General features: G+C 67.6%; 31 protein-coding genes, 2 tRNA genes and 3 pseudogenes (1 of these 36 only partly in view). 20 read left to right on the top strand and 16 right to left on the bottom strand.

Going from position 1 to position 50,350, the window contains the following annotated elements:
• Positions 1–20 precede the first annotated feature (20 nt).
• Entirely contained in the window at positions 21–6,752 is a 6,732-nt protein-coding gene (locus tag UAA55_RS18045) for a hypothetical protein (RefSeq protein WP_322954432.1), read from the top strand.
• A 368-nt stretch (positions 6,753–7,120) separates the two neighbouring features.
• Here UAA55_RS18045 and UAA55_RS18040 read toward each other — a convergent pair whose 3' ends face one another.
• A complete protein-coding gene (locus UAA55_RS18040; protein ID WP_322954491.1) occupies positions 7,121–9,454 on the bottom strand; it encodes a TonB-dependent receptor in 2,334 nt (777 codons plus the stop codon).
• 367 nt (positions 9,455–9,821) lie between these two features.
• Between UAA55_RS18040 and UAA55_RS18035 the strand changes: the two genes are divergently transcribed.
• On the top strand, positions 9,822–10,772 hold the full coding sequence (locus UAA55_RS18035; protein ID WP_322954431.1) for a ThuA domain-containing protein: 951 nt from the start codon (positions 9,822–9,824) through the stop codon (positions 10,770–10,772).
• 612 nt (positions 10,773–11,384) lie between these two features.
• Here UAA55_RS18035 and UAA55_RS18030 read toward each other — a convergent pair.
• A tRNA-Asn gene (locus UAA55_RS18030) sits at positions 11,385–11,460 on the bottom strand.
• A gap of 301 nt (positions 11,461–11,761) precedes the next feature.
• On the opposite strand from UAA55_RS18030, the gene UAA55_RS18025 reads away from it, so the two are divergent.
• Positions 11,762–12,397, top strand: a complete 636-nt coding sequence (locus UAA55_RS18025) for an NUDIX hydrolase (protein ID WP_322954430.1) — start codon at positions 11,762–11,764, stop codon at positions 12,395–12,397.
• Positions 12,398–12,403: 6 nt separating this feature from the next.
• Here the strand turns inward: UAA55_RS18025 and malQ are convergent, their stop codons facing one another.
• From malQ to UAA55_RS17985, 8 genes and pseudogenes are all read right to left on the bottom strand, one after another.
• Positions 12,404–14,389 carry a 4-alpha-glucanotransferase gene (malQ, locus tag UAA55_RS18020; RefSeq protein ID WP_322954490.1) on the bottom strand — a complete coding sequence of 662 codons (1,986 nt, stop codon included), beginning with the start codon at positions 14,387–14,389 and terminating at the stop codon, positions 12,404–12,406.
• Positions 14,390–15,248: 859 nt separating this feature from the next.
• On the bottom strand, positions 15,249–16,616 hold the full coding sequence (locus tag UAA55_RS18015; RefSeq protein ID WP_322954429.1) for an alpha-amylase family glycosyl hydrolase: 1,368 nt from the start codon (positions 16,614–16,616) through the stop codon (positions 15,249–15,251).
• Complete coding sequence (gene glgA, locus UAA55_RS18010; protein WP_416235203.1) at positions 16,613–18,067, bottom strand: glycogen synthase GlgA; 1,455 nt, start codon at positions 18,065–18,067, stop codon at positions 16,613–16,615. Before glgA ends, UAA55_RS18015 begins: the two co-directional genes overlap by 4 nt.
• A gap of 63 nt (positions 18,068–18,130) precedes the next feature.
• Positions 18,131–19,360, bottom strand: a pseudogene (gene glgC / locus UAA55_RS18005) (glucose-1-phosphate adenylyltransferase); the annotation flags it as partial.
• Positions 19,361–19,489: 129 nt separating this feature from the next.
• A complete protein-coding gene (glgB, locus tag UAA55_RS18000; RefSeq protein ID WP_322954426.1) occupies positions 19,490–21,709 on the bottom strand; it encodes a 1,4-alpha-glucan branching protein GlgB in 2,220 nt (739 codons plus the stop codon).
• A gap of 10 nt (positions 21,710–21,719) precedes the next feature.
• Positions 21,720–24,233, bottom strand: a complete 2,514-nt coding sequence (locus tag UAA55_RS17995) for a glycogen/starch/alpha-glucan phosphorylase (protein WP_416235202.1) — start codon at positions 24,231–24,233, stop codon at positions 21,720–21,722.
• Between the two features lie 551 nt (positions 24,234–24,784).
• Positions 24,785–26,362, bottom strand: coding sequence for a sensor histidine kinase (locus tag UAA55_RS17990; RefSeq protein ID WP_322954425.1), 1,578 nt, complete (start codon positions 26,360–26,362; stop codon positions 24,785–24,787).
• 21 nt (positions 26,363–26,383) lie between these two features.
• Entirely contained in the window at positions 26,384–26,731 is a 348-nt protein-coding gene (locus UAA55_RS17985; protein ID WP_322954424.1) for a response regulator, read from the bottom strand.
• A 195-nt stretch (positions 26,732–26,926) separates the two neighbouring features.
• On the opposite strand from UAA55_RS17985, the gene UAA55_RS17980 reads away from it, so the two are divergent.
• Positions 26,927–27,211: an NHLP leader peptide family RiPP precursor gene (locus UAA55_RS17980; protein WP_322954423.1), complete on the top strand. Its 285-nt coding sequence runs from the start codon at positions 26,927–26,929 to the stop codon at positions 27,209–27,211.
• 43 nt (positions 27,212–27,254) lie between these two features.
• Here UAA55_RS17980 and UAA55_RS17975 read toward each other — a convergent pair whose 3' ends face one another.
• Both UAA55_RS17975 and UAA55_RS17970 read right to left on the bottom strand, forming a co-directional pair.
• Positions 27,255–27,380: a hypothetical protein gene (locus UAA55_RS17975; protein WP_322954422.1), complete on the bottom strand. Its 126-nt coding sequence runs from the start codon at positions 27,378–27,380 to the stop codon at positions 27,255–27,257.
• A 225-nt stretch (positions 27,381–27,605) separates the two neighbouring features.
• Positions 27,606–27,679: transfer RNA gene (locus tag UAA55_RS17970), tRNA-Cys, on the bottom strand.
• A 308-nt stretch (positions 27,680–27,987) separates the two neighbouring features.
• Here UAA55_RS17970 and UAA55_RS17965 point away from each other — a divergent pair.
• The 5 genes and pseudogenes from UAA55_RS17965 to UAA55_RS17945 all read left to right on the top strand — a co-directional run bounded on the left by UAA55_RS17965 (position 27,988) and on the right by UAA55_RS17945 (position 34,629).
• The gene (locus UAA55_RS17965; RefSeq protein ID WP_145622230.1) at positions 27,988–28,641 is read left to right on the top strand and encodes a protein-L-isoaspartate O-methyltransferase family protein; all 654 of its coding nucleotides are present in this window, start codon (positions 27,988–27,990) and stop codon (positions 28,639–28,641) included.
• Positions 28,642–28,923: 282 nt separating this feature from the next.
• The gene (locus UAA55_RS17960; protein ID WP_322954421.1) at positions 28,924–30,297 is read left to right on the top strand and encodes a TolC family outer membrane protein; all 1,374 of its coding nucleotides are present in this window, start codon (positions 28,924–28,926) and stop codon (positions 30,295–30,297) included.
• A 484-nt stretch (positions 30,298–30,781) separates the two neighbouring features.
• The gene (locus tag UAA55_RS17955) at positions 30,782–31,207 is read left to right on the top strand and encodes a PopZ family protein (RefSeq protein WP_322954418.1); all 426 of its coding nucleotides are present in this window, start codon (positions 30,782–30,784) and stop codon (positions 31,205–31,207) included.
• Between the two features lie 112 nt (positions 31,208–31,319).
• Positions 31,320–33,969: pseudogene (locus UAA55_RS17950) on the top strand (valine--tRNA ligase).
• Positions 33,970–34,146: 177 nt separating this feature from the next.
• Positions 34,147–34,629, top strand: a complete 483-nt coding sequence (locus tag UAA55_RS17945; RefSeq protein WP_322954416.1) for a hypothetical protein — start codon at positions 34,147–34,149, stop codon at positions 34,627–34,629.
• A gap of 859 nt (positions 34,630–35,488) precedes the next feature.
• Here UAA55_RS17945 and gph read toward each other — a convergent pair.
• Positions 35,489–36,427: a phosphoglycolate phosphatase gene (gene gph / locus UAA55_RS17940; protein ID WP_322954414.1), complete on the bottom strand. Its 939-nt coding sequence runs from the start codon at positions 36,425–36,427 to the stop codon at positions 35,489–35,491.
• A gap of 145 nt (positions 36,428–36,572) precedes the next feature.
• Here gph and glmU point away from each other — a divergent pair, with 145 nt between their 5' ends.
• The 7 genes from glmU (at position 36,573) to eda (ending at position 45,681) form a co-directional block, all read left to right on the top strand.
• Entirely contained in the window at positions 36,573–37,940 is a 1,368-nt protein-coding gene (glmU, locus tag UAA55_RS17935) for a bifunctional UDP-N-acetylglucosamine diphosphorylase/glucosamine-1-phosphate N-acetyltransferase GlmU (protein WP_322954412.1), read from the top strand.
• 84 nt (positions 37,941–38,024) lie between these two features.
• The gene (locus UAA55_RS17930; protein WP_322954411.1) at positions 38,025–39,503 is read left to right on the top strand and encodes a SulP family inorganic anion transporter; all 1,479 of its coding nucleotides are present in this window, start codon (positions 38,025–38,027) and stop codon (positions 39,501–39,503) included.
• A complete protein-coding gene (locus UAA55_RS17925; protein ID WP_322954487.1) occupies positions 39,395–39,751 on the top strand; it encodes an STAS domain-containing protein in 357 nt (118 codons plus the stop codon). Before UAA55_RS17930 ends, UAA55_RS17925 begins: the two co-directional genes overlap by 109 nt.
• Positions 39,752–39,913: 162 nt before the next feature.
• Positions 39,914–41,425, top strand: coding sequence for an NAD-dependent succinate-semialdehyde dehydrogenase (locus UAA55_RS17920; protein ID WP_322954409.1), 1,512 nt, complete (start codon positions 39,914–39,916; stop codon positions 41,423–41,425).
• Between the two features lie 200 nt (positions 41,426–41,625).
• Entirely contained in the window at positions 41,626–43,098 is a 1,473-nt protein-coding gene (gene zwf / locus UAA55_RS17915; protein WP_322954407.1) for a glucose-6-phosphate dehydrogenase, read from the top strand.
• A 103-nt stretch (positions 43,099–43,201) separates the two neighbouring features.
• Positions 43,202–45,043, top strand: a complete 1,842-nt coding sequence (gene edd, locus UAA55_RS17910) for a phosphogluconate dehydratase (protein ID WP_322954405.1) — start codon at positions 43,202–43,204, stop codon at positions 45,041–45,043.
• A complete protein-coding gene (gene eda / locus UAA55_RS17905; RefSeq protein ID WP_322954403.1) occupies positions 45,040–45,681 on the top strand; it encodes a bifunctional 4-hydroxy-2-oxoglutarate aldolase/2-dehydro-3-deoxy-phosphogluconate aldolase in 642 nt (213 codons plus the stop codon). Before edd ends, eda begins: the two co-directional genes overlap by 4 nt.
• Positions 45,682–45,747: 66 nt before the next feature.
• Here the strand turns inward: eda and UAA55_RS17900 are convergent, their stop codons facing one another.
• From UAA55_RS17900 to UAA55_RS17890, 3 genes are all read right to left on the bottom strand, one after another.
• Complete coding sequence (locus UAA55_RS17900; protein ID WP_322954402.1) at positions 45,748–46,338, bottom strand: VOC family protein; 591 nt, start codon at positions 46,336–46,338, stop codon at positions 45,748–45,750.
• 18 nt (positions 46,339–46,356) lie between these two features.
• The gene (locus tag UAA55_RS17895; RefSeq protein ID WP_322954400.1) at positions 46,357–46,824 is read right to left on the bottom strand and encodes a nuclear transport factor 2 family protein; all 468 of its coding nucleotides are present in this window, start codon (positions 46,822–46,824) and stop codon (positions 46,357–46,359) included.
• Positions 46,825–46,953: 129 nt separating this feature from the next.
• Entirely contained in the window at positions 46,954–47,844 is an 891-nt protein-coding gene (locus tag UAA55_RS17890) for a LysR family transcriptional regulator (RefSeq protein WP_322954398.1), read from the bottom strand.
• 125 nt (positions 47,845–47,969) lie between these two features.
• On the opposite strand from UAA55_RS17890, the pseudogene UAA55_RS31355 reads away from it, so the two are divergent.
• The 4 genes and pseudogenes from UAA55_RS31355 to UAA55_RS17875 all read left to right on the top strand — a co-directional run.
• A pseudogene (locus UAA55_RS31355) lies at positions 47,970–48,227 on the top strand (sigma factor); the annotation flags it as partial.
• Positions 48,228–48,393: 166 nt separating this feature from the next.
• Complete coding sequence (locus UAA55_RS31350) at positions 48,394–48,606, top strand: sigma factor-like helix-turn-helix DNA-binding protein (protein ID WP_416235201.1); 213 nt, start codon at positions 48,394–48,396, stop codon at positions 48,604–48,606.
• On the top strand, positions 48,572–49,621 hold the full coding sequence (locus UAA55_RS17880) for a FecR family protein (RefSeq protein ID WP_322954396.1): 1,050 nt from the start codon (positions 48,572–48,574) through the stop codon (positions 49,619–49,621). Before UAA55_RS31350 ends, UAA55_RS17880 begins: the two co-directional genes overlap by 35 nt.
• A 199-nt stretch (positions 49,622–49,820) precedes the next feature.
• On the top strand, positions 49,821–50,350 hold the start of the coding sequence (locus tag UAA55_RS17875) for a TonB-dependent receptor (RefSeq protein WP_322954395.1). The gene runs 2,407 nt beyond the window's last position; 530 of the gene's 2,937 nt are visible here — the first part of the coding sequence; the start codon lies at positions 49,821–49,823; the stop codon falls past the right edge of the window.

The raw sequence follows: 50,350 nt of genomic DNA, 5'->3' as shown, positions 1-50,350 counted from the left end.
TCAACGTCGGCGCCAACACCGTGCGCAATACGGGCGCGTCGCTGGCATTGGCGGGGACGATCAGCATCAGCGGCAACTACAGCCAGACGGCGGGTACGCTGGTGGTCAACCCGGGGGTCAGCCAGCTGGTGGTGACCGGGGCGGCCAGCATCACCGGCGGTACGGTGCTGGCCAGCCTCGCCAGCGGCGGCGTCTACCTGGTGGGCAGCGCCTATACCCTGGTGTCGGGTGGTGCGGGCTCCAGCTACACCGGGGCCACGGCGACGGTCGCGGGCGTGGCCGGCGTGGGGGCGACGGGGACGACCAGCGGCAACGACTTCCTGCTGACGGTCAGCAACGACTATGTCGGCGGCAGCATCGGCACCCTCAGCAACACGGGCACGCTCAGCGCCACGACGGCGGTCTACATCGCCGCGACCGGGACCGTGGGCGTCCTGGCCAACAGCGGCGTGATCCAGGGCAACATCACCAACCTGTCGGCCAACGCCCTGACCATCACCGGCGGGGCGGGGGCGACGGTCGGCACCCTGACCGGCCAGTCGGGCAGCATCGGCACGATCACCAGCACGCTGGCCAACGTGGTGCTGGGGGGCGGCACCCTGCTGCTGAACGACCGGGTCACCGTGGGTGGCGGCACGCTGGTGAACAGCGGCGCCAACGTGCTGCTGACCACCGCCATCAGCGTGACGGGCAACTTCAGCCAGTCGTCGGGCACGCTGGTGGAGGCCTACGGCACCGGCGCGTTGTCGGTCAGCGGCGCCGCGGTCGTGACCGGCGGCACCATCGCCGTCACAGGCGTCCCCAGTGCCATCAACATGCTGGCGGGCGTGGGCGGGACCACCGCCCTGGTGACCGGCGGCACCGGCTCCAGCTACACCGGACTCAGCTACACCTCCGACGTGACGGGCATGGAGGTCTCGGGCTCGGTGGGCGGCAACAGCCTGTATCTGGCGGGCCTGAACGACTATGTGGGCACGGTGCTGGGCAGCCTGAACAACACGGGCACGATCATCGCCAACAACGCGGTCTACGTCGCGGCGGCGGGCACGCTGGGCAGCCTGACGAACACCGGCACGCTGCTGGGCGCCACCGCCGCCCTGAACAACCTGGGCAGCATCAACAGCATCCTCAACGGCACGCTGGGGACGGTGGGCGGCAGCCTGGGCGTCATGGTGGGCGCGGTGGGTGTGGCCAACGCCGGCCACCTCGGCACATTGACCAGCTACGGCACCATCATCGGCACGACGGGCGCGGGCGTGGACAACCAGGGCACGATGTACGGCCTGGGCAACGCCGGGACCATCGGTGGCGTGACCGCGGGCATCAACAACAGCGGCACGCTGACCATCGCGCAGAACGCCGGCCTGATCTCCGGTTCCATCGGTATCAACAACAGCGGCTCCATCGCTCTGCTGGGCAACATCGGCTTCGGCACGCTGCTGGGCGGCATCGTGGGGTCGGCCACGGGTGTGCGCAACAGCGGCATTCTGGGAACCCTGCTGAACCAGGGGGTGATCACGGGCACCAACTACGCCCTGTACAACGGCGCCAGCGCCACGCTGGGCACCCTGGTCAACGCCGGCACGATCAGCGGCGCCATCGCCAACCTGTCGACGAGCGACCTGGTCATCGCGGGCGGTGGTGGCACGCTGACGGGCGGCGTCATCACCAACACGTCCAGCAACGTGGTGTTCGCGGGCGGGGCCCAGGTTCTGGGCGACAGCATCGTCAACGTGGGCGGCCACACGGTGGTGAACAGCGGCGCCAGCCTGGCCCTGGCCAGCACCGTCACCATCACCGGCGCCTACAGCCAGGCCACGGGCACGTTGGCCCTGGGCAGCAACCATCTGGAGGTCAGTGGCGTTGCCGCCATCAGCGGCGGCACCATCACGGCCGACGTCAGCTCCATCACCAACTACATCGTGGGGTCGTCAACCGGCGTCATCCTGGTGCAGGGCGGGGCGGGGTCCAGCTATACCGGCGTGGGCATCTATTCCGGCATCACCGGCCTGACCATCGGCACCGGCGTCACCACCATCGGGTCCAACGTCGACCTGGTGCTGGCGGCGGTGAACGACTACATCGGCGGCACGCTGGGAACCCTGAACAACACCGGGACCATCAGTGGCGTGGTGACGGCGGCCTACATCGCCAGTGGCGGCAGCCTGGGCACGCTGGTCAACAGCGGCGTGCTGGACGGCGAACTCTATGGCATCCGCAACCGGGGCACCATCGGCCTGGTGGACAACAGCGGCACGGCCACCGGCCGGGTGGGCCTGTGGAACCAGGGCAGCATCGGCACGGTGCTGAACACCGGCATCCTGAAGGACGCGCCGGAGGTCAACGCCGCCGGCCTGAACAATGGGGGCACCATCGGCGCCGTCATCAACCAGGGCACCATCAGCAGCGTGGCCTATGGCCTGTACAACAGCGGCACCATCGCCAGCCTCGACAACAGCGGCCTGGTCAGCGCCACCGACACGGTCAGCGGGCGGGCCTTGCGCAACACCAGCGGCGGCACCATCGGTGTCATCAGCAACAGCGGCACCATCGCCGGCGTGACGGCCCTGTACAACCAGGGCAGCATCGGCACGATCGCCAACAGCGGCACGATATCGGGCAACATCGTCAACACCAGCGCCAACGCCCTGGTGTTCACCGGCGGCACGGGCGGCACTGTGGGCACGCTGACGGGGACCAGCGGCATCGGCACGATCACCAGCACCCTGGCCAATGTTGAACTGGCCGGCGGCACCCTGTTGCTGAACGACCAGGTCAATGTTGGCACGGGCACGCTGGTGAACAGCGGCGCCAACGTGCTGCTGACCACCGTCCTCAGCGTGACGGGCAACTACAGCCAGTCGGCGGGCACGCTCGCCATGGGCATCGGCGCGGCCACGGCGGGTGAGCTGCTGGTCAGCGGCGACGCGGCCTTCACCGGGGGCACGGTGGCGGTGACGGCGCTGACGGGCAGCAACCTGATCGCGGGCCAGAGCTACACCATCGCCGAGGTGGGCGGGACGCTGACCACCAGCGGGCTGACGGCCGCGGCCAGCGGCTTCAGCGCCACCCTGGGCACGGGCGCCAACGGGGCGGCCACCGACCTGCTGCTGACGCTGCTCAGCGACTATGTCGGCGGCACGCTGGGGACGTTGACCAACACCGGCACGATCAACGCCGCCACGGCGGTGCTGATCACCAGCGCCGGCAGCCTGGGCACGCTGGCCAACAGCGGGGCCATCATCGGCAACGTGGTCAACGGCAGTGCCAATGACCTGGTCATCGTCGGGGGCTCCGGTGGCACGGTGGGCGGCTTCAGCGGCGGCACCATCCGCAACAGCCTGAGCAACCTGAGCTTCGCCAGCGGCGCCGTCAGCCTGGCTGACGCCATCGACGTGACCGGCCACACGGTCGGCAACACCGGCGCCAGCCTGACGCTGGCCAGCGATGTGGCCGTCACGGGCAACTTCGCCCAGACCGCCGGCACCCTGTCGGTGGCCGGCCACGTCCTGGGCGTCAGCGGTGCGGCGCAGGTGACGGGCGGCGTGGTCGATGCCGGGATGGCGGGTGCCGCCAACTACCTGGTGGGCGATGCCGTGACCCTGATCCGGGGCGGCAATGGCTCGACCTACACCGGGGCGACGGTGGTCAGCGGGCTGACGGGCCTGGACGCGCTGGGGTCCGCCAGCGGCAGCAACTTGGCAGCCGTTGCCGGCAACGACTACATCGGCGCCAGCCTGGCCACCCTGAACGTCACGGGCACGCTCGTGAACACGGCGGGCGGGGCCACGGCGCTGTACATCGCCAGCACCGGCACGCTGGGGGCCCTGGCCAACAGCGGCACCGTCAGCGGCAACATCACCAACGTCTCCGCCCGTGATCTGACCATCATTGGCGCCACTGGGGGCGGCACGGGTGGCACGGTGGGTGTGTTCACCGGCGGGACCATCCGCAACACGGGCGCCAACGTCATCTTCGCCTCGGGCGCGGTGGCCCTGGGCGACGCCATCGACGTGGGCGGGACGCACACGGTCAGCAACATCGGGGCGGCCATCGCGCTGACCGCGGACGTCGGCGTCAACGGCACCTATGCCCAGAGCGCGGGCAGCCTGACCGTGGGCGGCCATGTGCTGACGGTCAGCGGCCCGGCGCTGGTCAGCGGCGGCACGGTCAGCGCCGGGGTGTCCGGCGTGGGCAACTACTTCGTGGGCGACAGCGTGACGATGATCCAGGGTGGGGCGGGCTCGTCCTACACCGGGGCCGTGGTCACCAGCGGTCTGGCGGGCCTGGACGCCAATGGCTCGGTCAGCGGCAACAATTTACTGGCGGTGGCGGGCAACGACTACATCGGGGCCAGCCTGAACGTCCTGAACGTCACGGGCACGCTCGTGAACACGGCCGGTGGCGCCACGGCGCTGTACATCGCCAGCACCGGTACCCTGGGCAACCTGGCCAACAGCGGCGTCCTCGTCGGCAACGTGGTCAACCAGTCGGCCCGGGATCTCACCATCAACGGTGGGGGCAACGGCGCGGTGGGCCGCTTCAGCGGCGGCACCATCACCAGCACGGGCGCCAACGTGCTGTTCGCCTCGGGTGCGGTCAGCCTGGGCGACGCCATCAATGTGGCGACCCACACGGTCAGCAACGCCGGCGCCAGCCTCAGCCTGGCCGGCAACGTCGGCATCACGGGCAACTTCGCGCAGAGCGGCGGCACGCTGACCACGGGCGGCCATGTGCTGACGGTCAGTGGGGCGGCCAACGTGACGGGCGGCGTGGTCAACGCCGGGGTCAGCGCCGTGGGCAACTACCTGATGGGCGACAGCGTCACCCTGATCCAGGGCGGCACGGGGTCCAACTACGCCGGCGCCACGGTCACCAGCGGCATCACCGGCCTGACGGCCAACGCGGTCACCAGCGGCAGCAACCTGTTGGCGGCGGCGGCGAACGACTACATCGGCGCCAGCTTGGATACGCTCAACAACACCGGCACGGTGGCCAGCCCGACGGCGCTGTACATCGCCGCCACGGGCACGCTGGGCGCCCTGGCCAACGGCGGGGCGCTGGCCGGCAACATCACCAACCTGTCGACCGGCGACCTGATCATCACCGGCGGCAGCCTGGCCAGCCCGGGCACCCTGACCGGATACAACGGCGCCGTCGGCACGATCAGCAACACCCAGTCCAACGTGCGCTTCACCGGCGGCGCGCAGCTGCTGAACGACCACATCAACGCGGGCGGCCACACGGTGTTCAACAGCGGGGCCACCCTGCTGGTGAACAGCGCCATCAACATCACCGGCGGCTACAGCCAGTCGGCGGGCACGCTGGCCATCGGCGTGACCACGCCGACCAGCTACGGCAACCTGGCGGTCAGCGGTGCCGCGGCCTTCACCGGCGGTTCGGTGCTGCTGCAGGGCGTGGGCAGCGGGGCGGGGGCCCTGCAGGCCGGGACCTACACCATCGCCTCGGGCAATGGGCTGACCTTGAGCGGCGTGGACTTCACGGCCACGGGCTACACCGTGACCAGCGACCTGGTGACGGTGGGCGGCACCACCCAGCTGGTGGTGAAGGTGGCGGGCAGGGCCACGAACTACACGGCGGTGGGCAACGCGCAGGGCGGTGCGGCGGTGGGCACGGGCGCCGCCTTGGACCAGATCGCGGCGCTGGCCGGCAACAGCATCACCACCAACCCGCAGCTGGCGGCGTTCACGCAGCAGGTGCTGGCGCCGTTGGCGACGCTGACGCCGGCGGCCAAGCAGGTGGCGGTGGCGCAGCTGTCGCCCAGCCAGCTGACGCCGCAGCTGACGGCGGCGTCGGTGACGCCGACGACCACGGCCATCAGCCAGCACCAGGAAACGGTGGCCGGCCTGATGGACGGCGGCGGGAAGGGCATGGCCGCGGGCTCCAACGGGCGCGAGGGGGTGATCTGGGGCGAGATCGTGGGGGCCGGCGTGCTGCGCGGCACGACGACGGAGGCGGCGGGCTACCGCGCCAGCAGCGCCGGCCTGGTGCTGGGCGCCGACTGGTTCGCCAGCGACGAGGTCATGGCCGGCCTGGCGTTCAGCTGGATCAACAGCGCCTCGGTGGGCCAGGGGGTCATGGCGGGCAGCACGACGCGGGTGGGCAGCTACCAGCTGACGGCCTACAGCGTCTGGCGTCCGGATTTCGCCGACCAGAAGCTGTCGGTCGAAGGCCAGCTGGGCTTCGGCTACAACCACTTCGACCAGCGCCGTGCCATCCAGTTCCTGGGCGCCCGCGCCAACGCCAATTACGGCGGGGAGCAGTACCTGGGCAAGGTGACGGTGGGCTACGACCTGCCCAAGCAGGGGGCGTTCACCTTCACGCCGCAGTACAGCCTGCGCTTCGTGCGCCTGGTGAACCACGACTACCAGGAACACGACGCCGGCCCGGCCAACCTGAAGGTGGACACGCTGGGCACCAACGCGGTGACGCAGGAACTGGGGCTGAAGGTGGACACGCAGTGGAACACGGGCGTCGGCCTGCTGTCGCCGGACCTGCGGGTGGCCTGGGTGCACGACTTCAAGGACGCGCCCATCCCGACCACGGGCGTGCTGGCGGGGGTGGCCTTCGCCAGCACCACCGGGCGGGTCAACACCGACGGCCTGGCCGTCAACCTGGGCGCCACCCTGCAGCAGAGCGAAAGCTTCAGCCTGCGCCTGGAGTACAACGGCGAGTACCGCCACGACTACCAGAGCCACGGCGGCGTCCTCCGCGCCAGCTGGAACTTCTGAGGTCGAGCGTCCAACAAAAAGCCCCGCTGGAGCGATCCGGCGGGGCTTTCTGTTGTGCGGCAAGTATGGGCGCCTTCTTGCGGGCCGCTGCCGCATAAGGCCCAGCCCCACTGTGAACCGGCGCCGAAAGGGGCCCCGGAGCTTGCTTGCACTCAACAGCCTGACAAATTAGCAGAAATTGTATAGAGGCCGGGTCCCGGCCGGCACCGGTCGGAGCCCAACTCCTTTGCTACTTTCTTCAGCTGTTTCAGTATATTGCCTCGCTCTTCCGATTCCCCGGTGTTCCGCGATGAGCCAAAAAGAAAGCCCGGCGCCGCAGGGAGGCGGCGCCGGGTGAGAAGAGGACCGGGAGCAACGGCAGGGATTACTTACCAGTCGGCCGATGCGCGGACACCGAAGGTACGCGGCGGGCCGAACTGCCAGTTCCAGATATTCGCTTGGCCAGGGACCACGGTGTTACCGGCGTAGGCGAGGGACCGGTAGTCCTCCAGATTGTGCACATACAGCTGAACGCTGTAGGCCTTGCTCTCAGGTTTGTAAGTCACGCTTAGGTCGGTCTCGGTATGCCCGACTTGATGGGAGTCGTTGTAATTGTAGAAGTCGAGATAGTAGTCGCCCTTATATCGCGTATAGGCCGACGCCGTAAGGCTGCCGGCAGTGCCGAGATGGAAGACGTGGTCGTAGCCCAATGTCAGCACCCATTCGGGCGCCTGGGGAAGGCGATTGCCGGACAAGTCGATGGTCGGCGCCTCGGTGCCTGATTCATTATAATAACTGACACTGCCGAGAAATTTATCGTATGTTGCGTGCAGCCAGTTCACCGAGGCGGAGATGGTGTCGTCGCGGGTCGGCCGCGCCTTGCCCTCCACTTCGATGCCATAGATGGTCGCCTTGCCGGCATTGAAGGTCTGTGCGCCGGCGGCGGGATTGAGCAGCACGTCGTTCTGCAGGTCTTTGTAGTCGTAATAGAAGCCGGCGACGTCCAGCGTGTACTGGCTGTTGTCGCCGCGCGTCAGCTTCACGCCGCCCTCGTACGCCGTGTTGGTCTCCGGCCGGAACGAATTTCCCGTCCCGTCGAAGCCGCCGGCCTTGAAGCCGGTCGAAACCTTGCCGTAGATCAGTGTGTCGGCGTCCAGCTTGTAGTTCAGGCCGGCCAGCCAGGTGAACTTGCTGCCTTCGTAATGCAGCGGCAGCCGGCTGGCGCCGATCGAGCTGGCGATGCCGGACAGGTCCGTTGGGCCGGTGTTGTAGGCGCCGGTGCCGCCGGAGAAGACATAGTAGAACGGATTGAAATTCGCGAAGGTGGCTGTACGCACATCCGACGTGTAGCGGCCGCCGACCACGGCGGTCAGCGCATCGAAAAGCGGCACCTCGACTTGCCCGAAGCCGGACCAACTGCGGCTGTCGGTCGGGTGCTGGAAGTAGTTCACGTAGGAGCCCTTGTCGCCGACGAAGGGCGTGTAGAGACCGCCATTCGTGGCTTGCAACTCACGGAAATAGAAGGCGCCGCCCTGCCACAGCACACCGTCCCACATGCCATTGAAACGCAACTCGTGGCTCTGGGTTTCCACCGTCTCGTTGTAGTGCGTGAAGAGGAAGGCAGGCGCCAAGGTCAGGGCGTTGGTGTCTGACGTGGTGCGGTAGCCGCCGGTGTAGGTCACCGTGGCCGGCCCGAAATCATAGGCGATCTGCCCGCGCGCCGCGGTGGAATGCTGTTGCAGCCAGCCCACGCCCATCAGCGGTGAATCATAGGTATGGCGATTGATGCCGGACAGGGCATGGGTGTTCTGCGGTATGCAGGCCACGCTGCCGCCCGCGGTGCCCGCCGATACCCAGCCGTTGCCACAGGTGGTGGTGCTGGTGCCGGGGTTGTTCTGCGCGCTGGTCATGTCGGCCCAAGCCTGGGAGGCCGGGATGACGTCCTGCACGATGCGCTCCACCGCCGCCTGGACGGTCAAGCCCTCCACCGGCTTCAGGACCAAGGTGACACGGCCAGCGTTGGTGTCGTCGGTGTCGCTGCGGTTGGCGTTGCTGGGGATATAGGCCGAGGTCGGGCTGAATGGCGTATTGGTATGCTCGTCATAGCCGTCGTGCGAGCGGTGGACGCCAGAGATGCGCAGACCACCCACGATACCCAGCGGGATGTCGATGCCGCCCTCGACAATGACCTGGTCGTAGTTGCCGTAGGTCACCGCCGCGTTCCCGCCCCAATTATCGCCGGGCTTGCGCGTAATGAAGTTCACCGCACCGCCCGTGGTGTTCCGCCCATAGAGCGTGCCCTGGGGGCCGCGCAACACCTCCACGCGGTCGACGTCGAAGATCGCGGCGTTCAGAATGGTCGGGCGGTTGATGTACTCGCCATCGATATTGACGGCGATGGACTGGTCCTGGGCTTCGTTATTGCTGAGCGTGCCGATGCCGCGCACGCTGACGCGGGTATTGTTGGTGTCGTTGGTGATGTTGAGCGATGGCGCCAGCTTCTGCATCGACGTGAAATCGGTCACGCCCTTCTGTGCCAGCGCCTCACCCGAAACCACGGACATGGCAATCGGAACATCCTGCACGTTCTCCGCACGATGCTGCGCGGTAACGATCACTTCTTGAAGAATATCGCTGTCGGCCGTCGGCACGCTCTGTGCGCGGGCGGCCGTGTTCAGGGCGCAGCCACACGCGCCGATCAGCAAAATGCCTCTCAGGAACATTTTCGACATAGGCAATCCCTCCCCGGTTTTTTTTGGCGTAATGGTTCGACGACAATGCGCTTTCTGAACCATGAAATTAGAATTCTAATTTCTAAAACGCCGCGCCTTCTGTCAAGGGCTTCCACATACCTCCCTTAACGGGAAGGCGATTTAAGGCCTCTCAGTCCCTTCGGTCACGCGGAAATGCGTTCGTTCAGCCGGTTAGGCGTGGTTCGCCTGTTTAAAAGCGGGGGGCTCTGGCGGCACTATTATATTATAATGAGAACATTAATTCTATATAGACAAACCCATGGCGGGCAGACAACCTGGAACCGCCGCAGGTGGCCTGATGACGGTGAGGCAATCAACATTTCCGGGAGGAAAAATCATGAATGCAGGCAAGGCTCTGAAGATCGCGGCGCTGACGCTGGTGGCGACGACCGCCAGCGCGCAAGTCATCGTGACGGTCAACTATCGGCCCCCTGAAACCGTGCAGCGCGTGGCCATCCCGGTAGACCCGGCGGAGAAGCGCCTCAAGGTGCTGATTATCAGCGGCCAAAACAGCTATGAGCATGACTGGACCGGTGTGAACAACATGCTGCGCACCCTGATGCAGGACACCGGCCGCTTCGACGTCCGAGTGACGGAGGACTTCGACCAGGGCACGCTGGAAATGCTCAAGGCCTATGATGTCGTGCTGCTGAACTATTCAAGCCGGTGGAATTACGCAGACGCCTCACAGCATCTCTGGTCCGACCAGGCGTTCAAAGCCCTTTATGACTATGTGCGTCAGGGCGGCGGCCTGGTCGCCTATCACTCGTCCTTCACCTGGGGCCGAGACATTCCAGAGTATCGGAAGCTGATCGGCGCGGTCATGACTCCGCATGACAGCCGCCGGTCACCGCCTGGTGCCTTCCCGGTCCACATCGTCGATCGCACCAATCCCATCACCCAGGGGATGCGGGAATATATCTGGACGTACAACGACGACATGTACACCAACATGCAGATGGATCCCGAGGCGAAGATTCACGTGTTGGCCACGGCCCACAATTCCTCTGCCAGCTACGCCCCCGAACTGGCCGGGCCGAAATATCCAGTCGCGGCCTATACTCCTGATAAGCTCAAGGTGATGAAGGGCATGGACGCCGACCATCCACAGGTCTGGACGGCGGACTATGGCAAGGGGCGCGTCTTCTCGATCACGCTGGGGCATGACGAGGTTTCACTGCATTTCGCAGGTTTGCAGACTTTGATGCTCCGGGGAACCGAATGGGCCGCCAGCGGTGCCGTCACGCTGCCGGTACTGGAAGAGGCCAAAGACTTTCCGACCCACTGAATGGGTGCCCAATCCCTTCGGATCTAGGGGGTTGGGCACGCTTATGCGCGTAGGCTGGCCGTCCATGGCGTACGCAAGGTCTGACGCCAGCTCAAGCGGGAGGGCCAGGTCGTCGCGATAGACCCCGACCAGGCGTTGTTCCAGGAAGCCCCAGTCGATCTCTCCGCCAGGTGGGAACCGGCATCGAAGTGGACCTTTTGGGAAAGGCGAGGCAACGTACTAAGACAGTTGAAGAAAGTAAAAAAGAGCGCGAGCTTAACCGGTGTCAATGGGCGTGCGATTTGGACGCGGATTAGCACAGCAACCGTCTGATTGTATTGAAATCAGCAGGATCATTTATCTCTATGATTCACAGTCCGCCGCTGTCCGAAAGCTTATGAAGCTTGTCGGTAGGCCGAACCATGCGACATTTCAAGTCGTTAAGGGCCATGGCCATCACCTATCCAGTGACAACCAAGGATACCAACCATTTCGTACAGCGCCCCTCGTTGGACCACCTGCGCCCGCCTACGATCCGATACGACGACGTACCAGAAATATCATGTAATTAAGGAGATGGTGGCCATTAGGCAAAGAAAAACCCCCGGAACCTTGTGGTTCCGGGGGCTCTATTGGCTCCCAGGGAGGGACTCGAACCCCCGACCCGGTGGTTAACAGCCACCTGCTCTACCGGCTGAGCTACCTGGGATCAGCGCGCCTGCTTCGTTTTCGTCTGACCGATCAGTCAGCGGCGCTGCGGTGGGCGGTGATATAGCAAAGCGTTTTTGGGATGGGAACCCCTTTGTTTGGCAAAATCGAAAAAAATATGACGGACCCCGGATGGAGAGGGGTGGAAGCGGGGTGCCCCCTTCGGGAAAAGCTTGGAAAACAGTCCTTTGCGGGTGGCGGCCGAAGCAATGGATGATGGCGCATCGCCGGATAGGGGGTGAACCCCGGCGCCGTTTCCCGTATCCCTAGGGCTCATGCCCCGTCAGGAATCCAAAAGCCCCATGTCCGACCCCGCCCGCACGCCGCCATCGTCCCAGAAGAACCCGTGGACCGTGCTCTCGCGCGATCTGCGCTATGAAACTCCCTGGCTGCGGGTGTTCCATCACGAGGTGCTGCGCCCCAACGGCAGTCCCGGCATCTTCGGCACCGTGGAATTCACCACCGTGGCGGTGGGCGTCCTGCCGGTGGCCGCAAACGGCGACACCTGGCTGGTGGGGCAGTGGCGTTTTGGCGCCGGCCGCTACAGCTGGGAAATGGTGGAGGGTGGCATTCCCCTGGCGGGCCCCAAAGCCGTCGGCCCCCTGGCGGGCGCCGCCGAGGAACTGCGGGAGGAGGCGGGCCTGCGTGCCGGCCGCTGGCTGGAAATCCAACGCATGGACATGTCCAACAGCGTGGGCAACGAGCATGCCCACCTCTACCTGGCCTGGGATTTGACCGAGGTGCCGGTGGCGCCGGATGAAACGGAGCAACTGACCATCCGTCGCCTGCCCCTGCGCGCGGCGCTGGACATGGCGCTGTCGGGCGAGATTCTGGACGCGATGACCATCGCCGCCCTGCTGCGGGTCCGCCTCATGCACCTGGAAGGCGCGCTGCCGCCCGACCTGGCGCCCCAGGTGGCGGCCGGGTTCGCCGAATAGGCGGCCCTAACGCCGTCCCTGCGCCGCCGCCGCCATGATGGCGTGGCTGCGGCCGGTGGACAGCAGCGCGTCCACATCCAGGCCCAGGCGGCGGCGCCAGTTGGGCCGCTCCCGGTCGGTGCCGGGCAGGTTCACGGCGTCCACCTCGCCGGCCAGGTCGTCAACCTGTGCCAGCATCAGGGTTGAGGGCGCCGCCGCGACGAAGGCATGGATGGCGGCGGCCAGGGTGTCGTCCAGGCCCCCGTCCAGGTCCCCGCCGTCGGCCAGCAGGCCCGCGCCGACCAGCTGGTCCAGCAGCCCGCGTTTCTCCTCCCGCCGGGCGGCCCGGGCCTGGGCCTCGCCCACGTCGTCCAGCAGGCCCAGGGCGCGCTTCTCGGCGATGTCGGCCGCCATCCACCAGCCGGCCAGGGTAGGTAGGTCGTGGGTGGAAACGCAGGCGGCGGCGTTGGCCGGCCAGCGCGCCGGATCGCGGAAACGCTCTCCCTCGCGCTCGAACCACAGCACGCGGTAGGACAGGATGCCGGCCTCGCCCAGCCGTTCGCGGAAGCCTTCGGGCACGGTGCCCAGATCCTCCCCCACCACGGCCACCCCGGCCTGCCGGCTTTCCAGCAGCGTCCGGGCCAGCAGCAGATCGAACGGGGCGGCCACATAGGCGCCGTCGCGGCCGGCGGCGCCCTTGGGCACCCAGAACAGGCGTTTCAGGCCCATGACATGGTCGATGCGGATCAGGCCGGCGTGGCGCATGTTGGCGGCCAGCAGCTCGGCGAAGGCGGCGCCCGCGTTGGCCTCCTGCAGCAGGGGATTGGGCGGCGGCAGGTTCCACACCTGCCCCTCGGCCGAGAACAGGTCCGGCGGCGCGCCGATGGAGGCGTCCAGCGCGAACTCCGCCCTGTTGCCCCAGGTCTCGGCCCCGTCGAAGGCCGCCCCCACCGCCAGGTCGCGGTAGAAGCCCAGTTCCAGCCCGCCCTGGCGCGCGGCCTGGTCGGCGGCGGCCAGTTGGCGGTCGGCCACCCATTGCAGCCAGAGGGGGAAATCCATGTCTTCCAGGGCGACGGGGGTGTCCGCCACACGCGCCGCGTCCGGCCAATGCGTCCATGGGCCGGCGTGAACGTTGGCCAGGGCCTCGAACCGGGCGAAGCGCTGCAAGCTTGCGCCGCCCGCACGGACGAAGACTGCCAGTTCATTCACTGCCGCGTGGCCCGGCTGCCGCCGCGCCAGGTCGCGGAAGCTGGCATGGGCGGCGGCCAGGGCCCGGCGTTTCAGGGCCCACACCCCCGGGTAGTCGATGGCGCGCCGGGCCGCCAGCGCTTCCACCGTGGCGCCCTCGGCCGCCAGCAGGGCGGCGGCGGCCCGCGCCGGATCGGCGTCACCCAAGGCGGCGACGTCGATGTACAGAGGGTCAAGGAAACGGCGGTCCGACGGCTGATAGGGGCTGGCGCGGTCTCGGTCGCCATTGAACAGGGCGTGCAGGGGGTTGATGCCGACGGTGACGGCGCCCAGCGCGCCGGCACCCGCACCCAGCCGTGCCAGGGTGGTGAAGTCGCCCGCCCCCTGGTCGCCGGCGCGCCGTAGGGCGTAGAGATGGGCGCCGATGCCGAAGCGCCGTGTCCCGTCCAAGGCCGGCGGCTGGTGGGCGCTGGGCGGGGCGACCACCAGGGTGGCGGCCAGTTCCGGCCGGTTGGCCAGGCACAGCCGGTGCACGCCCGCCGGCAGGGCGTCCAGCGTGACCTCCACGGCGATGCCGCGCCGCCCATCGGGGGCGCTGAAAGGAAGGCGCCGGCCATCCAGCGCGACCTTGAGGGGGCGAACCGTCCCGTCTTCCAAGTGCAGCGCCAGGTCCAGCGCCGGGGTGTCGGCCAGGGGCACCACCAGGCGGAGCGGCCGCGCCGCCGTTCCCACCACGGTGCGGGGCAGGGGGCGGAACGGTCCCTCTTCCGACAGCCGCTCCAGCCCGTCGCGGACGGCGCCCAGCGTTTCCGCGTCCAGGCCCATGGCGCCCAGCAGCGCCCGCTTGGTCTGGTCGGGCACCGGATGGTGGCCGCCCATCTCGTCCCACCAGTCCGGCGCGATGCCGGCGGCGCGGGCGTAGCGGTCCAGCAAATCGGCCGTAGGCGATGCCCGGCGGCGGTCTTCATCGGCCGGCTGCTCCGCCAGGACCATCACGCTGCGCGGTCCCGCCGGGAAAGGACCGGCGACGGGGGTGTCGTCCCCGTCGCGCCCTTCCTCCGCACCGCTGTCCAGCACCTGGCGCCAGCCATAGCCGGCACGGTTCCAGGGCGGGGTGACGGTCCGTGCCTCCCAGGCGCGGTTGACGATGACGGCCACGCGGTCGATGTCGCCCGTCTCGGCCGGTGCGGCGAACACCGCGACCAGGGGGCCTTCGCCATCCCAATCACCGCCGGCCAGGGCTTGCCCATCGGCGCGCAGCCATTCCACATCGGGCACGCCGGCTGCGTCCGGCTCACCGGTCAGGAAATGGTCAGCGCGCAGGGCCGGATGGGCCTGGCGCAGGGCGATGGCGCGCCGGGTGAAATCGTACAGGCCGGCGTCGATGGCGCCGTGGTCCAGCCAGTTCAGGCGGTTGTCCTGGGCGTAGGCGTTGTTGTTGCCGTCCTGCGTGCGTCCCGCCTCCGCCCCCATGCCCAGCATGGGTGTGCCCCGCGCCACCATCAGCGTGGCGATCAGGGCCCGCATGTCGCGACGGCGGGCGGCCATCACGGCCGGATCGTCGCTGGACCCCTCCACCCCATGGTTCCAGCTGGCGTTGTCGTTGGTGCCGTCGCGGTTGTGCTCCCCATTGGCCTCATTGTGCTTGTCCTGGTAGCTCACCAAATCGGCCAAGCTGAAGCCGTCATGGGCGACGATGAAGTTGACGCTGCGCGACGGGCGGCGCTTGGCCCCGAACAGGTCGGCGGAGCCCGCCAGCCGCGTGGCCAGCGCGCCCAGCTTGTGGCCGTCGCCGCGCCAGAAATGGCGCACGTCGTCGCGGAAGCGGTCGTTCCACTCCCCCCAGCCGGCGGGGAAGCCGCCGGGGCGATAGCCGCCGGGGCCGATGTCCCACGGCTCCGCGATCAGTTTCAGATCGCGTAAGCTGGGGTCCTGGGACAGGGCGGACAGGAAGGCGCTGGCGGGGTCGAAGCCGTTGTCCGGTCCGACCAAGCGTGGCCGCCAGGTCGAAGCGGAAGCCGTCCAGGCCGGCGCGGGTGGCCCAGAGGCGCAGCGCGTCCAGCGCCAGACGCATCATGGCCGGTCGGTCGGCGGGCAGGGTGTTGCCGCAGCCGGTGTCGTTCACATAATAGCGTCGGTCATCCGGGCGCAGGCGGTAGTAGCTGGCGTTGTCCAGGCCGCGCAGGCTGAGGGTGGGGCCCAGCTCATCGGATTCGGCGGAGTGGTTCAGCACCACGTCCAGGAGGACCTCGATGCCGGCGGCGTGCAATGCCGCCACGGCGGCGCGCACCTCCGCCCAGCCGCCGGGCGCCAGCCGGGGGTCGGGGGCGCAGAAGGCGATGGGGTTGTAGCCCCAGGCGTTGCGCAGGCCCAGGGGCGCCAGATGGCGCTCATCCGCCCAGGCCATGGCCGGCAGGATTTCCAGGGTGGTGACGCCCAGCCGCTTCAGGTAATCCACCGCCGCCGGGTGGCCCAGCCCGGCGAAGGTGCCGCGCAGCTCCTCCGGCACCTGCGGGTGCAGGGCGGTGTAGCCCTTCAGGTGGCATTCATAGACGACGGTGCGGGCCCAGGGCACCCGGGGGCGCATCACCGGGCCGGGATCGAACGGCCCCTCCACCACCGCCTTGGGGACGAAGGGGGCGCTGTCCACCGTATCGGCGGTCAAGTCGGCGTCCGGTTCACCCGGCTGGTGCCCGAATTGGGCGGCGTGGGGCAGGAAGGGGCCGTCCAGCCGCGTGGCGTAGGGGTCCAGCAGCAGCTTGGCCGGGTTGAAGCGATGGCCGGCGCGCGGGTCAAAGGCGCCATGGGCCCGCAGCCCGTAGCGCTGTCCCGCATGGATACCGCGAACGAAGCCGTGGAAGACGTCGCCCGTGCGTTCCGCCAGCGTGATGCGCACGGTTTCCGTCACCGTGCCGTCGACCACGTTGAACAGGCACAGCTCGATGGCGGTGGCGTGCGCGGAATGGACGGCGACGTTGATACCGTGCGCCGTCAGCGTGACGCCCAGCGGTTCGGGGGTGCCGGGGCCGTCGGCGGGGCGCCGGACGCTCACGGCGCGCGATTCCCCACCAAGTCGCGGTATAGGGCGGCGTAGCGGCGGGCCGGATTGGCCCAGGAAACATCGGTGGCCATGGCGTTGCGGCGCAGACGCTTCCACACCGCCTGGTCGGCGTGCAGGGATGCCGCGCGCTGGATGGCCCCTTCCAGCGCCAGGGTGGTGGTCGGCTGGAAGCGCAGGCCAGTGCCCACCCCGCTGGCCAGCGCCATCTCGTTGGCGTCGATGACGGTGTCGGCCAGGCCGCCGACGCTGGAGACGACGGGGATGGCGCCATAACGCAGGGCGTACAGCTGCGTCAGGCCGCAGGGCTCGAACCGCGAGGGCACGATCAACGCCTCCGCCCCCGCCTGGATCAGATGGGCCAGCGGCTCGTCATAGCCGATGACGCAGCCGATGCGGCCGGGGTGGGCCGCGGCGGCGTTGCGGTAGCCGCGCTCCAGTGCCGCTTCTCCGGCGCCCAGCAGCACCAGCTGGCCGCCGGCGGCGATCAGGGTGGGGATGGCCTCCAGCAGCAGGTCCAGGCCCTTCTGCCAGGACAGGCGGCTGACCACGCCGAACAGCAGGGCGTTGGGGTTGGTGGCGAGGCCGAACCGTTCCTGCAGGGCCGCCTTGGCGGCGGCACGGCCCTTCATCTGCCTGGGCGAGAAGGGGGCGGGCAGAAAGGGGTCGGCGGCCGGGTCCCAGATGGCGGTGTCGACGCCGTTGATGATGCCGCTCAACTGCCCCGCCCGGGCGCGCAGCAGGCCATCCAGCCCCATGCCGGCGTCGGGGCCCCGGATTTCCTGGGCGTAGGTGGGGGACACGGTGGTGATGCGGTCGGCCAGCTGCAGCCCCGCCTTCAGGTAGCCCACGGCGCCGTAATACTCGACGCCCTCCATATTGAAAGCGTGGGCCGGTAGGCCGAGGCGGGGCAGTAGCGTCGCCTCGAACTGGCCCTGGAAGGCCAGGTTGTGCACGGTCATGACCGTGGCCGGCCGCTGCCAGCCGTCGTAGACCAGGTAGGCCGGGGTCAGGCCGGCCTGCCAGTCGTGGGCGTGGACGATGTCGGGCTGGGGCACGCCGCCCCGGCCCAGGCCAATTTCCGCCGCGGCGCGCGCGAGCGCGGCAAAGCGTAGGGGATTATCCTGCCAGTCGCGCCCGTCCGGGCCCATGTAGGGGTTGCCCGATCGGGCGTAGAGGTGGGGGGCGTCCACCACGATCAGGTCCAGGCCGTGGGCCGTGCCGGCCACCAGGCGCGCCGGCCCGCCGAACAGCTCGGCGAAGGCATGCACCTCCCGCCCGTCCTGCAGGGCCTCGGTCACGGCGGGGTAGCCCGGCACCAGGGTGGTGACGGCCACCTCCTCGGCCGCCAAGGCCCCGGGCAAGGCCCCCACCACATCCGCCAGCCCCCCGGTCTTGATCAGGGGAAACACCTCCGAGGCGACCGAGAGCACGGAAATCGGCATGGGGCATCAGTCCTTCAGGCGATCAGGGCAGGCGATCAGGGCAGGCAAATCAAGGCGGGCAAATCAGGCCAGGCGGTCGATCATGGCTTGGGTGATGAGACAGACGCCGCTGGCGCTGCGCCGGAAGCGGCGCGCGTCTTCCTCCGGATCCTCGCCCACCACCAGGCCGGTGGGGATGTGGACGCCGCGGTCGACGACGACATTGGTCAGCCGGGCCGACCGGGCGACATCGACATAGGGCAGCAGCACGGCGTTTTCCACCGAGGAGAAGGAATTGATGCGCACCCCGGTGAACAGCAGCGCCCGCTTCAGCGACGCGCCGGAGACGATGCAGCCACCCGACACCAGGGAGGAGATGGCTTGGCCGCGCCGGCCCTCCTCGTCATGGACGAACTTGGCGGGTGGCGTGATCTCGCTGTAGGTCCAGATGGGCCAGTCCTGGTCGTAGAGATCCAGGCCCGGCACCAGATCGGTCAGGTCCAGATTGGCCTCGGCATAGGCGTCCACCGTGCCGACGTCGCGCCAATAGGGCTGGGCCTCCGAGGTGGAGCGCACGCAGGAGCGGGAGAAGTGGTGGGCCACCGCCTTCCCGTGCTTGACGATGTAGGGGATGATGTCCTTGCCGAAATCGCGGCTGGATCCCGGCGTGGCGGCGTCGCGGCGCAGTTGGTCGAACAGGAATTCGGTGTTGAAGACATAGATGCCCATGGAGGCCAGGCAGCGATCCGTGGATCCCGGCATGGTGGGCGGGTCCTTGGGCTTCTCCACGAAGGAGATGATGCGGTCCTCCGCATCCACATGCATGACGCCGAAGCCCTTGGCCTCTTCCTTGCTGACCTCGAGGCAGCCCACGGTGACGTCGGCGCCGGAGTTGACGTGCTGCTGCAGCATCAACTCGTAGTCCATCTTATAGATGTGATCGCCGGCCAGGATGACCATGTAGCGGGGCTCATAGTCCTGGATGATGTCCAGGTTCTGATAGACGGCATCGGCCGTGCCCTCATACCAATGCTCTTCCGACACGCGCTGGGATGCAGGCAGGATGTCGAAGCTCTCGTTCCGTTCCGGGCGGAAGAAGTTCCAGCCGTGCTGCAGGTGCCGGATCAGGCTGTGCGCCTTGTACTGCGTGGCAACGCCGATGCGGCGGATGCCGGAGTTCAGGGCGTTGGACAGGGCGAAGTCGATGATGCGCGACTTGCCGCCGAAGTAGACCGCCGGCTTGGCCCGCCGGTCCGTCAATTCCATCAGGCGCGACCCGCGCCCGCCCGCCAGCACATAGGCCATGGCGTGTCGGGCGAGGGGACCGCGGCCGGCGTGACGATCGCTGGTTGCCCTATTGAAACGCTTCGCGGGTCCTGTCACGTTCTTCCTCCCTGGGGCGGCTATTCGCGCCGCCTGAAATTATCAAGTTTTATCCGTCGCTTAGCTTTGATGCTCGTCAAGAGCCAGCCATAGGGTGGCCAAGGGCGGCAAGGTCACCACGGCCGAGGCCGGCAGGCCGTGTGCGGGCTGGTCGGTGGCCGTCACCGCCCCCAGGTTGCCCATGCCGGTGCCGCCATAGCCGCCGGCATCGGTATTGAGGATCTCAAGCCATCGGCCCGCCCCGGGCAGTCCCACCCGGTAGTTCGGGCGCGGCACGGGGGTGAAGTTGCACAGCACGGCCACGGGCCGCGCGCCCTCGCCGCCCAAGCGCAGGAAGGCGAACACCGACTGGTCCTTGTCGTCGGCGACAATCCAGCGGAATCCCTCGGGCACGCAATCGGTCTCATACAGCGCGCGTTCCCGGCGGTAGCCGGCGTTCAGGTCGCGCACCAGGCGGCGCAGGCCCTCATGCGCCGGATAGGCCAGCAGGTGCCAGTCCAGGCTCTGCTGGAAATTCCATTCGGCACGCTGGCCGAACTCCTGGCCCATGAACAGCAGCTTCTTGCCGGGGTGCCCCCACATGAAGGCGTAGTAGGCGCGGGCGGTGGCGAACTTCTGCCAGTCATCGCCCGGCATCTTCTCGATGATGGAGCGTTTGCCGTAAACCACCTCGTCATGGCTGAGCGGCAGGACGAAATTTTCCGAGAAGGCGTAAAGCAGGCCGAAGGTCAGCTTGTCATGGTGCCATTTGCGATGGACCGGCTCCTTGGACACGTACTCCAGGGTGTCGTGCATCCAGCCCATGTTCCATTTGAAGCCGAAGCCCAGGCCGCCGGTGTAGGTGGGCTGCGACACGCCGGGCCAGGAGGTGGACTCCTCCGCCACGGTCATGGCGCCCGGGTGTTCGCCATAGACCAGGGTGTTCACCGTCTGCAGGAAGGTCACCGCTTCCAGGTTCTGGTTCCCGCCCTCGCGGTTGGGGATCCACTCGCCGTCCTTGCGGGAATAGTCGAGGTACAGCATCGAGGCGACGGCGTCGACGCGCAGGCCGTCGACGTGGAAGCGGTCGATCCAGTAAAGGGCGTTGGCCGCCAGGTAGTTCACCACCTCGCGCCGGCCGAAATTGTAGATGGCCGTCTTCCAGTCGGGGTGGAAGCCCTGGCGCGGGTCGGCATGCTCGTACAGCGCGGTGCCGTCGAACCGGGCCAGGCCATGCACGTCGGTGGGGAAGTGGGCGGGCACCCAGTCCAGCAACACCCCCAGCCCCGCCCGATGGGCGCGGTCCACCAGCCGGGCGAAGCCGTCGGGCGTGCCGAAGCGGGCCGTGGGCGCGAACAGCCCGATGGGCTGGTAACCCCAGGACGGATCGAAGGGGAATTCCGAAATGGGCAGGAATTCCAGGTGGGTGAAGCCCATGTCGGCGGCGTAGGGCACCAGCTGGTCCGCCAGCTCGTCCCAGGTCAGGTAGCGGTCGCCGTCCCCCCGCCGCCAGGACCCCAGGTGCACCTCATAGATGCTGATGGGTGACCGGCGCGCGTCCATGGTCTTCAGGTGCGCCATATGGGCGTCGTCGGCCCAGCTGAAATTGTCGGTGCGGGCGACGACGGAAGCGGTGGAGGGGCGCAGCTCGCTGGCGAAGCCGAAGGGGTCGGCCTTCAGCGGCAGCACGGTGTCGTCGGGGCCGACAATCTCATACTTGTAGACCGCCCCTATGCCCAGGCCGGGGGCGAAGATTTCCCACACCCCGCTGTCCAGGCGCCGCCGCATCTGGTGGCGCCGGCCGTCCCAGCCGTTGAAGTCGCCCACCACCGACACCCGGCGGGCGTTGGGGGCCCAGACGGCGAAGTGCACGCCATCGACACCTTCGTGGTTCTTGAGGTGCGCGCCCAGCTTCTCATACAGCCGCCTGTGCGTGCCCTCGGCGAACAGATAGTCGTCCATCGGCCCCAGCAGGGGGCCGAAGCTGTAGGGGTCGTCGAACTCCCAGGCGCCGCCGGCGTTGGCGCAGCGCAGGCGGTAGCGGAAGGGGCGCTTGCGCCGGGCGGCCAGGCCTTCGAACAGCCCGGCCTCGTGCACCCGGGTCAGCGGAAGCACCAGGGTGCCGTCGGGGGTCGCCGCCTCCACCGTTTCCGCCCCGGGCACGAAGGCGCGTATGGTGACACCCCGCTCCGACACGTGGGGCCCCAGCACGCCGAAGGGATCGTCGTGCCGGGCGCCCAGCAAGGCGTCCATGTCCTCCTGCCGGGCGGTCCAGGATGCCTCGCCTTTGGTCCGCGCCATCAGGCCTCCCTCAACCAATGCGGGGGGCCGGCAGGCCCCAGATGTCCGTCGCGTATTCGGCGATGGCCCGGTCGGACGAGAAGAAGCCCATGTGCGCCGTGTTGATGATGGCCGAGCGCCACCACGCCGCCGTGTCCTGCCAGCGGGCGTCGACGGCGCGCTGGGCGGCGTAATAGGCGTCGAAGTCGGCGGCCACCATGAAATAGTCGTGGTGGCGCACGCTGTTCACCAGGTCGCCGAAGCGGCCCGGCTCACCGGGGGAGTAGACACCCGCGCCGACGGCGTCCAGCACCTCCTCCAGCAGGGGGGAGGCGGCGATGACGTCGCTCATGTCGATGCCCTTGCGCCGGCGTTCTTCCACCTGTTCCGTCGTCAGGCCGAAGATGAAGATGTTGTCGTCGCCGACATGCTCCTTGATCTCGACATTGGCGCCGTCCAGCGTGCCGATGGTCAGCGCGCCGTTCAGCGCCAACTTCATGTTGCCGGTGCCCGACGCCTCCATGCCGGCGGTGGAAATCTGCTCCGACAGGTCGGCGGCGGGGATGATGGCCTCCGCCAGGCTGACGTTGTAGTTGGGCAGGAACACCACCTTCAGCAGGCGGCGCACCACCGGGTCGCGGTTGACCAGCCGGGCCACGTCGTTGGCCAGCTTGATGATCAGCTTGGCCTGGTGATAGCTGGCGGCGGCCTTGCCGGCGAAGATCTTCACCCGCGGCACCCAGTTGCCGCCGGGGTTGGCGCGTATGGCGTCGTACAGCGCCACGATCTCCAGGATGTTCAGCAGCTGGCGCTTGTACTCGTGGATGCGCTTGATCTGCACGTCGAACAAGGCGTCGGGGCTGACCGACACGTCCAGCCGGCGGCGGATCAGGCCGGCCAGCTCCGCCTTCTTGGCCCGGCGGATGGCGCGGAAGCGCTCCACCACACCGGCGTCGCCGGCGAACTTCTCGAAGTCGATCAGGGCGGCTGGGTCGTCCAGCACGCGCGAACCGCAGCAATCCACCAGCAGCTCCGTCAGGCCGGGGTTGGCCTCGAACAGCCAGCGGCGGAAGGTGATGCCGTTGGTCTTGTTGACGATGCGGCCGGGATAGAAGCGGTTCAGCTGATGGAACAAGGTGCGCTGCACCAGATCGGAATGCAGGGCCGACACGCCGTTGATCTTGTGCGAGCCGATGAAGGCCAGGTTGCCCATGCGCACGCGCCGGCCGTGGCTCTCATCGATCAGCGACAGTTCCGACAGCACGCCGCCGTCATGCTCGCCCTTCGACCGCACCAGGTCCAGGTGGCGGGCGTTGATCATGTAGATGATCTGCATGTGCCGGGGCAGCAACCGTTCCATCAACGGAACGGGCCAGCTTTCCAGCGCTTCCGGCAGCAGGGTGTGGTTGGTGTAGGAGAAGACGGCCTTGGTGATCTCCCACGCCTCGTCCCAGCCGAAATCCTCCAGGTCGATCAGCACGCGCATCAGCTCGGCGATGGCGATGGCCGGGTGGGTGTCGTTCAGCTGGATGGCCACCTTCTCAGGCAGCAGCTCCAGCTCGCCATGGTGCTGCTTGTGGCGGCGGATGATGTCCTGCATCGAGGCGGAGACGAAGAAGTACTCCTGCCGCAAGCGCAGCTCCAGGCCGGCCGGGGTGGCGTCGCTGGGATACAGCACCTTGGAGATGGCCTCCAGCCGCACGCGGGCGGCCAGGGCGCCGACATGGTCGCCTTGGTTGAACGCGTCCAGCCGCAGGGCGTCCGGCGCCCGGGCCGACCACAGGCGCAGGGTGTTGACGTGCCGCGCCCGCCAGCCGGGGACCGGGGTGTCGAAGGCGATGGCGTCCACCGTCTCCTCCGGCCGCCAGTAGTGCCGGGTGACCTCCTCGCTGACCTCCACCGTCTCCACGGTGCCGCCGAAGCCCACGGAATAGTCGACCTCGGGCCGCTCGAATTCCCAAGGGTTGCCGAAGGTCAGCCAGTTTTCCGGATATTCGCGCTGCCAGCCGTCCTTGATGACCTGGCGGAACAGGCCGTGGTCATAGCGGATGCCATAGCCGTGGGCCGCGATCTGCAGTGTCGCCATGCTTTCCATGAAGCAGGCGGCCAGACGGCCCAGGCCGCCGTTGCCCAGGGCCGCGTCCGGTTCGATCTTGCGCAGCTCATCCAGATCCACGCCCAGATCGTCCAGGGCTTGGCGCACCGGTTCCGTCAGGCCGGTTTCCATCAGGGCGTCGGCCAGCAGGCGGCCGATCAGGAATTCCAGCGACAGGTAATAGACCCGCTTGCGCTTGGATTCGTAGGTGGCGCGGGTGGAGGCCATCCACTGGTCCACGATGCGGTCGCGCACGGCCAGGGTGGTGGCGATGAACCAGTCGCGCTGGCTGGCCACCTCGGGATTCTTGCCCACCGCGTACATCAGCTTGGCGACGATGGCCGCGCGCATCGTGTCGCGGCTGACGGGGGCTGCCTGGACGGCGTCTGCCTGGACGGGCTCGGAGGGGACGGGCTCTGGGGGCACGGACGGGACAGGCTGGTCGATCACGCTGTCATTCCTTTCGAAGCAAGACATCGCCGTATCAGCTTTGCATGTCTGTTGCACCGCGGCAATATTGACCGACACCATCAAACAGGCCGCCACCGCCCGTGTCACCTCGTTGATATGACAATCTTTTGCGGGGACGCGCCCGCAATGCGACGCACTGTTTCAAGAACTGGGAGTAAGGGCGTGGGGCGCGACCAATGATCTTGGCCGTGGCAACCGTTATCCCGGCCCCCTGGTTCCATGGACGGGCCTGGAACGGGGCCTCGGAATCACGATGGGCCATGCGCCACCGCACATGACCCTGAGACCGCGTCGTCACTTATTGCGCCCCGGCCCAAAGGTCTGCGCAGCGACCATCGCAAGCTATTGAAAAAAACAAACAAGTCCGCGCGCCCAATGCGATTGATCAATTCGGCGCAAAATATCGACGCAGAAAACTTCCCGGCGATAAAAAGGCCCACTCAATGGCGCGTCTAGGTGTTTGGCCCCAGTTTTGACGCCGCTGATGGGAACGCGCTGCGTCCTCCCGATGTCAGCCGGAGCGTATCTGATCAGCGACCTTGAGCTGCGGCGGCGCTTGGCGCGCGGTGCAGCGGCAGCCACAAGGTAAGGCGCGTGCCCATGGGACCGGAATGCCAGGTGATGGTGCCGCCCACGGCCTGGGCCCGGCGCTGCTGGTTCCGTAGGCCCCGGCCGGTGGATGTCGCCAGGGCCTTTTCCGCATCGAAGCCCCGCCCATCGTCCTCGATCGTGACGCGCACGCCGGCCACATTCCCTTGGGCGTCGGGCGCGGTGCCCAGCCGGACGCGTCGGGGGTCGGCATGGTGCAGGGCGTTCGCGATGCCCTCCTGCAGGATGCGCAGGATATGCAGCGCGCTGCCCGGATCCAGCCAGACGAGGGTCGGCAGGTCCTGCACATCCCACACCAGGGCGATGCCCGATCCTTCCAGGCGCGGTTCCAGCCGGTAGCGCAGCGAGGCCAGCAGCAGCAGCAGGTCGGCGTCCATCGGCTCCATGGAATCGATGGCCAGCTTCAGGTCGTCCAGGCAGCCCTTCAGGATTTGCGAGACCTCGGCGTCGTTCACGGCGCCCCGCTCGACGGAGCGGATGGCGCTGATCAGCGAGGCGCCCACGCCGTCGTGCATATCCTGCATCAGACGCTGGCGCTCGTCACTGATGGTCTGGCGCCGTTCCACCTCGCGCAGGCGCTGGTGGCTGACCTCCAACTCGGCTTCGCGGATCCGCAGGCGTTCGGCCAAGTCGGCGTTGGCCCGTTGCATCCTGGCTATGGCGGCGCTATAGCGCCGGTACAAGAGGATGCCGACAAGCACCAGGGCGACGACGTTGATGTAAGCCCCCAGGAACCAGCCATCGAGGCCCAGGCCGCTGGAATGCATCCATTGGTCGGCTACGCCCAGCATGACACAGACGCCGACACAGCTGACCACCATGCGCGTCGCGCTGAACCCGGGCCCGGCCTGCGTCATGTCCACAATGCTGACACTGGCCGCCATCGCCAGCGCCATGCCGTAGAGTGCGGGAATGAGGAAGGGTGCCCAGGATAGCACCGGTATCGGCCCCGCTGCCGGCACTGTCAGCAGGGTGACGGCACCCGCCACCATGGTCGCGGCCCCGGTCAGGATCGTGAACGGGGGACGCAACGCCGGACGCAACAGAAAAAAATGAATGATCCCGATAAGCCAGAACAAGGTGCAGATCGTCAGCCAAGTGAACCAGTCGGTGACGAGGCCGGGGTTCAAGTAAAAGTGGAGGTGCGCGGTGAAGGAGATGACCGCCAAGCTGAAAAACAGCATATAGCCGAATGATCGCCGCCGTTGGAACCACACGCGCAGGGCATAGAACCCTGATCCCAGGAAAACGACATCCAGGGCCGCGGGCAGATCACGCTGAAGGAATTCGCTCAAGGGGAGACGGCCGGGCAGCGCCTGCCCTGGTTCCGCGGCCAGGGAAAACAGGACGGCTCGCGCCATCTGTCCCCGACCGTCCCAGCCGCCCATGGCGCCGATCAGGCTGACGACGGCCAGCGGCATCACCGACAATAGGATCACCACGGCGGAGAGAAGGGAAGTGGGGCGGTATTTCATGCGGGCGATCACGCGGCGTCCCATCGGGGTTTCGGGTGCGGAGTGTTATTGGTTCATCAGATAGCCGGCCGCACCGGCCTCGATCGACCACGTGATGTTCGTCCCGTCGCCGAAGCTGGAACTGGCCATGACGCTGCATTCCGGCCGGCGCTGGGCGGCGGCGCGGATGATGTCGATGCCGCTGCCGTCGGGCAGGCCCAGGTCGACCAGCAGCACGTCGGCCGGCGGCCTGTCCCGCAGCGCCAGCCCATCGGCGCGGGTGGTGGCGGCGACGCCCGCCAGCCGCAGGTCGACGGCGGTCTGGACCGCCCGGCGCAACGCGTCCAGGAAGCCCGCGTCGTCCTCGACGATCGCGATGGCCACGCGGGACGGTGCCAGGGTTGTGGTGGGCATGGGCTGCATAAGGACACTGCCATATAGGGGTATGCGACAGCCAGTGTCGCGCGTTTGTTCTACAGACAGGATCCAGCTCCGTAAATACTCTCACATGAGATCGGCAGCGAGTACATAGGCGCACCAGTAACGGTATGGAAATAACCGGTATTGCAAGCAGACGGCCGCGTCCCGCGATATTGGGGGAGTAGGGGCATGAACGGGCAAGAGAACCTGAAGACCACCAGCAAGATCATCGCCAAGGCTTGGTCCGACGATGGGTTCAAGGCGCGGCTACTGGCCGATCCGGCCGCCGTGCTGGAGGCCGAGGGGCCCCACGTTCCGTCCGGTGTCCGCGTGTCGATCGTTGAGAACACCGCGGCCAGCTACACGCTGGTCTTGCCGGCCAAGCCGGTGGACATGTCGGACGCGGACCTGGACCAGACCGGCGGCTATTGGTGCCACACCGGCGGGCTTTTCCTCAATTCCTATCCCTGGTGAACGACCTCAACGCTTTGGGCCAACGCTCTGGCCTATGGCCGGATCAACCAACCAAACCTTCACCCCGTCCCTCAAGCCGGCGGATTTGTCCGATGGTGAACCGGACGGCATCGGCTTCGGCCTGCTGGGCGGCCGGGTCGGTGGTAATGGAAGGGCTGGCGACGGCCATGATGGGGCAGGTCCGGCTCCCGGTGGTGATGGGAGGGAGGTAGTGTGGCAAGGGGATATGCCACCTGGGGAGGTGGTGGGGATTTGCGGGGGAGGGGCGGCCGGGGGGCGGGAGGTCCGGGGGCGGGAGGTCCGAGTGCGGCGGGCCTATGCGCCGAATTGCGCAGGATTATGCGCCGTTTTGCGCAACCTTTGGGCCGCTTAACACATACTAAGTGGGGAGAGTTGGAGGCACGGCCGGGAATCGAACCCGGATTCACGGATTTGCAGTCCGTTGCATCACCATTCTGCCACCGCGCCATCCACGAGACCGACCGGTGGGGCCGTCCAGCGGCGCCTGCGGTCAGGGCAGGGCGCCTCTATAGCGTCGCCCGTCGGGGCGGTCAAGCATGCTGGCGTCGCTTTCTGACGTTTCGGTGACGGCGCGGGGCCACGGCCGCGCCGAGGGCTTGGCGGGGGGCGGCGGATGGGCGCCCGGTGCAGGCATCAATTGTCTTCGGGCGGCGGGGGAGATATATACCGATCCTGGTTTTTCAAGCGTGTGCGGGCCGAACGGCCCTGTGGCGCGCATCTTCCTCCGCCTCGTTTCCATCAGATCGGTATATCCCATGGCCGCCGACTACACCGCCGCCCGCGTCAACATGATCGAGGGGCAAATTCGACCCAACAAGGTGACCGACCCCTTCGTGGTTGAGGCTTTCCTGGCCATCCCGCGTGAGCGGTTCGTGCCCGAGGCGCTGGCTGGCGTCGCCTATGTCGACGAGGACGTTCCCGTGGCCCCTGGCCGCTACCTGATGGAGCCGATGGTCCTGGCCCGCCTGGTCCAGGAACTGTCCTTGACCCGCGCCGACAAGGTGCTGGCCGTGGGTGTGGCCACCGGCTACGCCGCTGCCATCATGGCCGAGATGGCCGGCTCGGTGGTGGCGCTGGAAAGCGACCCCGCCCTGGTCGAGGCCGCGCGCAAGGCTCTGGCCGGTGTCGCCGGCGTCACCGTGGTGCAGGGTGACTTGGCCGCCGGCCACGCCGCCAAGGCCCCCTATGGCGCCATCCTGATCGACGGTTCCGTGCCCGAGGTGCCGGCCAGCCTGCTGGACCAGCTGCCCGAGGGCGGCCGCCTGGTGGCCGTGGTCATCAACGCCGCCGGCCTGGGCGAGGCGCGCTATTACCGCAAGGTGGGTGGCGTGGTGTCGCACCGCATCCTGTTCGACGCCGCCGTCCGGCCCCTGCCGGGCTTCGAGCGCCGCGCCGAATTCGTGTTCTGATCCGGGGGCCCGCGCGGGCGATCGAAGGTTCGCGTCGGGGACAGGGCGCGGCTGTGAGGCCGCCCGACGGCCCCCCGGAACATGGCCTTAAGTGGACCTTTGCGGTTCCACCGATCATGTTACAGAGTGTTTTTTAAGGGGCGCGTTGGCGCCGATGGGGATTCGGGGTGCGGTTCCGCCACGGTCGCGTGCGTCATGGCGCGCCCCGCCTGTAATATTCATTTAAGGTGTTTGGGGAAAATGGCGATGCAATTGAACACCGCTGGCTGTGGGGCAGAGGGCATGGGAACCGGACATTGGGTGAAGCGGGCGCGCCGGCTGGTTGCGGCCCTGCCGTTGACGGCGCTGGCCTTGACCGTGGCGACCGTGGCCCACGGCCAATCGCTGGAAGACGCGCTGAGCCAGGCCTACCAGAACAATCCCACGCTGGAGGCTGGCCGCGCCGGCCAGCGCGCCACGGATGAAGGCGTGCCCCAGGCCCGTGCCAGCATGCTGCCCACCGTCACCGCCGACGGCAACCTGGGCAAGGAACGGCTGAGCCAGGGCAACGCCATCCAGCACATGAACCCCGCGCAGAGCGGCGTCACCATCAACCAGGCGATCTACGCCGGCGGCAGCATCCAGGCCGGCATCAGCCAGGCTGAGAACCAGGTGGAGGCCGGCCGGGCCAACCTGCTGGACACCGAGCAGCAGGTGCTGCTGGCCGCCGCCACCGCCTATCTGGACGTGGTGCGCGACCAGGCCGTCCTGGACCTGAACATCAACAACGAGCAGGTGCTGACCCGCCAGTTGGAAGCGTCGCGCGATCGCTTCCGCGTGGGTGAGCTGACCCGCACCGACGTCAGCCAGTCCGAGTCGCGCCTGGCCGGCGCCACCGCCGACCGCATTTCGGCCCAGGGCGCCCTGGCCGCCAGCCGCGCCACCTACGCCAAGCTGATGGGCCAGGTGCCCGGCACGCTGAAGCAGCCGACCCGCGTGGTGCATCTGCCGGTTAACCAGGATGAGACCATGGCCGCCGCCGAGGTGTCGGCGCCCGTGGTCGTCGCCGCGCGCTACAACCACAAGGCGTCGCAGGACGCGGTCGACGGCGCCTTCGGCCAGATGCTGCCGCAGCTGTCGGCCAGCGCCCAATACTACCGCAACTGGGACCAGTCGCTTCCCGGCGTGCAGTACGACACGGCCGTCATTTCCGCCCGCGTCACCATTCCGCTGTATGAGGGCGGCGGCACCTCGGCCAAGGTGCGCGGCGCCAAGCAGACGGAACAGCAGCGCCGCACCCAGGTGATGGAGGCCGTGCGTTCGGCTGATGAGACGGCGGTGAAGGCCTGGCAGGCCCTGGTGACGGCCCGCGCCGCCATCGAGGCCTACAAGAGCGCCGTCGCCTCCAACGAGATCGCGCTGGAAGGCGTGCGGCAGGAGCAGTCGGTGGGTTCCCGCACCATCCTGGATGTGCTGAACGCCGAGCAGGAACTGGTGAACGCCAAGGTGCAGCTGGTCCGTGCCCAGCATGACGAGCAGGTGGCCTCATACCAGGTGCTGTCGGCCGTGGGTGACCTGACCGCGGCCAAGCTGGGCCTGAACGTGCCATTGTACGACGCCAAGGCCCACTATGAAGAGGTCAAGGACAAGCTCTGGGGCCCTTCGATCGAGAAGTGAGGCCATCGGGGAAGTAAGCGGCGGTTTTTCCCACCGTCCGCGTGAGATCGGGGCGGCTCCAACGCATGGGGGCTGCCCTTTTCTTTTGTGGAAATCCGGTGGCTCGCCCTATTCTTGGCGGTTGAAGCAATGGCGGGGTCGAATTGGGTGGGGCGGGATGACCCGGGCCAGCATTGGCGGCCGGCGCGTCCGTGATTAACCCAATGGCATTTTTACTGTTCTTGCCCTAGGCTGCCCCGAATGTCGGTGCCCTACATCGGTACGGGGCCCGCGCGCTTACAGGTCCACGCCGTTACAGGTCAGGTTAGGCAACAATGGCTGACAAGTCACAACAAGAACCTTCGATGGAGGAGATCCTCGCCTCCATCCGGCGGATCATTTCTGAAGACACCGACGCCCCGCCGCCTGAGCCGGAGGCGCCGCCTCCCCCCCGCCGCCTCCCCCTCCGCCCCCGCCGGAGGACGACATTTTCGAGGCGGTGCCCATGCCTCCTCCTCCTCCTCCGCCGCCGCCGCCGCCTCCGCCGGAGGATGACGTGCTGGAACTGACGGACATCATCCCGGATGAGCCCGAGCCGGAGCCTGAGCCCCTGCCGGATCCGTTCGCGTATGAGCCGCCGCCCCCGCCGCCGCGCCGTCCGCCACCGCCCATGGACGACGACCGGCTGATGTCGCAGTTCACGGAAGAGGCCGCCAGCCGCGCCTTCTCCGGCCTGTCCAGCTTCCGCCGCGGTGGCCCCAGCCTGACGGGGGAGGGGCCCATCGGTCGCTCCGACGTCACGCTGGAGGAGATCGTCCACGTCCTGGTTCGCCCCATCCTGCGCGAATGGCTGGATGAGAACCTGCCCTCGCTGGTCGAGCGCCTGGTCAAGCGCGAGATCGAGAAGGTGGTACGGCGCGGACTCGACTGAGGCGCGCCGCTTCGATAAACCTTGGCACAGTAATGTCGTGTCATAGGGGGCGGCGCCGGACCCCGCGCCGCCCTTTTCTTTTGTTTTGAGCCCGTGATTTCAGGTGCCCGCCATGCTGGACAAGACCTTCTCCCCCGCCGATGTCGAAAGCAGCCGCTATGAGCGCTGGGAGCGCTCGGGCGCTTTCGCCGCCCATGTGGACAGCAACGCCCAGCCCTACACCATCATGATGCCGCCGCCCAACGTGACGGGCAGCCTGCACATGGGCCACGCGCTGACCTTCACGCTGCAGGACCTGTTGATCCGCTATCACCGCATGAGCGGCCGCGACGCCCTGTGGCAGCCGGGCACGGATCACGCCGGCATCGCCACCCAGATGGTGGTGGAGCGCAACCTGGCCAAGGAAGGCAAGACGCGTGCCGAGATGGGCCGTGAGGCCTTCCTGCGGAAGGTCTGGGAGTGGAAGGCCGAGTCCGGCGGTACCATCACCCGTCAGCTGCGCCGCCTGGGCGCTTCCCCCGACTGGTCACGTGAACGCTTCACCATGGATGAGGGCCTGAACGCCGCGGTCCGTAAGGTGTTCGTCGAGCTATACCGCCAGGGCCTGATCTATCGCGACAAGCGCCTGGTGAACTGGGACCCCAAGCTGCACACCGCCATCTCCGACCTGGAGGTCGAGCAGAAGGAGGTGAAGGGCAGCCTGTGGTACTTCCGCTATCCGGTGGAAGGCATGGCGGATACCTTTATCACCGTTGCCACCACACGGCCCGAGACAATGTTGGGCGACACCGGCGTCGCCGTGCATCCGGACGATGAACGCTACAAGGATCTGGTGGGCCGCCATGTCATCCTGCCCATCACCGGCCGCCGCATCCCCATCGTCGCCGACGAATACGCCGATCCGGAGACCGGCACCGGTGCCGTGAAGATCACTCCCGCCCATGACTTCAACGATTTCGAGGTCGGTAAGCGGCACAACCTGCCCATGATCAACCTGTTCGACCGCGACGCGAAGCTGAACGAGCATGCGCCGGCCGAGTACCAGGGACTGGATCGCTTCGCCGCCCGCAAGAAGGTGGTGGAGGAGATCGAGGCTTTGGGCCTGTTGGAAAAGATCGACCCCCACACCCTGATGCAGCCGCACGGTGACCGCAGCGGCGTGGTCATCGAGCCCTGGCTGACCGACCAGTGGTATTGCGACGCTGTCACCCTGGCCAAGCCCGCGCTGGAGGCGGTGGAGCAGGGCAAGACCCAGTTCGTGCCCAAGCAGTGGGAAAACACCTATTACGAGTGGATGCGCAACATCCAGCCGTGGTGCATCAGCCGCCAGCTGTGGTGGGGCCACCAGAATCCCGGCCTGGTTCGGGCCGGATGGCAAATTCTTCGTCGCCGAGACGGAGGCCGAGGCCCAGGCCGAGGCGGATGCCCATTACGGCGCCGCCACGCCCCTGACCCGCGACGCCGACGTGCTGGATACCTGGTTCTCGTCCGCCCTGTGGCCCTTCTCCACCCTGGGCTGGCCGGAGAAGACGCCGGAGTTGGCGCGCTATTACCCCGGCGATGTGCTGGTCACCGGCTTCGACATCATCTTCTTCTGGGTCGCCCGCATGATGATGATGGGCATCCATTTCATGGGCGACGTGCCCTTCCGCACCATCTACATCCACGCCCTGGTGCGGGATGAGAAGGGGCAGAAGATGTCGAAGTCCAAGGGCAACGTCATCGATCCCCTGGACCTGATCGACCAGTACGGCTGCGACGCCCTGCGCTTCACCCTAACCGCCATGGCAGCCCAGGGCCGCGACATCAAGCTGGCGACCTCGCGCGTCGAGGGCTACCGCAACTTCGCGACCAAGCTGTGGAACGCCGCCCGCTACGCCCAGATGAACCAGGTGGCGCCCGTCCCGGGCTTCGCGCCCACCGGCCTCAGCCAGACGGTCAACCGTTGGATCGTGGGCGCGGTGGCCGATTGCGCGGCGCAGGTGACCGAGGCGCTGGAGGGCTATCGCTTCAACGATGCCGCCAACGCCCTGTACCACTTCGCCTGGGGCAGCTTCTGCGACTGGTACCTGGAATTCACCAAACCCATCCTGCAGGGTGAGGATGAGGCTGCGAAGGCCGAGACCCGTGCCGTCACCGCCTGGGTGCTGGACCAGATCCTGCATCTGCTGCACCCCATCATGCCCTTCCTGACGGAAGAGCTGTGGGAGAAGCTGGGCGAGGGCCAGCAGCGCGGCGACCTGATCACCGCCGCCTGGCCGGACTATCCGGCGGCCTACAAGGACGCCGGCGCCCAGGCCGAGATGGACTGGGTGGTGCGCTTCATCTCCACCATCCGCACCATCCGGTCGGAAATGAACGTGCCGCCGTCGGCCCAGTTGCCGCTGCTGGTGAAAGGGGCGGGGGCTGAAACCGCCGCCCGCCTGACGACGCACCGCGACCTGATCCTGAAGCTGGCGCGCCTCTCCGACATCACCCTGACGGAGGAGGCGCCGGCCACCGGCGCCGTGCAGGCGGTGGTGGACGAGGCGACACTGGTCCTGCCCCTGGCCGACTTCATTGATATCGCCAAGGAGAAGGCCCGCCTGGCCAAGGAAATCCAGAAGCTGGAGGGCGAGATCGCCAAGGTCGATGCCAAGCTGGGCAACCCCAACTTCGTCGACAAGGCCCCGCCCGAGGTGATCGAGGAGCAGCGGGAGCGCCGGGCCGAGGCAGATAGCACCCGCGCCAAGCTGGCCGAGGCGCTGTCCCGCCTGGGATGACGCCGGGCTTGCCCAAAGGGATATGACGTGACGGACGGCCGCCCCGGGGAAGGAACCCTGGGGCGGCTGTTTGTCACATGGCTGTGTTCATCGGGTTAATGCGACCTATGCGGGAGATGCCGCAAAGGGCGGCATCTTGACCTCAACCTTGAGGACGCGATGACCGCTGGGCGTTGGATGATGGGGATTGCGGCCGTGGCCGTCGTGGCCGGCTGCGCGCAACAGCATGTGCAGGTGGTGCCCGTCACCATGAACGGCGTCACGGCGGTCAAGCCCGCCGGCAAGCCGATGCCGGAGCAGGTCACGCTGACCCGCACCGTTCCCGTCGGGCAGGAACGGGAACTGAACTTCTATCAGGGACTGCATGAGGACTGCGCGCCGATCCAAGGTATAACGGTGCAGATCCTCACGCCGCCGGCGCATGGCACCGCCACCCTGCGGGATGGCAAGGATTATCCGACCTTCCCCGCCGGCAACCCCCGCGCCGTCTGCAACAAGACGGCCATGCCCGCCCAGCAGCTGTGGTACCAGCCGGCCCCCGGCTATACGGGCGCGGACGTGTTGGAGGTGCAGGTCTTCTATCCCATGGGGACGGCCCAGAGGCAGACCTACACCGTCAACGTCGAGGGTGTTGTCGCCACCAAGCCCGTCGCCCCCTAGGACCCCTTATCGTTCCGTAAGGGGGCGAAAGGGCCGGGCGCCGCCGCCGTGGGCCTCTTCAGCCAGATGCCGGCCAAGGCCACGAAGGGGATGAGGTGCAGCAGGGTGCGCGTCTCGTTGGTCAAGCCCAGGGCCAGCACGGCCAGCACCTGCACCACGACGAAGGCCGCCAGCGACAGGGCACGGACGCCGTGCCGCTTCACCATCACCGCCGTCAGGCCCAGCACGGTGGCCAGGTAGACGGGGATCAGCAGCTCCAAGGACAGGCCGGGATCGGTGATCCAGTCGTAGAACTGGCCAAAATTCTCTCCCACCTGGATATGGAAATAGGCGTCGAACGTGGTGGAGGATGACTTCTGAATGTCGCGGAAGATCTTATAGCCGACTTCTTCCTTCAGCAGCATCTTGCGCAGGAATTCGATAATGGCGAAGGCGGCGACGCTGCCCAGCAGGCCGGACGCCAGCCAGCGCCAGTCCGGCCGGCGCTTTTCCACCCATGCGTCGATGACGGCCTTGGCCATCATGTAGCCGCCGATGAACACGGCCAATTCGTGGTTGAGGCAGGCTACGCCCAGCAGGGCCAGGAAGGCCCACCACGGCGCCAGGGTCAGGACCAACAGGTAGAACACCGCCGTGGTCAACACCAGGACGAAGTCCCAGATGTACAGCCAGGGCTTGGACATCAGGGACATGAACAGGATGTGCATGGCCAGCAAGGCCGTCCAGGCCTTCTGCCGTCCATCCGTTCCCTGGCCTCCCGCCGCCTGGGCGGCGTAGAACAGGGCCAGGCCGGCGCCGGTCAGACCGAACACGGCGACCACGGCGTGGGCGCTGGTCAGGTTCACGCCCACCAGCTCGATCAGATGTTCCAGGAAGGGCGCCAGCACACGCGACTGGAAGAAGCGCCAGTGCGGATAGCCCTGCAGCACGCCCACCTCGGCCTGCAGGTTCTGCAGCAGGTACTGGTCGAAGAAGTGGACGATGTGGCGCCATTGCGCCACGGCCAGGATGAAGGCTGTGCCCGTGACCAGCAGGGCGTCCAGGTACTCTTCCCGTTGGGCCCGGGTTTCCAAACCACGCATAAGCGACTTTCCCCAATAAGCCGGTGATGCCGGCCCGGCCGCTTACCCCAGGGCCAGGTCCGCCAAGGCGGCCGGCAGATCGTGGAAATGATCCACCAGCCGGTCGCCCCCAGTTGTTCCACGGGCATGCGCGGATAGCCATAGGTAACACACACGACTTGGCAACCGGCGGCACGGCCGGCGGTCACATCGTTGGCGCCGTCGCCCACCATGATGGTGTGGGCGGGGGCGGCGCCCAGCCGCGCCATGGCGTGCAGCAGGGGGCCCGGGTGCGGCTTGCGCGTGGGCAGGCTGTCGCCACCCACCACCGCCTTGAAGTGGGGGGCCAGACCGATGGCCTCCAGCACCGCGTGGGTGGCCCGTTCCGGCTTGTTGGTCACCAGGGCCAGGGGGATGTCGGCGCTCAAGGTGGCCAGCGTTTCGGCCACGCCGGGGAAGACACAGGAGGGATCCGCCGGCAACGCCTCATAGATGGCCATGTAGCGGTCGGTCATGGCGGGGACCGAGTCGGGGTCCAGGGGCCGGCCCACGGCGGCGAAGGTGCGGGTCACCAGCATGGGGGCGCCGTCGCCGATGAACTGGTGCACCCGCGCCAGGTCCAGGTTGGGCAGGCCTTCCTCATCCAGCAGGCGGTTGATGCCGGTCAGGATGTCGGGCGCGCTGTCGATCAGCGTTCCGTCGAAATCGAACAGGACGGCGGCGGGCATGAGGCGCATGGGGCGGCATCCGGGCGATGGCGGTTTCGCGAGACACCATCGTTGTGGCAGTAAGGGGGCCGTGCTGGCAATGGCGTCGGGACCGGGCTCATCCCATCTGACGACGTGTCGCGCCCTGAACAGTGCCGTAACAAGGTTATAGCCCATGACCGCTCAGACGTCGCCCTCCCTCGCTTGCATCGTCCTGGCCGCGGGCAAGGGCACCCGGATGAAGTCGGACCTGCCCAAGGTCCTGCACCCCATCGCCAATGAGCCCATGGTGGCCCATGTCCTGCGGGCGGCGTCGGCGCTGAACCCTGACCGTGTCATCGTGGTGGTGGGACCGGGGCAGGAGGGGGTGGCCAAGGCCGTGGCGCCGCACGCCACCGTGCTGCAGCCCAACCAGCTGGGTACCGCCGACGCGGTGAAGGCCGCACGCCAGGCGCTGGGCGATTTCGACGGCGACGTGCTGGTGCTGTTTGGCGACACGCCCCTGGTGCGGCCGGAGACGCTGTCCATGCTGGTACAGGCCCGGCGCGGCGCCGGCGACCCGGCCGTGGCCGTGCTGGGCATGCGCCCGGCCGACCCCAAGGCCTATGGCCGCCTGGTGCAGGACGCCGAGGGCCGGCTGACCAAGATCGTGGAGTTCCTGGACGCCACGCCGGCGGAGCGGGCCATCGGCCTGTGCAACGCCGGCCTGATGGCCTTCGATGGCCGCCGGATGTGGGGCATCCTGGATGCCATCGGCAACACCAACGCCAAGGGTGAGTACTATCTGACCGATGCCGTGACCGTGGCCCGAGCCCAGGGCCATGCCTGCGCCGTGGCGGAGGGCGATGCCCAGGATGTGGAGGGCATTAACTCCCGCGTCGAACAGGCGGCGTTGGAGAAGATCATGCAGGGCCGTCTGCGGGTTCGGGCCATGCTGAACGGCGCCACCCTGGCCGACCCGGACACGGTATGGCTCTCGGCCGACACGGTGCTGGGCCGTGACGTCAGCGTGGGCCAGAACGTGGTGTTCGGCCCCGGCGTGGTGGTGGAGGATGGCGTGACCATCCGCCCCTTCTGCCACCTGGAAGGCGTGGTGGTGCGACGGGACGCCATCATCGGCCCCTATTCCCGCCTGCGGCCCGGTTCCGACATCGGCGCCGGCGCCCACATCGGCAACTTCGTCGAGGTCAAGGCCTCCACCCTCGGCACTGGCGCCAAGGCCAACCACCTGGCCTATGTTGGTGACGCCGACATCGGTGATGGCACCAACATCGGTGCCGGCGCCATCACCTGCAACTATGACGGCACCTTCAAGTACCGCACCCAGGTGGGACGCAACGTCTTCGTCGGCACCAACGCCACCCTGGTGGCGCCGGTGCAGGTGGGCGACGGCGCCTTCATCGCCGGCGGCAGCACCATCACCCAGCCGGTGCCGGCCGACGCCCTGGCCGTGGGGCGCGGCCGCCAAGTGGTGAAGGAAGGCTGGGCCGCCGCCTTCGCCGCCAAACAGAAGGCACGCAAGGCGGCCCAAAAGAAGGGCTGAGCGGGAAAGGGTTAGGCCGGATGGCCCGCTTGGGCGATGGTATGGGACAAAGGTGGGTGCGGCGCATTAACGACAGGGGGCGTCATGCACAGGACGATGGCGGAGCCAGGCTGGCGGGAACTTTATAAACCCAAACTGGTCACGGTGCTGCGCGAGGGGTATGGCCTGCGCGACCTGCGGGCCGACCTGGTGGCCGGCCTGACCGTGGCCATCGTGGCCTTGCCGCTGTCCATGGCCATCGCCATCGCCTCGGGCGTTACGCCGGATCGGGGTCTTTACACGGCCATCGTCGGCGGCTTCCTGGTTTCGCTGCTGGGCGGAAGCCGGTTCCAGATCGGCGGTCCGGCCGGGGCCTTCATCGTGCTGGTCGCCGCGTCGGTGGAGCGGCTGGGAGTGGGCGGCATGGCGCTGGCCGTGGTCCTGTCCGGCCTGATCCTCATGGCCATCGGCGCCCTGCGCCTGGGCACCTTCATCAAGTACATCCCCTATCCCGTCACAGTGGGCTTCACCGCCGGCATTGCCGTCATCATCGCGGCCAGCCAGGCGCGTGACCTGCTGGGCCTGACGCTGCCGGGCAAGGAGCCGGGGCCGCTCGTGCCCAAGCTTCTGGCCTTGGGGCAGGCCCTGCCCACGCTGAACCCCGCCGCCCTGGGTACGGCGGTGGCGACCATCGTTCTGATCGCGCTGCTGCGGCGCTGGCGCCCTCAATGGCCCGTCCTGCTGATCGCGGTGGCGGCGGCCAGCGTGGTCGCGGCGGTTGCCCACCTGCCGGTCGAGACCATCGGAACGCGTTTCGGCGGCATCCCGCGCAGCCTGCCGGCACCCCATCTGCCGCCCCTGTCGCCGGACCTGGTGTTGGCGGTCCTGCCGGACGCGGTGTCCTTCGCGCTGTTGGGCGCCATCGAAAGCCTGCTGTCCGCCGTGGTGGCCGATGGCATGACCGGCCGGCGCCACCGGGCCAACGCCGAGCTGGTGGCGCAAGGTGTCGCCAACATCGCCAGCGCGCTCTGCGGCGGCATCTGCGTCACCGGCACCATTGCCCGCACGGCCACCAATGTGCGGGCCGGTGCGCGCGGGCCGGTGTCCGGCATGGCGCACGCCGTGTTCCTGGCGCTGTTCATGGCCGTGGCCGCCCCGCTGGCCAGCTATATCCCCCTGCCGGCGCTGGCGGCGGTGCTGGCGATCGTCGCCTGGAACATGGCGGAGAAACATGCCTTCGGCCTGTTGCTGCGCGCGTCCTGGGGGGATGCCGCGGTGCTGCTCTCCACCTTCCTGCTGACTGTTCTGCGGGACCTGACGCTGGGCATCGTCGTCGGCTTCGCCACCGGGTCGCTGCTGTTCATCCACCGCATGGCCGGGACCCTGCGGGTGGAGGGGGCGCCCCCCTGGTGGCCCCTGACGTGGCCGATCGCGCCGGCCCGCTGCCGGACCAGCCTCAGACGCACGACGACGACATCCTGGTCTTCCGCCTGTCCGGCGCGTTCTTTTTCGGGGCGGCGGCCGGCGTGTCCGCCCTGTTCGACCGCATCGCTGCCCGGCCGCGGGCTTACGTGCTGGACCTGACGGCGGTGCCGCTGCTGGATTCCACGGCCGTCACCGTTGTCGACGGGCTGGCGGCCAAGGCGCGCAAGCAGGGGGCGGTCGTGGCCATCGCCCTGGCCGATCCGGAGGCGCGGCGCCTGCTGCTGACCCAGGGCCTGAAGCCGCCGCGGGTTTATTTCGGCCGCACCCTGGACCAGGCCCTGGTCCGGGCCCGCCGTGCCTTGGGCCGGTCGGGGGACCAGCCGGATACGGATCACGAAGCGGCCTGAGCCCCAAGGTCCAAGATCCGGATTTCAGCCCAACCTGGGAACGCAGGCTGGGGGTGGGCGGTTGTGAGCTGCCTGGGCCGGGGCACCCCCCGCATTGCAACGCCCCCAGAACCCGCCTACGTAAGAACCATGCCCCCAGGCGGTTGTTACAAGAGGTTTGCCATGGATACCCCCGTTCGCGCCCCCCACGGGCTCCTCATCCGCACGGCTCAGGCCCTTGGGCTGAAGGACCCCGGCCTGCTGCGGGACCAGGCCTACATCGGCGGGTCTTGGGTCGATGCCGACGGCGGCGGCACCATAGACGTCGACAACCCGGCGACGGGTGAGGTCATCGGCACCATTCCCGACATGGGCGCCGCCGAGACGGCGTTGGCCATCAAGGCGGCCAACGCCGCCTGGGCCGGCTGGCGCGCCCGCACCGCCAAGGACCGCGCCGCCGTCATGCGCCGCTGGTTCGAGCTGATCATGGCGGCGCAGGAGGACCTGGCCCGCATCATGACGGCGGAGCAGGGCAAGTCCCTGGCCGAATCGCGGGGCGAGGTCGCCTACGGCGCCAGCTTCATCGAATGGTTCGCGGAGGAGGGCAAGCGCGCCTACGGCGACACCATCCCCAGCTTCGCCGGTGACAAGCGCATCGTGGTGGTTAAGGAGCCCATCGGCGTGGCCGCCGCCATCACCCCCTGGAACTTCCCCATCGCCATGATCACCCGCAAGGTCGGCCCGGCCCTGGCCGCCGGCTGCCCCATCGTGGTGCGCCCGTCGGAGGTGACGCCCTACAGCGCCCTGGCCCTGGCCGTTCTGGCGGAGCGGGCGGGCGTGCCGCCGGGGGTGCTGAGCGTCGTCACCGGCCATCCCAAGCCCATCGGCGGGGAGATGACGTCCAACCCGCTGGTGCGCAAGCTGTCCTTCACCGGCTCCACGCCCGTGGGCAAGCTGCTGATGAAGCAGAGCGCCGACACGTTGAAGAAGCTGTCGCTGGAACTGGGCGGCAACGCGCCCTTCATCGTCTTCGACGACGCCGACCTGGACGCGGCGGTGGAGGGGGCCATGGCCTCCAAATACCGCAACGCCGGCCAGACCTGCGTCTGCGCCAACCGCATCCTGGTGCAGGACGGCGTCTACGAGGCCTTCGCCGCCCGCCTGGCGGAGGCGGTGGGCCGCCTGCGCGTGGGCAACGGGGCCGACAAGGGCGTCACCACCGGCCCCCTGATCAACGCCGCCGCCGTGGAAAAGGCGGAGCGCCACATCGCCGACGCGGTGTCCAAGGGCGCCCGCGTGGCCATGGGCGGCCGCCGGCACGCCCTGGGGGGCAACTTCTTCGAGGCCACCCTGCTGCTGGACGCCACGCCGGACATGATCCTGGCGCGGGAGGAGACCTTCGGACCGGTGGCGCCGCTGTTTCGCTTCAAGGACGAGGCCGAAGCCATCCACATGGCCAACGACACCGAGTTCGGCCTGGCCGCCTACTTCTACAGCCGCGACATCGGCCGCATCTGGCGGGTGGCGGAGGCCCTGGAATACGGCATGGTCGGCATCAACGAGGGCATCATCTCCACCGAGGTGGCGCCCTTCGGCGGCGTGAAGCAGAGCGGCCTGGGCCGCGAAGGCTCCAAGTACGGCATCGAGGATTACCTGGTGGTGAAATACCTGCTGATGGGCGGCCTGAAGGCCTGAGCCCACGCGCCGCCGCTTCTGGAGGTCCCGGTCGCCGCAAGGCTGTCATGTTACGGAATTACCAGAAAATCGCCCACCTGATTACATAGGAGGTGATTTTCCGGTGGCACTTCCAGGGAATTGTGGTAGTGAAATAACCGCATAATCGATAACGGGCGGATGGCCCTGCCATCCCTGGGAAACCAAGCCAAGGCGCCATCATGGCTGAAGTGCTGCAAGTCAATCCCTTCGATTTCGTCGTTTTCGGCGGTACCGGCGATCTCGCCATGCGCAAGCTGCTGCCGGGCCTCTACTACCGGGAGCGCGACCGGCAGATGACGGACGAGAGCCGCATCATTGCCGTCAGCCGCACCGACCAGACGGTGGAGGACTTCCGGGCCACGGTTTGGGCGGCGCTGCAGCGCCACGTGCCGGCCGCCGACCTGGAAACCGCGGTGTGGGAGCGTTTCTCCGCCCGCCTGGGCTATGTGTCGCTGGACGCGACCAAGCCGGCCGGTTGGGAACCCCTGCAGACCCTGCTGAAGGGGCATGAGGACAAGGCCCGCGTCTGCTATCTGGCGACGGCCCCCAGCCTGTTCGGCGCCATCTGCCGCAACCTGGCCAGCGCCGGCCTGGTGACCGATACCTGCCGCGTGGTGCTGGAGAAGCCCATCGGCCATGACGGCAAGTCGGCCAACGCCGTGAACGAGGAGGTGGGCGCCGTCTTCCCCGAAGACCGCATCTACCGCATCGACCATTACCTGGGTAAGGAGTTGGTGCAGAACCTGATGGTCCTGCGCTTCGGCAACGCCCTGTTCGAGCCGCTGTGGAACAGCAGCTGGATCGACCATATCCAGATCACCGTCGCCGAAAGCGTGGGCGTGGAAGGCCGGGCCGAGTACTACGACAAGGCCGGCGCCCTACGCGACATGGTGCAGAACCACTTCCTGCAGTTGCTGTGCCTGGTGGCGATGGAACCGCCGGCCCATCTGTCGGGCGACCAGATCCGCAATGAGAAGATCAAGGTGCTGCGGGCCCTGCGCCCCATCACCCAGGCCGACGTGAAGGTCAAGACCGTGCGCGGCCAGTACCGCGCCGGTTCGATCAACGGCCAGCCGGTGCCGGGCTACGCCGATGAGCTGACCCGGTCCAGCAATACCGAGACCCTGGTCGCCATCAAGGCCGAGATCGAGAACTGGCGCTGGAGCGGCGTGCCCTTCTACCTGCGCACAGGGAAACGCCTGCCGGTCCGCTATTCCGAGATCGTCGTCCAGTTCAAGGACGTGCCGCACAGCGTCTTCCCCAAGGGCTCGGGCGAACTGATGGCCAACCGCCTGGTCATCCGCCTGCAGCCGGACGAGGGCGTGCAGCTGAACATCATGACCAAGGTGCCGGGCCCCGGCGGCCTGCGCCTGCGCTCCGTGCCGCTGAACCTGTCCTATGCGGAGGCCTTCAAGGACCGCTATCCCGAGGCCTATGAACGGCTGCTGATGGACGTGGTGCGGGGCAATCCGTCGCTGTTCATGCGCCGTGACGAGGTGGACGCCGCCTGGTCCTGGATCGACACCATCCTGGCCGGCTGGGAGCAGACGGACATGCGCCCGGATCCTTACGCCGCCGGCGGCTGGGGCCCCATCAGCGCTGCCCTGCTGCTGGACCGCGACGGCCGCCGCTGGCACGACCCCGAACTGTAACGGTTCGGCGGAGTTTATTCGATTTCCGCCCCCGGGGCCGGCACCGCATCGCCGGTCCCGCCGGCGCCCCCACGTTCATGGCTCATCAGCCAGGGAGGACCCCATGGCGCTACACGACACCCTGCGGCGGGTTACCGACCGCGTCATCCAGCGCAGCGCGGACAGCCGCGCCCGTTATCTGCAGCGCCTGGACGCGCAGAAGGGGCAGAGCCCGCGGCGCGGCGCGCTGGGTTGCGGCAACCTAGCCCACGGTTTCGCCGGCTGTGCCGCCGACGACAAGGCCGCGCTGGCCGGCAATCGCAAATCCAACATCGCCATCGTGTCGGCCTACAACGACATGCTGTCGGCCCATCAGCCGTTCGAGCGCTTCCCCGCCATCATCAAGAAGGCGGCGCATGAGGCGGGCGTGGTGGCCCAGTTCGCCGGCGGCGTGCCCGCCATGTGCGACGGTGTTACCCAGGGCCGCGACGGCATGGAGCTGTCGCTGTTCTCCCGCGATGTCATCGCCCAGGCCACGGCCATCGCCCTGTCGCACGACATGTTCGACGCGGCGCTGTACCTGGGCATCTGCGACAAGATCGTTCCCGGCCTGCTGATCGGCGCTTTGTCCTTCGGCCATCTGCCGGCGATCTTCGTGCCGGGCGGCCCCATGCCGTCGGGCCTGTCGAATCCGGAGAAGGCGCGCATCCGCCAGCTGTACGCGGAGGGCAAGGCCACCCGTGACGACCTGCTGGAGGCGGAGTCCAAGTCCTACCACTCCCCCGGCACCTGCACCTTCTACGGCACGGCCAATTCCAACCAGATGCTGATGGAGATCATGGGCCTGCACCTGCCGGGCGCCTCCTTCATCAATCCGAACACGGACCTGCGCGACGCCCTGACCGTGGCCGCCACCCAGCGCGCGGCCCAGTTGACGGAACAGGCGGGCAACTACACGCCCATCGGTCGCCTGGTGGATGAGCGGACCGTCGTCAACGCCATCGTGGGCCTGCTGGCCACGGGCGGGTCGACGAACCACACGCTGCACCTGGTGGCCATCGCGCGCGCCGCGGGCATCCATATCGACTGGCAGGATTTCAGCGACCTGTCGGGGGCCGTGCCCCTGCTGGCGCGGGTCTACCCCAATGGCGTCTCGGACGTGAACCATTTCCACGCCGCCGGCGGCCTGCAGTTCCTGATCAGCAGCTTGCTGGATGCCGGCCTGTTGCACGGCGACGTCGCCACGGTGGTGGACGGCACGGAACAGGGCAGCGGCCTGGACGCCTACCGCCACGAGGCCTGGCTGAAGGACGGCAAGGCCGCCTGGCGGGCCGGCACGCCCACCAGCGCCGACACCAGCATCCTGCGTCCGGCCACCGATCCGTTCGACCCGTCGGGCGGCATCCGCCTGCTGACCGGCAACGCCGGCCGCGCCATCATCAAGGTGTCGGCGGTGAAGCCGCAGCACCGTATCGTCGAGGCGCCGGCCATCGTCTTCGAAAGCCAGGATGAGATGCTGGCCGCCTTCAAGCGCGGTGAGCTGGAGCGTGACTTCATCGCCGTCGTCCGCTTCCAGGGTCCCGCCGCCAACGGCATGCCGGAACTGCATAAGCTGACGCCGCCCCTGGGCGTGCTGCAGGACAAGGGCTTCAAGGTGGCGCTGGTCACCGATGGCCGCATGTCCGGCGCGTCGGGCAAGGTGCCCGCCGCCATCCATCTGACGCCGGAAGCGCTGAAGGGCGGGTCACTTGCCCGCATCCAGACCGGCGACGTCGTGCGCCTGGATGGTGAGGCGGGCACGCTGGACATCCTGGTGGACGCGGCCGAGTTCGCCGCCCGCCCGGCTGTCACGCCCGACCTGACCGCCAACACCTGGGGGACCGGCCGCAACCTGTTCGGGGCCATGCGCGCCCATGTGACCGGTGCCGAGGACGGCGCCCATAGCTTCGGAGAGGATTTCGCATGAGTTCGCAGAGCAAGTACGGCGTGGGCGAAATCCTGGCGCTGGGCCCCGTCGTTCCCGTCCTGATCATCGAGAAGGTCGAGGACGCCCTGCCGCTGGCCGAGGCCCTGGTCGAGGGCGGCGTGCGGGTGCTGGAAGTCACCCTGCGGACCGAGGCCGCCCTGGCCGCCATCGAGATCATCGCCGCCAAGGTGCCCGACGCCGTGGTCGGCGCCGGCACGGTGGTGACGCCGGACCAGGTAGGCCGGGTCCAGGACGCCGGGTCGCGGTTCATCGTCAGCCCCGGCTGCTATCCCGCCCTGCTGGATGAGGTGCTGGCCAAGGGTGTGCCCTTCCTGCCCGGCACCGCCACCCCGTCCGAGGTCATGGCCCTGCAGGCCCGCGGCCTGCGCCATGTGAAGCTGTTCCCGGCCGAGGCGGTGGGCGGCCTGAAGCTGATCAAGTCGCTGGCCTCACCCCTGCCGGGCGTCACCTTCTGCCCCACGGGTGGGATCACCGTGAAGACGGCGCCCGATTACCTGGCCCAGCCCAACGTCGCCTGCGTCGGCGGCTCCTGGCTGACCCCGGCGGACCTGGTGGCGGCCAAGGATTGGGCCGGCATCACCAGGCTTGCGCGCGAGGCCTCGGCCCTGGGCAGGTGAGCGTTTTACAGAACAAAAGCCCCGATCGGTTTGAACACCGGTCGGGGCTTTTTTCGTTCCAGGGGATCAGTCGGCCGGGTGCTTGGCGCTCCACAGCTTCACCTTGGCGGTCTTCTCATATCCCTTGCCGTTGGGATAGCCGACCAGTTCCATCTCCGACCCCCAGGGCGACAGGAAATGCACCCAGCTCTCCCCCGCGGTGTCGCCGCTGGGCATGGTGACGGGTTCCCCGATGATCTGCAGGCCCTTGGCCTTCAGCTTGGCGGCGCCGGCCTTGACGTCGTCGGTGTAGAAGGCGATGTGCGACTGCCCCAGATCCTCGTTATTGGGGATGAGGGTCGAACCGGTCGAGTCCTTGTAGGCGAACAGTTCGATGTTCGACCCGGTGCCGCAGCGGAGCATGGCCAGCGACAGACTGGTGGCGCGGGGAGCCACGGTCTGCTTGCGGTCCGGCGACAGGGAGGTGGCCATCGGGAAGGGGCCGATGTGGGTGACGGGCACGCAGCCGAAGGTGCTGGAGAAGAACTCCTCCGCCTGTCGCAGATTCGGAACGGTGATGCCGATATGGTCGATGCCGGCGACCTTCACGTCCTGCGCATGGGCGGGGGCGCCGATGGCCAGCAGCCCGGCCACCAGGAAGGCGTTGATGAATTTCATGATGTCTCTCTTGGGGGCTTATTTGTTCAGGAAGACGCGAAGGCTGGTGATCTTGCCGTCTTCGATGGTGAAGATGTCTTCGCCGGTGATGAGGGTGGGGGCGTCGGCGGGGCCGTAGCCCCAGGTGACGCGGCCCAGGCCATGGTTGATGGCGACGGGCCTGGGCGTGAAATGGAAGCCGGGATGCGCCGCCTGCACCTTCTGGATCAGCGCCACGACATCGTCGTAGGTCCGGGCCAGGCCGCTGTAATCCGCCATCAGGAAATTCTTGGCGTAGATCGCGTCATAGGCCTGCCGGTATTTCGACATGTCGTTGCTGTTCCACAGCGCGAAATGCTTGTCGATCAGCGTCTGGGCGGCCGCGATCTCTTCATTCGTCGCCGGCGCGGTATCCAGCACCTGTGTTTGGGCCGGGGCGGCATGGGCGGCGGCGGCCGTGGAGAAGAGGGCCAGCATCAGCAGGCCGAATTTGGAGGGGATCTTCATCGCCTTGATCCTTCGCGGGGGCAACGGGCCGGTGCCCGTTTCGATCTGGACAAACCGTACCCCGGCAAGGATTGTTTGATAATGAATGGAAGTATGAAAACATTGTTTCTTATAAGAAACTATCCATGCCTACGGAAATTGACTTCGGACGTGCGTTTCGACGTATGAGACGAAGGTCTGGATCTTGGGCGATTTGAAGGGCTGCTTCTGATAGACGAGGTGGATGGGCGTGGCGCCCATCGACAGTTCGGGGAGAAGGACCGACAGTCGTCCGGCGGCGATCTCCTCCTGGCAGCTTGAGATGGGCAGCAGCGTGATGCCGGCGCCCAGGACGGCCAGCGTCTTGATCATCGAGATGTTGTTGGAGATGAACTTGACGCCCGGTTCTATCCGCAGCCGGCGCTCACCATCCTGCAGGTGCCAGACCCGCAATTCGGGCTTGGGCGCGAAGATCAGGCATTCGTGATCCCGCAGGTCGCCCGGTTCGCGCAATGGCGGCGCATGGTCGAAATAGGCCGGGCTGGCCAGCAACTGGAAAACCTCACGCCCGATGCGGCGGGACATCAGGGCGGAATTGCTCAGGTTTCCAATCCGGATCGCCACGTCGATGTTGTCCATGACGAGGTCCAGCGGCTTGTCCGTCAGGATGACCTCGAGCGTGATCTTGGGGTAGGCCTGCATGAAGCCGGCGAAGACCGGCCCCATGATGGCGGGCACGAAGTCCGCCGGGCAGGTCACACGCAAATGCCCCCGCGGTTCCGCCCCCGCCGCCTGGGCGTTTTCCGCCGCATCGCGCAGCGCGGCGAGGGAGGTGGCGCATTGTTCGTAGAACTCCGCCCCCATCTGGGTCAGTTGCAGGCTGCGCGTCGTGCGCCGGATCAGGGTGGTGCCGAGGAAGGCCTCCAACTCGCTGATCTTCTTGGAGATGGTGGACTTGGTGACGCCCAGGTCCGTGGCCGCCTTGGAAAAGCTTTGGGCTTTGATGACGGCGACGAACATCGCGACCGCGTTCAAATCCATAACGGCATCCGTTGTTCTGATATGGAAACAATATGCCTGGATTATGCGCCGATGTCGCCAGACGCCAATTCCTAAATTTTCGTGACAAATGGCGTCTGTCACAAAGTCCGCGCATCTAGGGAGCAGTGCTTAGATGCGGGGCGACATTGAAATCCACCAAGCAGATCACGATTGAGCGGGCGCAGTGGCTGGCGCTGCACGTCGTGCCGCATGAGCCGGCGCTGCGCGCCTGGCTGAAGCGCAAGGGGGGCCTGCACTGCGATGTCGACGACGTCGTGCAGGAAACCTACGCCATCCTGGCCACCAAGGCCTCGGTGGACGCCATCCTCGATCCCAAGACCTACACCTTCCAGGTCGCCCATTCCGTCATCCTGCAGCAGTTGCGCCATGCCCGCGTGGTGCCCATCACCGCCGTGGCCGACATCGGCACACTGGAGGCGGTGATGGATCAGCCGTCGCCGGAGGATACGGTGCTGGCCCGGTTCCGAGCTGGAGCATGTGCGGCGCGCCATCGAGGCCCTGCCGCGCAAGACGCGCGCCGCCTTCGTCATGCGCCGGGTGGAGGGGTTGTCGCAGCAGGAGATCGCCCGGCGCATGAACCTGTCGCAGCACACCATCCAGAAGCAGGTGGCGCGGGGCATCAAGCTGCTGCTGGCCCAATTGGGCCGGGAAGAGGCCGATGAGGACGGCGTTGCGGATCAAAAGAAGAAGACGAGGTCGGTAGAGCGTGATCACGCAGCGGCAAAGCGCAAAGTCCATTGATGAGGCGGCGGCCCGCTGGGTCGCCCGCCAGGACGCCGGTGAGTTGACCCCGGCCGAAGAAGCGGACCTGTCGGCCTGGTTGGACAGCGACATCCGCTGCGTCGGCGCGTTGGCCCGCGCCCAGGCCTATTTCGTCAGCCCGCGTATGGAATTGGCCATGCGCGTGCTGCGCCGGCCGCCAGCGCCGTCCGTGGCCCAATGGGATACGCTGCCGCGCCGCGCCCTGCTGATGGGAGCGGCCGCGTCTGTCCTGGGCGCCGCCGTTCTCGTCCGCCGCCCGCCGCCCGCCGCCGGCCGCCGCTATGCCTCCGAGGTGGGGGAGGTGCGGCGCATCCCGCTGCCCGACGGGTCCAGGATCACGCTGAACACCGACAGCGTGCTGGAGGTCGACTACCGCGAGGACAGCCGCACCATCCGCCTGCTGAAGGGTGAGGCCTATTTCGAGGTGGCCAAGAATCCTGACCGACCCTTCGTCGTCCAGGGCCCCAAGGCGCAGGCGCGGGCCGTTGGCACCGCCTATGCCGTGCGGTTGGCGGAGGAGGGGGGTGGCATGCGCGTGCAAGTGACCAGCGGCCGGGTGGCGGTGGAACTGCCGCCGCCGGCCCCGCCCGCCACGGCGTGGCAGGCGCTGGAACGGCTATGGACGCCGCCCGTCGGCGCCACCAACGGCACCCACGTCACCGCCAACCAGGAGGCGGAGGTGCGCATCGGCCACAACGCGGCGGGGGTGGAGGAGGTGCAGGTCTCCCTGCGCGACATGTCGGCGGGCGCCCTGGGGCGTAGCCTGATGTGGCGCGAGGGCCTGCTGTCCTTCGAAGGCGTGACCCTGGCGGAGGCGGCGGCCGAGTTCGCCCGCTATTCCGTGCAGAAGATCATGGTGAAGGGGGCACCGGCGCATGAGCGCATCTCCGGTCTGTTCGCCGCCACCGACCCGGCCGGCTTCGCCCGCGCCATCGCCCTGGGCCTGCGCATCAAGAGCAAGCGGGAAGGGGATGTCATCACCCTTTATAAATAAGGCTAGCATGCAGATGAATGGCCGTGACGCGAAGTCGAAACACCCGCGTCATCCAAATTAAACAATGAGAACTACAAAATATAAAAGTTTCATTACGGATGGCTTGGTTGGCTCCCCAAAATAATCTAAGGGGCGTGAGGGCGATGAACGCCCCGCGAATGGCAGTCAGACACTGATATTGCTGGGGGAGTCAGTGAGAATGTTCAAGTCTTTGCGCCCGATGCTGCTGTGCGGCGCGGCGTCCGCCGTCATCGCGTTCAGCGCGCCCGCCGTGGCCCAGACGCGCAGCTTCGACCTGCCGGCCCAGCCGGCGGTCAGCGCCATTCCGGCCTTCGCCAAGCAGGCCGGCATCCAGATCGTGGCGCCGGCGGGCCAGCTGGACGGCATCAGCACCCAGGCCATCCATGGCGAGCTGGACCGCAAGAAGGCCCTGGCCACGCTGCTGCAGGGCACGCCCCTGGTGGTGTCGTCCGATGACGGCGCCGTGGTTGTCCTGCAGGTGGGAACGCCCGCCAAGGCCCCGGTCACCGCGCCCAAGCCGCAGGCGCGCGTCAATGACGACCCGCTGGAAGAGGTGGTGGTCACCAGCTTCCGGGAAAGCCTGGCGCAGGCCAAGGCCCTGAAGCGCGAGGCCGTGGGATCGGAGGAGGTGATCGTCGCGGAAGACATCGCCGCGTTTCCCGACCTGAACCTGGCGGAATCGCTGCAGCGCGTGCCCGGCGTCACCAT

The sequence above is a fragment of the Nitrospirillum guanabarense genome, from assembly GCF_034653355.1.
GTDB lineage: Bacteria > Pseudomonadota > Alphaproteobacteria > Azospirillales > Azospirillaceae > Nitrospirillum.
This window is presented reverse-complemented; position numbering and strand designations above follow the sequence as displayed.

Coding starts and splice junctions, on each gene's coding strand:
- UAA55_RS18040 (WP_322954491.1), bottom strand. CDS start 9,454: ATGTTCCTGAGAGGCATTTTGCTGATCGGCGCGTGTGGCTGCGCCCTG.
- UAA55_RS18035 (WP_322954431.1), top strand. CDS start 9,822: ATGAATGCAGGCAAGGCTCTGAAGATCGCGGCGCTGACGCTGGTGGCG.
- UAA55_RS18025 (WP_322954430.1), top strand. CDS start 11,762: ATGTCCGACCCCGCCCGCACGCCGCCATCGTCCCAGAAGAACCCGTGG.
- malQ (WP_322954490.1), bottom strand. CDS start 14,389: ATGGGCCTGGACGCGGAAACGCTGGGCGCCGTCCGCGACGGGCTGGAG.
- glgA (WP_416235203.1), bottom strand. CDS start 18,067: ATGCCGATTTCCGTGCTCTCGGTCGCCTCGGAGGTGTTTCCCCTGATC.
- glgB (WP_322954426.1), bottom strand. CDS start 21,709: ATGGCGCGGACCAAAGGCGAGGCATCCTGGACCGCCCGGCAGGAGGAC.
- UAA55_RS17990 (WP_322954425.1), bottom strand. CDS start 26,362: ATGGGACGCCGCGTGATCGCCCGCATGAAATACCGCCCCACTTCCCTT.
- UAA55_RS17985 (WP_322954424.1), bottom strand. CDS start 26,731: ATGCCCACCACAACCCTGGCACCGTCCCGCGTGGCCATCGCGATCGTC.
- UAA55_RS17980 (WP_322954423.1), top strand. CDS start 26,927: ATGAACGGGCAAGAGAACCTGAAGACCACCAGCAAGATCATCGCCAAG.
- UAA55_RS17975 (WP_322954422.1), bottom strand. CDS start 27,380: ATGGCCGTCGCCAGCCCTTCCATTACCACCGACCCGGCCGCCCAGCAG.
- UAA55_RS17965 (WP_145622230.1), top strand. CDS start 27,988: ATGGCCGCCGACTACACCGCCGCCCGCGTCAACATGATCGAGGGGCAA.
- UAA55_RS17960 (WP_322954421.1), top strand. CDS start 28,924: ATGGGAACCGGACATTGGGTGAAGCGGGCGCGCCGGCTGGTTGCGGCC.
- UAA55_RS17955 (WP_322954418.1), top strand. CDS start 30,782: ATGCCTCCTCCTCCTCCTCCGCCGCCGCCGCCGCCTCCGCCGGAGGAT.
- UAA55_RS17945 (WP_322954416.1), top strand. CDS start 34,147: ATGATGGGGATTGCGGCCGTGGCCGTCGTGGCCGGCTGCGCGCAACAG.
- gph (WP_322954414.1), bottom strand. CDS start 36,427: ATGCGCCTCATGCCCGCCGCCGTCCTGTTCGATTTCGACGGAACGCTG.
- glmU (WP_322954412.1), top strand. CDS start 36,573: ATGACCGCTCAGACGTCGCCCTCCCTCGCTTGCATCGTCCTGGCCGCG.
- UAA55_RS17930 (WP_322954411.1), top strand. CDS start 38,025: ATGCACAGGACGATGGCGGAGCCAGGCTGGCGGGAACTTTATAAACCC.
- UAA55_RS17920 (WP_322954409.1), top strand. CDS start 39,914: ATGGATACCCCCGTTCGCGCCCCCCACGGGCTCCTCATCCGCACGGCT.
- zwf (WP_322954407.1), top strand. CDS start 41,626: ATGGCTGAAGTGCTGCAAGTCAATCCCTTCGATTTCGTCGTTTTCGGC.
- edd (WP_322954405.1), top strand. CDS start 43,202: ATGGCGCTACACGACACCCTGCGGCGGGTTACCGACCGCGTCATCCAG.
- eda (WP_322954403.1), top strand. CDS start 45,040: ATGAGTTCGCAGAGCAAGTACGGCGTGGGCGAAATCCTGGCGCTGGGC.
- UAA55_RS17900 (WP_322954402.1), bottom strand. CDS start 46,338: ATGAAATTCATCAACGCCTTCCTGGTGGCCGGGCTGCTGGCCATCGGC.
- UAA55_RS17895 (WP_322954400.1), bottom strand. CDS start 46,824: ATGAAGATCCCCTCCAAATTCGGCCTGCTGATGCTGGCCCTCTTCTCC.
- UAA55_RS17890 (WP_322954398.1), bottom strand. CDS start 47,844: ATGGATTTGAACGCGGTCGCGATGTTCGTCGCCGTCATCAAAGCCCAA.
- UAA55_RS31350 (WP_416235201.1), top strand. CDS start 48,394: ATGCGCCGGGTGGAGGGGTTGTCGCAGCAGGAGATCGCCCGGCGCATG.